At 27.2% G+C, this 57,172-nt stretch carries 61 protein-coding genes and 2 pseudogenes (1 of these 63 cut by a window edge); 32 read left to right on the forward strand and 31 right to left on the reverse strand.

All coding sequences use genetic code 11. The features are described from left to right. A protein-coding gene (locus I1A51_RS10855) for a right-handed parallel beta-helix repeat-containing protein (RefSeq protein WP_196893792.1) crosses the window boundary here: on the forward strand, positions 1–1,366 show its 3' portion. 317 nt of this gene lie to the left of the window's left edge; the window shows 1,366 of its 1,683 coding nt (coding positions 318–1,683); the start codon falls outside the window, past its left edge; its stop codon occupies positions 1,364–1,366. 65 nt (positions 1,367–1,431) lie between these two features. Here I1A51_RS10855 and I1A51_RS10860 read toward each other — a convergent pair whose 3' ends face one another. After that, positions 1,432–1,818: a hypothetical protein gene (locus I1A51_RS10860; RefSeq protein WP_196893794.1), complete on the reverse strand. Its 387-nt coding sequence runs from the start codon at positions 1,816–1,818 to the stop codon at positions 1,432–1,434. A 75-nt stretch (positions 1,819–1,893) separates the two neighbouring features. Next, the gene (locus I1A51_RS10865; protein ID WP_196893796.1) at positions 1,894–2,586 is read right to left on the reverse strand and encodes a cyclase family protein; all 693 of its coding nucleotides are present in this window, start codon (positions 2,584–2,586) and stop codon (positions 1,894–1,896) included. A gap of 532 nt (positions 2,587–3,118) precedes the next feature. Between I1A51_RS10865 and I1A51_RS10870 the strand changes: the two genes are divergently transcribed. The 3 genes from I1A51_RS10870 to I1A51_RS10880 are packed head-to-tail and all read left to right on the forward strand — an operon-like array spanning position 3,119 to position 6,138. Continuing rightward, complete coding sequence (locus I1A51_RS10870) at positions 3,119–3,472, forward strand: 2Fe-2S iron-sulfur cluster-binding protein (protein ID WP_196893798.1); 354 nt, start codon at positions 3,119–3,121, stop codon at positions 3,470–3,472. A 10-nt stretch (positions 3,473–3,482) separates the two neighbouring features. Next, positions 3,483–4,892 carry an NAD(P)/FAD-dependent oxidoreductase gene (locus I1A51_RS10875; protein ID WP_196893800.1) on the forward strand — a complete coding sequence of 470 codons (1,410 nt, stop codon included), beginning with the start codon at positions 3,483–3,485 and terminating at the stop codon, positions 4,890–4,892. Between the two features lie 4 nt (positions 4,893–4,896). After that, on the forward strand, positions 4,897–6,138 hold the full coding sequence (locus I1A51_RS10880; protein WP_196893802.1) for an NAD(P)/FAD-dependent oxidoreductase: 1,242 nt from the start codon (positions 4,897–4,899) through the stop codon (positions 6,136–6,138). Positions 6,139–6,318: 180 nt separating this feature from the next. Here I1A51_RS10880 and I1A51_RS10885 read toward each other — a convergent pair whose 3' ends face one another. Both I1A51_RS10885 and I1A51_RS10890 read right to left on the reverse strand, forming a co-directional pair. Beyond that, entirely contained in the window at positions 6,319–7,122 is an 804-nt protein-coding gene (locus tag I1A51_RS10885) for an ABC transporter permease (protein ID WP_196893803.1), read from the reverse strand. Between the two features lie 9 nt (positions 7,123–7,131). Continuing rightward, positions 7,132–7,728 carry an ABC transporter ATP-binding protein gene (locus I1A51_RS10890; protein ID WP_196893805.1) on the reverse strand — a complete coding sequence of 199 codons (597 nt, stop codon included), beginning with the start codon at positions 7,726–7,728 and terminating at the stop codon, positions 7,132–7,134. Between the two features lie 126 nt (positions 7,729–7,854). Here I1A51_RS10890 and I1A51_RS10895 point away from each other — a divergent pair, with 126 nt between their 5' ends. From I1A51_RS10895 to I1A51_RS10905, 3 genes are all read left to right on the forward strand, one after another. After that, positions 7,855–8,556: a hypothetical protein gene (locus I1A51_RS10895; RefSeq protein WP_196893807.1), complete on the forward strand. Its 702-nt coding sequence runs from the start codon at positions 7,855–7,857 to the stop codon at positions 8,554–8,556. A gap of 216 nt (positions 8,557–8,772) precedes the next feature. Further along, positions 8,773–9,804 (forward strand): FecCD family ABC transporter permease, encoded by a 1,032-nt coding sequence (locus tag I1A51_RS10900; RefSeq protein ID WP_196893809.1) that lies wholly within the window; start codon positions 8,773–8,775, stop codon positions 9,802–9,804. 2 nt (positions 9,805–9,806) lie between these two features. Then, a complete protein-coding gene (locus I1A51_RS10905) occupies positions 9,807–10,601 on the forward strand; it encodes an ABC transporter ATP-binding protein (protein WP_196893810.1) in 795 nt (264 codons plus the stop codon). A gap of 1 nt (position 10,602) precedes the next feature. Here the strand turns inward: I1A51_RS10905 and I1A51_RS10910 are convergent, their stop codons facing one another. After that, positions 10,603–11,034, reverse strand: a complete 432-nt coding sequence (locus tag I1A51_RS10910; RefSeq protein WP_196893811.1) for an SRPBCC family protein — start codon at positions 11,032–11,034, stop codon at positions 10,603–10,605. 132 nt (positions 11,035–11,166) lie between these two features. Between I1A51_RS10910 and I1A51_RS10915 the strand changes: the two genes are divergently transcribed. After that, positions 11,167–11,601, forward strand: a complete 435-nt coding sequence (locus tag I1A51_RS10915; protein ID WP_196893812.1) for a DUF6326 family protein — start codon at positions 11,167–11,169, stop codon at positions 11,599–11,601. A 98-nt stretch (positions 11,602–11,699) separates the two neighbouring features. Then, a complete protein-coding gene (locus I1A51_RS10920) occupies positions 11,700–12,434 on the forward strand; it encodes a nucleoside deaminase (protein WP_196893813.1) in 735 nt (244 codons plus the stop codon). 1 nt (position 12,435) lies between these two features. Here I1A51_RS10920 and I1A51_RS10925 read toward each other — a convergent pair whose 3' ends face one another. Together I1A51_RS10925 and I1A51_RS10930 are read right to left on the reverse strand one after the other, a co-directional pair. Then, positions 12,436–12,858, reverse strand: coding sequence for an START-like domain-containing protein (locus I1A51_RS10925; protein WP_196893814.1), 423 nt, complete (start codon positions 12,856–12,858; stop codon positions 12,436–12,438). 127 nt (positions 12,859–12,985) lie between these two features. Continuing rightward, a complete protein-coding gene (locus tag I1A51_RS10930; protein WP_196893818.1) occupies positions 12,986–14,764 on the reverse strand; it encodes a heparin lyase I family protein in 1,779 nt (592 codons plus the stop codon). Positions 14,765–15,055: 291 nt separating this feature from the next. Here I1A51_RS10930 and I1A51_RS10935 point away from each other — a divergent pair, with 291 nt between their 5' ends. Then, positions 15,056–16,054, forward strand: coding sequence for a M28 family metallopeptidase (locus tag I1A51_RS10935; protein ID WP_196893819.1), 999 nt, complete (start codon positions 15,056–15,058; stop codon positions 16,052–16,054). A 41-nt stretch (positions 16,055–16,095) separates the two neighbouring features. Here I1A51_RS10935 and I1A51_RS10940 read toward each other — a convergent pair whose 3' ends face one another. Beyond that, the gene (locus I1A51_RS10940; protein WP_196893820.1) at positions 16,096–16,662 is read right to left on the reverse strand and encodes a DinB family protein; all 567 of its coding nucleotides are present in this window, start codon (positions 16,660–16,662) and stop codon (positions 16,096–16,098) included. A gap of 132 nt (positions 16,663–16,794) precedes the next feature. Between I1A51_RS10940 and I1A51_RS10945 the strand changes: the two genes are divergently transcribed. The 7 genes and pseudogenes from I1A51_RS10945 (at position 16,795) to I1A51_RS10975 (ending at position 23,100) form a co-directional block, all read left to right on the forward strand. Next, positions 16,795–18,231: a T9SS type A sorting domain-containing protein gene (locus I1A51_RS10945; protein WP_196893821.1), complete on the forward strand. Its 1,437-nt coding sequence runs from the start codon at positions 16,795–16,797 to the stop codon at positions 18,229–18,231. A gap of 222 nt (positions 18,232–18,453) precedes the next feature. Beyond that, complete coding sequence (locus I1A51_RS10950) at positions 18,454–19,479, forward strand: DUF2141 domain-containing protein (protein ID WP_196893822.1); 1,026 nt, start codon at positions 18,454–18,456, stop codon at positions 19,477–19,479. 21 nt (positions 19,480–19,500) lie between these two features. Next, positions 19,501–20,862 carry a histidine kinase gene (locus tag I1A51_RS10955; RefSeq protein WP_231374015.1) on the forward strand — a complete coding sequence of 454 codons (1,362 nt, stop codon included), beginning with the start codon at positions 19,501–19,503 and terminating at the stop codon, positions 20,860–20,862. Then, positions 20,859–21,137: a 2TM domain-containing protein gene (locus I1A51_RS10960; RefSeq protein WP_196893824.1), complete on the forward strand. Its 279-nt coding sequence runs from the start codon at positions 20,859–20,861 to the stop codon at positions 21,135–21,137. The genes I1A51_RS10955 and I1A51_RS10960 overlap by 4 nt, the downstream gene beginning before the upstream one ends. Before the next feature lie 61 nt (positions 21,138–21,198). Beyond that, a pseudogene (locus I1A51_RS10965) lies at positions 21,199–22,179 on the forward strand (PLP-dependent cysteine synthase family protein); the annotation flags it as partial. Positions 22,180–22,364: 185 nt separating this feature from the next. Continuing rightward, positions 22,365–22,634, forward strand: a complete 270-nt coding sequence (locus tag I1A51_RS10970) for a hypothetical protein (RefSeq protein WP_196893826.1) — start codon at positions 22,365–22,367, stop codon at positions 22,632–22,634. Between the two features lie 268 nt (positions 22,635–22,902). Next, positions 22,903–23,100, forward strand: coding sequence for a hypothetical protein (locus I1A51_RS10975; protein WP_196893827.1), 198 nt, complete (start codon positions 22,903–22,905; stop codon positions 23,098–23,100). 82 nt (positions 23,101–23,182) lie between these two features. Here I1A51_RS10975 and I1A51_RS10980 read toward each other — a convergent pair whose 3' ends face one another. Beyond that, on the reverse strand, positions 23,183–25,606 hold the full coding sequence (locus I1A51_RS10980) for a DUF5916 domain-containing protein (protein ID WP_196893828.1): 2,424 nt from the start codon (positions 25,604–25,606) through the stop codon (positions 23,183–23,185). Between the two features lie 200 nt (positions 25,607–25,806). Beyond that, a complete protein-coding gene (locus tag I1A51_RS10985; RefSeq protein WP_196893829.1) occupies positions 25,807–26,232 on the reverse strand; it encodes a hypothetical protein in 426 nt (141 codons plus the stop codon). Between the two features lie 105 nt (positions 26,233–26,337). Here I1A51_RS10985 and I1A51_RS10990 point away from each other — a divergent pair, with 105 nt between their 5' ends. Beyond that, entirely contained in the window at positions 26,338–27,366 is a 1,029-nt protein-coding gene (locus I1A51_RS10990; RefSeq protein WP_196893830.1) for a hypothetical protein, read from the forward strand. Position 27,367: 1 nt separating this feature from the next. On the opposite strand, the gene I1A51_RS10995 is transcribed toward I1A51_RS10990, so the two are convergent. Further along, complete coding sequence (locus tag I1A51_RS10995; RefSeq protein ID WP_196893831.1) at positions 27,368–28,168, reverse strand: hypothetical protein; 801 nt, start codon at positions 28,166–28,168, stop codon at positions 27,368–27,370. Positions 28,169–28,366: 198 nt separating this feature from the next. Here I1A51_RS10995 and I1A51_RS11000 point away from each other — a divergent pair, with 198 nt between their 5' ends. The 3 genes from I1A51_RS11000 to I1A51_RS11010 are packed head-to-tail and all read left to right on the forward strand — an operon-like array spanning position 28,367 to position 29,582. Then, positions 28,367–28,768, forward strand: a complete 402-nt coding sequence (locus I1A51_RS11000) for a hypothetical protein (protein WP_196893832.1) — start codon at positions 28,367–28,369, stop codon at positions 28,766–28,768. Continuing rightward, positions 28,765–29,148 (forward strand): polymer-forming cytoskeletal protein, encoded by a 384-nt coding sequence (locus I1A51_RS11005; protein WP_196893833.1) that lies wholly within the window; start codon positions 28,765–28,767, stop codon positions 29,146–29,148. The genes I1A51_RS11000 and I1A51_RS11005 overlap by 4 nt, the downstream gene beginning before the upstream one ends. Beyond that, positions 29,145–29,582, forward strand: a complete 438-nt coding sequence (locus I1A51_RS11010; protein WP_196893834.1) for a hypothetical protein — start codon at positions 29,145–29,147, stop codon at positions 29,580–29,582. Before I1A51_RS11005 ends, I1A51_RS11010 begins: the two co-directional genes overlap by 4 nt. Here the strand turns inward: I1A51_RS11010 and I1A51_RS11015 are convergent, their stop codons facing one another. Then, positions 29,583–29,993: a thiol-disulfide oxidoreductase DCC family protein gene (locus I1A51_RS11015; RefSeq protein WP_196893835.1), complete on the reverse strand. Its 411-nt coding sequence runs from the start codon at positions 29,991–29,993 to the stop codon at positions 29,583–29,585. It lies immediately after the preceding gene. Between the two features lie 95 nt (positions 29,994–30,088). Here I1A51_RS11015 and I1A51_RS11020 point away from each other — a divergent pair, with 95 nt between their 5' ends. From I1A51_RS11020 to I1A51_RS11035, 4 genes are read left to right on the forward strand one after another with little or no spacing between them, the layout of a single operon-like run. After that, a complete protein-coding gene (locus I1A51_RS11020; protein ID WP_196893837.1) occupies positions 30,089–30,778 on the forward strand; it encodes an ABC transporter ATP-binding protein in 690 nt (229 codons plus the stop codon). A gap of 1 nt (position 30,779) precedes the next feature. Beyond that, on the forward strand, positions 30,780–32,012 hold the full coding sequence (locus I1A51_RS11025; RefSeq protein ID WP_196893839.1) for an ABC transporter permease: 1,233 nt from the start codon (positions 30,780–30,782) through the stop codon (positions 32,010–32,012). 2 nt (positions 32,013–32,014) lie between these two features. Beyond that, positions 32,015–33,253 (forward strand): ABC transporter permease, encoded by a 1,239-nt coding sequence (locus I1A51_RS11030; protein WP_196893840.1) that lies wholly within the window; start codon positions 32,015–32,017, stop codon positions 33,251–33,253. Positions 33,254–33,280: 27 nt separating this feature from the next. Continuing rightward, positions 33,281–34,609 carry an efflux RND transporter periplasmic adaptor subunit gene (locus I1A51_RS11035; RefSeq protein WP_196893842.1) on the forward strand — a complete coding sequence of 443 codons (1,329 nt, stop codon included), beginning with the start codon at positions 33,281–33,283 and terminating at the stop codon, positions 34,607–34,609. 58 nt (positions 34,610–34,667) lie between these two features. On the opposite strand, the gene I1A51_RS11040 is transcribed toward I1A51_RS11035, so the two are convergent. Next, positions 34,668–35,477 carry a Rossmann-fold NAD(P)-binding domain-containing protein gene (locus I1A51_RS11040; protein ID WP_196893844.1) on the reverse strand — a complete coding sequence of 270 codons (810 nt, stop codon included), beginning with the start codon at positions 35,475–35,477 and terminating at the stop codon, positions 34,668–34,670. A gap of 172 nt (positions 35,478–35,649) precedes the next feature. Here I1A51_RS11040 and I1A51_RS11045 point away from each other — a divergent pair, with 172 nt between their 5' ends. Together I1A51_RS11045 and I1A51_RS11050 are read left to right on the forward strand one after the other, a co-directional pair. Further along, positions 35,650–36,657: an adenosine deaminase gene (locus I1A51_RS11045; protein ID WP_231374016.1), complete on the forward strand. Its 1,008-nt coding sequence runs from the start codon at positions 35,650–35,652 to the stop codon at positions 36,655–36,657. Between the two features lie 219 nt (positions 36,658–36,876). Further along, on the forward strand, positions 36,877–37,368 hold the full coding sequence (locus I1A51_RS11050; RefSeq protein ID WP_196893848.1) for a hypothetical protein: 492 nt from the start codon (positions 36,877–36,879) through the stop codon (positions 37,366–37,368). 65 nt (positions 37,369–37,433) lie between these two features. On the opposite strand, the gene I1A51_RS11055 is transcribed toward I1A51_RS11050, so the two are convergent. Next, a complete protein-coding gene (locus I1A51_RS11055; protein ID WP_196893850.1) occupies positions 37,434–38,090 on the reverse strand; it encodes a leucine-rich repeat domain-containing protein in 657 nt (218 codons plus the stop codon). Between the two features lie 430 nt (positions 38,091–38,520). Here I1A51_RS11055 and I1A51_RS11060 point away from each other — a divergent pair, with 430 nt between their 5' ends. From I1A51_RS11060 to I1A51_RS11070, 3 genes are all read left to right on the forward strand, one after another. After that, a complete protein-coding gene (locus I1A51_RS11060) occupies positions 38,521–38,706 on the forward strand; it encodes a membrane or secreted protein (RefSeq protein ID WP_196893852.1) in 186 nt (61 codons plus the stop codon). A 153-nt stretch (positions 38,707–38,859) separates the two neighbouring features. After that, the gene (locus I1A51_RS11065; RefSeq protein ID WP_317192849.1) at positions 38,860–39,858 is read left to right on the forward strand and encodes a glycosyltransferase; all 999 of its coding nucleotides are present in this window, start codon (positions 38,860–38,862) and stop codon (positions 39,856–39,858) included. After that, a complete protein-coding gene (locus I1A51_RS11070) occupies positions 39,855–40,415 on the forward strand; it encodes an RNA polymerase sigma factor (protein ID WP_394369306.1) in 561 nt (186 codons plus the stop codon). The genes I1A51_RS11065 and I1A51_RS11070 overlap by 4 nt, the downstream gene beginning before the upstream one ends. Before the next feature lie 40 nt (positions 40,416–40,455). Here the strand turns inward: I1A51_RS11070 and I1A51_RS11075 are convergent, their stop codons facing one another. From I1A51_RS11075 to I1A51_RS11135, 13 genes and pseudogenes are all read right to left on the reverse strand, one after another. Beyond that, positions 40,456–41,016: a hypothetical protein gene (locus I1A51_RS11075; RefSeq protein ID WP_196893858.1), complete on the reverse strand. Its 561-nt coding sequence runs from the start codon at positions 41,014–41,016 to the stop codon at positions 40,456–40,458. A 218-nt stretch (positions 41,017–41,234) separates the two neighbouring features. Continuing rightward, positions 41,235–41,660, reverse strand: coding sequence for a DUF3995 domain-containing protein (locus I1A51_RS11080; RefSeq protein ID WP_196893860.1), 426 nt, complete (start codon positions 41,658–41,660; stop codon positions 41,235–41,237). A 6-nt stretch (positions 41,661–41,666) separates the two neighbouring features. Then, a complete protein-coding gene (locus tag I1A51_RS11085; RefSeq protein WP_196893862.1) occupies positions 41,667–42,368 on the reverse strand; it encodes a hypothetical protein in 702 nt (233 codons plus the stop codon). Between the two features lie 299 nt (positions 42,369–42,667). Then, positions 42,668–43,094: pseudogene (locus tag I1A51_RS11090) on the reverse strand (nucleoside-diphosphate kinase). Between the two features lie 129 nt (positions 43,095–43,223). After that, positions 43,224–44,021 carry a DUF4349 domain-containing protein gene (locus tag I1A51_RS11095; RefSeq protein ID WP_196893863.1) on the reverse strand — a complete coding sequence of 266 codons (798 nt, stop codon included), beginning with the start codon at positions 44,019–44,021 and terminating at the stop codon, positions 43,224–43,226. Further along, positions 44,018–44,533, reverse strand: a complete 516-nt coding sequence (locus I1A51_RS11100) for a hypothetical protein (RefSeq protein ID WP_196893865.1) — start codon at positions 44,531–44,533, stop codon at positions 44,018–44,020. Before I1A51_RS11100 ends, I1A51_RS11095 begins: the two co-directional genes overlap by 4 nt. A 151-nt stretch (positions 44,534–44,684) precedes the next feature. Then, entirely contained in the window at positions 44,685–45,056 is a 372-nt protein-coding gene (locus tag I1A51_RS11105; RefSeq protein WP_196893867.1) for a nuclear transport factor 2 family protein, read from the reverse strand. Positions 45,057–45,068: 12 nt separating this feature from the next. Beyond that, positions 45,069–45,812, reverse strand: a complete 744-nt coding sequence (locus tag I1A51_RS11110; RefSeq protein ID WP_196893868.1) for an SDR family NAD(P)-dependent oxidoreductase — start codon at positions 45,810–45,812, stop codon at positions 45,069–45,071. Beyond that, on the reverse strand, positions 45,802–46,011 hold the full coding sequence (locus I1A51_RS11115) for a tautomerase family protein (protein ID WP_196893870.1): 210 nt from the start codon (positions 46,009–46,011) through the stop codon (positions 45,802–45,804). The genes I1A51_RS11110 and I1A51_RS11115 overlap by 11 nt, the downstream gene beginning before the upstream one ends. A 341-nt stretch (positions 46,012–46,352) precedes the next feature. Beyond that, positions 46,353–46,913: a Crp/Fnr family transcriptional regulator gene (locus I1A51_RS11120; protein WP_196893871.1), complete on the reverse strand. Its 561-nt coding sequence runs from the start codon at positions 46,911–46,913 to the stop codon at positions 46,353–46,355. Between the two features lie 68 nt (positions 46,914–46,981). Further along, positions 46,982–48,130, reverse strand: a complete 1,149-nt coding sequence (locus I1A51_RS11125) for a hypothetical protein (protein ID WP_196893873.1) — start codon at positions 48,128–48,130, stop codon at positions 46,982–46,984. A 33-nt stretch (positions 48,131–48,163) separates the two neighbouring features. After that, complete coding sequence (locus I1A51_RS11130; RefSeq protein ID WP_196893874.1) at positions 48,164–49,201, reverse strand: serine hydrolase domain-containing protein; 1,038 nt, start codon at positions 49,199–49,201, stop codon at positions 48,164–48,166. 472 nt (positions 49,202–49,673) lie between these two features. Continuing rightward, entirely contained in the window at positions 49,674–50,081 is a 408-nt protein-coding gene (locus I1A51_RS11135) for a MerC domain-containing protein (protein WP_196893876.1), read from the reverse strand. A gap of 82 nt (positions 50,082–50,163) precedes the next feature. Between I1A51_RS11135 and I1A51_RS11140 the strand changes: the two genes are divergently transcribed. After that, positions 50,164–50,547, forward strand: coding sequence for a Fur family transcriptional regulator (locus I1A51_RS11140; protein WP_196893878.1), 384 nt, complete (start codon positions 50,164–50,166; stop codon positions 50,545–50,547). 97 nt (positions 50,548–50,644) lie between these two features. On the opposite strand, the gene I1A51_RS11145 is transcribed toward I1A51_RS11140, so the two are convergent. The 4 genes from I1A51_RS11145 to I1A51_RS11160 all read right to left on the reverse strand — a co-directional run bounded on the left by I1A51_RS11145 (position 50,645) and on the right by I1A51_RS11160 (position 55,087). Continuing rightward, entirely contained in the window at positions 50,645–51,184 is a 540-nt protein-coding gene (locus I1A51_RS11145) for a 2OG-Fe(II) oxygenase (protein ID WP_196893880.1), read from the reverse strand. Between the two features lie 185 nt (positions 51,185–51,369). After that, positions 51,370–51,843: a hypothetical protein gene (locus I1A51_RS11150; protein WP_196893882.1), complete on the reverse strand. Its 474-nt coding sequence runs from the start codon at positions 51,841–51,843 to the stop codon at positions 51,370–51,372. 209 nt (positions 51,844–52,052) lie between these two features. Beyond that, positions 52,053–53,027 carry a hypothetical protein gene (locus tag I1A51_RS11155; RefSeq protein ID WP_196893884.1) on the reverse strand — a complete coding sequence of 325 codons (975 nt, stop codon included), beginning with the start codon at positions 53,025–53,027 and terminating at the stop codon, positions 52,053–52,055. A gap of 278 nt (positions 53,028–53,305) precedes the next feature. Further along, a complete protein-coding gene (locus I1A51_RS11160) occupies positions 53,306–55,087 on the reverse strand; it encodes a hypothetical protein (protein WP_196893886.1) in 1,782 nt (593 codons plus the stop codon). Positions 55,088–55,659: 572 nt separating this feature from the next. On the opposite strand from I1A51_RS11160, the gene mnmE reads away from it, so the two are divergent. Next, on the forward strand, positions 55,660–57,060 hold the full coding sequence (gene mnmE / locus I1A51_RS11165; protein WP_196893888.1) for a tRNA uridine-5-carboxymethylaminomethyl(34) synthesis GTPase MnmE: 1,401 nt from the start codon (positions 55,660–55,662) through the stop codon (positions 57,058–57,060). The last annotated feature ends 112 nt before the right edge of the window (positions 57,061–57,172 follow it).

Genomic DNA, 57,172 nt, shown 5'->3' on the forward strand with positions numbered 1-57,172 from the left:
GGAAGTAATTATCAAATTTGACGGGAATTATGGGTTTTTAATTAAAAATGCTTCTTATTTGAAAATTATCGGATTTATTTTTGAAGGCGTTGCAGATGAAATTATCCAACAAGAAGCAGAAGATGCTTGGGGTTTGTATAAAGATGCGGATGGTGCTATTCACGATTTAAAACAGGAAATGGGAATTGATTTAAATGATTCATCTATTATTGGAACTACAATAAATAAACCTGCAACTCCTGTAGCAATTCGACCTGCAAAATTTAATGGAAGAGCATTAGTTGCGAATAAATCGCATCATATTGAGTTTTTAGAAAATACAGTTAGAAATGTGCCTTCTGCTGCAATTCGTGTGCAGCAAAGTGATTATGTAACAGTTTCTAGAAATATTGTTTATCATAATACTTATTGGACTTCTTTGGGTGTTGGTGCGATTACAGTTGCAGAATCTATTGTGAATCCTGAAAATGATACTTTTGATGGAATTAAAATTAAAATCACAGAAAATAAAGTGTATGAAAATGAAAATAGACTGATTTCTTGGAGTCCTTCAAAATCTTTTGTTCATTTTGTAATTGATGAAGGAACTGGGATTTTTTTAACTAGAAATGAAGATACATATTCGCATGGAAAAATGTTGATTGCTAATAATCTTTCTTATAAAAATGGAGCAAGTGGAATTGTTTGTCATTTAACAAACGATGTCATAATAGAACATAATACAGTTTATGATAATGGAGAAACTAATCATGGTTTAGCTGGAGGAATTGGTATAAATGCTTCTACAAATGTGCAGATTTTAAATAATATTTCTTACGCAAAAGAAAATAAATGGGCTTTAGGAATTTTAGCAGAACCTGTTCAAAATGTAACTTTTGAAGCAAATATTATATTTAATAATTCAGGTTTAGAAAATGTGATTAAAAATACAAGTCAAACTACCATCAGTGAAGGTTGGGAAGAAATAAATCCACTTTTTGTAGATGCAGAAAATGGTGATTTTAATTTACAAACGAATTCTTCTGCAATTAATAATGGTTCTCAAAACAGTTTACAAACGACAGATTTTAATGGTGAAGAAAGAGATGAAAATCCAGATATTGGTGCTTTAGAATATATTTCCATTATTTCTGTTGAAGAAAATAAAACCAATGTTTTTTCAGTTTCGCCAAATCCAGTAAACGATTACTTGCTAATTAAAGGATTAGAATTTAAGAAAGAAGAAGTGAAAGTGTTTAATATAATTGGTCAAGAATTATCAGAATTGATTCAAATAAAAAAGAATATAATAGATGTTTCAAAATTAGAAAAAGGAAATTATATTTTAAAAATTAAAGAACAATCATTTAAAATTCTAAAAGAATAATTTACAGAAAATAGATTTAAAAACTCTCTTAATTTAAATAGATTAAGAGAGCTTTTTATATAAGATTAAAACCTCTTCAAAAGTTCTTCTTTTAGTTTTGTTCGATCCTCTTTTTTTAAAGTTTGAATATTTATTTTATAAACAGAACCATTTTTTCTAGAAATAACTACATTTTTTTCATTTGGAAATTCTACAGAAGCAATTTCGTTTAAATTAAAAGTTCTAGAATTGATAATTCCAATTTTAAAGTAAATTTTCTCAGAAGTTATCTTTACAAAAGGAGTGGCAATTGACCAAAGAATATTAAAAATTAAAACTATTGCAACAAAAGAACTAATTCCAAAAACTTTATTTGTTGAAATATATTCATTATAGGAAATTCCAATAAAAACAATAGCTGCAATTGAAAATAAAACAGTGTACAAAGGATTTCTTTTAAAAATTTTGTCCATTTAATTTGAGAATAAAATTGTATATATGTTTCAAAGATAGAAGATAGAAAATAAAATAATCAGATTTTCATTTTTTTATTCAAAAACAGCAACAGCTCTTACAGGTGAACCAGTTCCTCCACGAATTTTTAATGGTAATCCAATAAAACGAAATCTTCCTCGACCAACTAATTTGTATAAATTTATCATGTTTTCATAATGTGTGAAATTCAATTCTCCACAAATATGATGTACTTCTTTATTTGAAACTTTCGGAACTCCAGGCGACATTGTTTCTACACCAAAAGCAGCTATTTCTTGCTCACCAAGCCAACGAGCTGCTTCAGCAGTAATTCCTGGTCCATTTCCCCAATTTTCTGTATTAAAATGTTTTCGATAATGATCTGTACAAATTAAAACAGTATCTCCTTTTTTGATTTCTAAATTGTCTTTTTTACAAGCTTCTTTTAATTCTTCACTTGTAATTAATTCTTTTAATCCTTTATGTGAAAAATCTAAACAAATTCCTTCTGTATAAAACATGGAAAGAGGCATTGTATCAATTGATTGCGATTCGTATTCTTTCGCCATGTGATTAATTGCATCCACATGTGTTCCTGTATGTTCTCCCATTTCCATTTTATACACACTTGGAGTTTGTGTTGTTGGGTTCTCAATTCCATCCCATTCTTCATGTGTATTATGAACAGTCATTTTCACTTGTGGTAAACTTTTGTATACGGGCATCCCCTCAAAAATCTCTTGACTTAAATCTATAATTTCGCTCATTTTTTCAGTTTTAATAGGTAGCAAATTTAGAAATTTAAATTAATCGTGCCATTTTATTTTAAGTAGATTTTACTGTTTCAACTGATAAAATAAATAAAGGAAATAATTAAAAATAGAAAGAAAATGTAATTTTTTTAAAAGCTATTTTTTAGGTTAATATCTGAAAGTGGAAAAGTTAATATTTGTTAAAATATCGGGTTATAATTCGATTATTCATAAAATATAATGCTAAAAAAGTATAAATATTTAGTTGTAGAAATTGCTAATAAAATCATCGAATTATGAAGTTTTCTATTTTTTAATAAAAGTTTTGTAAGGTTTCTTTATGTAAACTGTCTAAGTGAAAAGTATGTAAATTTAGTATTAAAAAATTGAAATATTATGAAAAATGTTTGTTAATATAAGACTTTAATAGTAGATTTAGTTACCGATAAAAAAATATTAATTAGTCAGAATGTCAATTTTGCATGATTACATAGCTATTATTTTGAATCAATCCCAATGATTTATAGAAAATAATAAAATCAATTATATGCAAACTAAAAACACAAATGACACTTTAACTCGGGTGAATGATGTATTCACACCTGAGTCGAACGTTGTACATGTTGAAATTGATAATATTCCATGTAAAGCGTATGAAGGCGAGTCTGTATTAAGCGTATTAGAAGCGCATGATAAGATTCAGATATCTAAGAATGACCATCAGCAAGTAGCAGGAGCTTATTGTGGTATGGGAATTTGTTTTTGTTGTACCGTTTCGATTAATAATCTAAAACGAAGAGCTTGTAAAACAATCGTGAAAGAAGGGATGAAGATTGATACCCAGAAGAACACTGAAGATATTGTGGAAGCTCAATTTTTAGAAAATATAAAAAATAATTAGAAAAGGTATCATGGAAACTAACAAAACAATAAGTATCATTGGAGCTGGTCCAGCTGGATTATCAGCTGCAATTCAATTAGCTGAGTATGGTATAAAGTCTACAATTTATGACGAAAACCCAAAAATTGGAGGAGCGATTTTTAAACAACCAGAAAAAGGTTTAAAAAATCATCCTTTAAAAGACGAGACAACATTCATTAAAGCAAAGAAATTATTTGATCAATTTGAAAACCATAAATCAGATATTACTTTGTCTATGAATACAGAAGTATTAGGAGTTTTTCCACTTACAAATGAAATTGGAATAGCTCAAGATGGAGTTTTCAGAAAAATTTCAGATACGTCACTTATTGTAAGTACAGGATGTTATGAAAGAGCGCAACCTTTCCCTGGATGGACTTTACCAGGAATTATGAGCGTTGGAGGTTTGCAATTACAAGTAAAATGTGGAACTGTAAAGCCAGGACATAAAGCTGCTTTAATTGGAACAGGTCCTTTATTATTAGTTGCTGCAAAGCAATTGCACATGTCTGGAGTTGATGTTGTAGCTGTTGTGGAAGCTGGAAAAAGAAAACAACTTGTTTCGAAAGCGTTTAATATGATTGCTAATAAAAGCCTTTTAAAAGAAGGTGTTGATTATGTAAACTATTTAAAGAAACATAATATTCCAATGTATTATGGACATGGAGTTGTTTCAGCTTCAGGAGATGGTCAAGTACAAAAAGTAGTTGTTGCTCCTGTGGATGATAAATGGTATCCAAACAAAGAAAAATCATTTGAATTAGAAGTGGATTGTATTGGAATTCAATATGGATATGTTCCAAGAATTCAATTTACAGATTTACTTCAATGTGAAAATTCATTTGATAAACACTTAGGAGGATCATTCCCACAAGTGGATAAATGGCAAAGAACTACCATTGAAGGAGTTTATAGTGCTGGAGATAATAGTGGCGTTTACGGGGCGGATGTAGCAATGCTAGAAGGTCGATTAGCGGCTTTAGGATATCTTATCGATACAAGAGTTATTACAGAAAGTGAAGCGACACAAATTGCTGCTCCTTTAATCAAAGAAGCACAACGTTATAAAAAATTCCAACACAGTTTTCATGATTTTTCTGGCTTAAAAGAAGGGCTTTTGTCACTACCTGAAGAAGATACAATTATTTGTAGATGTGAAAATATCAAAAGATCAGAAATTGATCGTGCTATTGAAGCAGGTGTAGAAGAGATGCCTGACTTGAAAATTAATACCAGAGTTGGTATGGGAGATTGTCAAGGGAAAATGTGTGGAAGTTTCTGTAGAGAATATTTAGCACACAAAAACCATAAGAAAGAAGAGGATGTGATGGGATTAAAACCACGTTTCCCATTAGCACCAATAGCATTTGAGTCGATTGTTGACAACCAAGAATTTTAACATCATGAAAAATAGTAATAAAGATATCGTAATAATAGGTGGTGGTGTTGTAGGAACAGCTATCGCTTATGAATTAAGTAAAGATAAAAGTTTATCTATAGCGATTGTAGATATAAAAAAACCAGGAAATGCAACACAAGCTTCAGCTGGTGGTTTGTGGGCAATTGGTGAATCTGTAGGTTTAGGATGTGGAGTTATTTTCTTTAAAACACTTTCTAAACAAAGACAAGAAGCGCAAGGAGGACAAATTGAAGTGCAACGTCCGCATCAATTACCACCATTCTTTTTTGATTTCTGTTTAAGAAGTAATGAAATGTTTCCACAACTTGCAGAAGAATTAAAAGATATTGGAGGTGTAGATTTTAAATTAGAAAAAACTGGTTTAAAATTTATGATGTATGATGATGATGATAAAGCATATGCTCAAAATATTTATGATTCTATTCCACATTTAAAAGATCAAATGGCTTGGATGGATCGTGAAGAATTATTGAAAGAAGAGCCTTACGCAAATAAAAATGCAACTGGAGCTTTGACATTCTTAAAAGATGATCAGGTAAATCCTTATTTATTAATGAATTCTTTTAGAGAAGCTGCAAGAGTTCAAGGTGTTGAAATTATTCATGCTGAGGTTAAAGATATCGTAACTGAAGGTGGAAAAGTTGTTGGAGTGAAAACAAGTAGAGGAAATATTGCTTGTAATACAGTGATTAATTCTGCTGGAGCTTGGGCGAAACAAATTGGTGAAATGGTAGATGTTTCTTTACCGATCACACCAGTAAAAGGTCAAATTTTATTAACGGAGAAAATGCCAAAAATATTAACGTCATGTTTTAGTACGAGTGATTGTTATATTGCTCAAAAAGACAATGGAGAAATATTAATTGGAAGTACAACAGAAGATAAAGGGTTTGATGTTACAAATAGTTTCGGACAATTAAAAGGATTAGCGGAAGGAGCTGTAAAAGCTTTCCCAATTTTGAAAAATATGAACTGTAAACGTTCTTGGACTGGTTTACGTCCTGGAACACCTGATGAAGTTCCAATTTTAGGAAAAGTAAGTAATGTAGATGGTTATATCAATGCTTGTGGACATTTTAGAACTGGAATTCTAACTTCTGCGATTACGTCTAAAATGATCAATGATATTGTTCATGATAGAGAACCAGAATTAGATATTACTCCTTTCTTATTAAATCGATTTGATGGAGCTGAAGTAAAAGGATATACTATCGAAACTGTATAAAATTTTCAAAATCGCTTGAGTTAAAATGCTTAAGCGATTTTTTATATTCTCATAGTTCATATTAAATTTTATGAGTTTAATAAAAAAATGTTTAGAACAAATGATTTAATACGAAAAGGATATTTTACAATTCAAGAAAATAATGGCTTATATTTTTAATAAAGAAGATTTAGAAAAAAATTAATTAATTTCCTTTACAATTTCATCTGATTTGAAATTATCATAGGAATCAAAAGCATTTTTATTTGCAAGAATGATACTTAAAAATAAGTTCATTGTACAACCAACAAAAATTGCAATCATAATTAAAAATTGATATTTAATCGCAATTGAAGGATCAACACCTCCAAGGATTTGTCCTGTCATCATTCCTGGTAAAGAAATTAAACCTAAAACTGAAATTGTAGCAATCATCGGATTTAAAGCTTTTCGAATTGCTGTTTCTAAAAATGGTTGTAATGCAAGTTTTTTATTTCCTGTGTTGGTGATTAAAAATTGATATAATTCTTCTTTTTCTTTTAATCCTTTATAATAAGAATTTAAACCGATAATATTATTATTCAAAGCATTTCCAAGTAGCATTCCAGAAATTGGAATCAAATATTGCGCATCAAAAATATATTTTAACTTAATAATATAGCCAAGGAAAAAAGCATCGATAATAAAAATTGTTGTAAATCCAGAGATAAAAAGGGGAATTGCAAAATTCTTCCAATGTAATTCTGCACGACGAATAGTGGTGAAAACACTAACCAAAAGCATTACAAGAATCCAAGCAGAATTAATCCATGCGTTGTTTTTGTCAAAAATCCATTCTAAATAAATTGCAACTAAAGTAAGTTGGATAATCATTCGAATTACACTGATAATGACACTTTTTATCAAGCGTATTTTATAAATCCAAAAAAACAAAAATGGAATTAATAAAGTTGCAATACTTATTAATAATTCTAGAAAAGAAAGGTCGATTATTTTTTGTTCCATAATTAAGATTTATAATTGAATAATTTTGTCAACGCTTTGTAGCCAAGTTTCATTATGTGAAGCAGAAATGAATATTTTATTCTTTATTTTTTTTATAAGTTGAATTAATAATTCAATTGCATGTTCATCTAAAGAAGAAGTTGGTTCGTCCATCAAAACAATTTCCTTATTTAAACTCAAACAAATTGAAATGATAATTCGTTGTTTTTGTCCGCCACTAATTTTTGAAAAATCTTTAGTTAAAAAAGTATTGTCTAAACCTAAATCGTTGAGGTAATTTTTTACTAAAGCAGTGTTTTTTTTGATTTGCATTAAATCGATTAATTGTTTTCCATTATAAACTGGAAGGTTGATATTTTGTGGTATCCAAATCAGTTGATTTCGAATGGATTTGATGGAATTTTTATTTAATGGAATTGCATCAAAAACAATTTGTCCAGAAGTTGGTTTCAATTGTCCAGCAATAATTTTCAGTAGAGAAGATTTTCCTTTTCCAGATTCTCCACCAATACAAATATTTTCACCTGATTTTATAGTAAAATTTAAATCTTCAAAAATTTTCTTTTCTTGAAAAGTCAAAGAAATATTTTCGCAATGAATTTCCATTTTTTAATGTCGTTTTCTTAAAGGTAGGGAAAATATGGAGAATTCGTTTTTAAGTAAAACTTTTTCAATGATTTAGTTATGAATTTCAATAAAAAAAGTAAATTCAATGATCTAAAAAAAATAATTATGAAATTGAATAATCTAATTTTTCTATGTGTTTTAGTTTTAAATTTTTTTCCATCAAAAGCACAAGAAAAAAACACAAACTTTAGAATTGTTGTAATAGGCGGATTGATAGTAGATACAGAAAATTTTTCCCCTTTAAAAGGAGCGAAAATTTTTGATAAAAATGAAAATTTACTTGGAATTACTGATGAAAAAGGATATTTCAAAGTGAAGTTGAGACAAGAAATTAAAGGGAATTTTTTAATTTATTTTTCTGTTAAAAAACAAAATTACGAATCAATTACGCTCAAAGAAAATTGGGGGAATTTCGGAAAAGATATAAAAGCAAGTTTTATTTCTGGTTTGAATAAAAAGAATTTTAAAGAAAAAATAGTTTTTACAAATCTGGAAATAAGTGAAGATAATTCTTATAGAAATGTAGTAAGTAAATTTAACGCTTTGAAAAAAATAAAATCTTTAGAAAATCGAATAAGAAAAGCAGCAGAAGGAAATGAAAAAGTTTTTTTCGAGATTGATGGAGCATATTATATTGTTTATGAGAAAAATTGGTTAAAAATTGAAACTAAAAATGAAATAGTTTCTATTGATAGAAAAATTACAATGCAAGCAAGTGAGTTAAATTCAAAAATCAAAAGAAGTGAAATAGTTTTTATATCAAATTTTAATAATAAACCCTTTAAGATTTTAATTAATACGAAATAAAATTTTCGGGATATTTTATTCTATTTTTAGTATATGTCAATAACTTTCTTGGATAGAAAAATGATAGAATAATAGGTGAAATTATTAATATTAACCATTTAAAATGTTTTATTTCAACATGAAATGAAAAGAAATTCATAGTTCTTTTTAATTCATTTAAATAAAAATTAAATTCATTTAGAAAACACTAAATTTGCAAAAATTAAACTCTAAAACTTGTACGCAGTAAAATCATATAAAATCACTTTTATTTGGATTAGTTTACTACTAATTTTTGCACTTTTATTAAATATCAGCGTAGGTTCTGTTACTATTCCTTTGAAAGAAGTTTTACAAATTCTAATAGGAGAGGAAAGTAGTAAAAGTTCATGGAATTATATTGTAACGAATTATCGTGTTCCAAAAGCAATTACCGCAGTTTTGGTCGGTTCTGGTTTGGGAATTAGTGGACTTTTAATGCAAACACTTTTTAGAAATCCACTTGCTGGACCTTTTGTTCTTGGAATTAGTTCTGGAGCAAGTTTAGGTGTTGCATTATTAATTTTAGGAAGCAGTTTTTTTGGTGGTTTATTTGGAACTATTTTACTTTCTAATTGGAGTTTGGCAATTGCATCTAGTTTTGGAGCCTTATTGGTTTTAGCTGCAATTATGTTTACTGCTGCAAAAATCAAAAACACCATGTCCATTTTAATTATTGGATTGATGTTTGGAAGTTTGACAAGCGCGATTATTAATATTTTATCTTTTTTTAGTTCGGCTGAACAGTTACAACAGTTTTTATTTTGGAGTTTTGGTAGTTTAGGAAATTTAACTTGGCAAGAATTAGGTGTTTTTGCGTTGGTTTATTGTATCGGAATTTCCCTTTGTTTTTTAATTATTAAACCTTTAAATAGTTTACTTCTAGGTGAAAATTATGCGAAAAGCTTAGGAACAAATATTCGTAAAACTCGAAATATTACGATTATTATTACATGTGTTTTAACTGGAGTTATCACAGCTTTTTCTGGTCCGATTGCTTTTATAGGTTTGGCTGTTCCACATTTGACAAAACTTTTATATCATACATCAAATCATAAAACTTTAATTCCTGCTGTTGCACTTTCTGGAGCAATTTTGATGTTATTTTGTGATACAATTGCACAACTTCCAACTAGTGAAAATGTATTACCAATTAATGCAATTACTTCAATTTTTGGTGCGCCAATTGTAATTTGGCTTTTAACAAGAAAACGTAAAATCAGTTATTAATTTTGAAAAACGAAGAATTACATAACGTGTTGCAATGTAAAAATCTTACGATTGGATATTCTGAAAAAAAGAAAAAAACAATCATAAGAGAAGGTTTGAATTTGAATTTACCTAAAGGAAAAATGGTTTCCTTATTAGGTAAAAATGGAATTGGAAAATCAACTTTATTGCGAACGATTTCTAAAATTCAACCTGCAATTTCTGGAGAAATATTTTTAAAAAATCAATCTTTAGAAGAAATTTCTGCACAAGATTTAGCGAAAATTGTTGGCTTGGTTTTGACAGATCATTTACCCCCAAGTAATCTTTCTGTTTTTGAATTAATCGCTTTAGGAAGACAACCTTATACAAATTGGGTTGGTAAACTTCATGAAAAAGATATTAAAATTGTAAAAAATGCGTTGGAAATTACATCGATTTCTGATTTAGCTGATAAAAAATATTATCAATTGAGTGATGGTCAATTGCAAAAAGTAATGATTGCCAGAGCAATTGCACAAGATACAGATATTATTATTTTGGATGAACCAACTGCGCATTTGGATATTCATCATAAAATAGAAACATTTCAATTGTTAAAAACAATCGTAGAAACCACTAATAAAACAGTTTTAATTTCTACACATGAAGTGCATTTAGCAATGGAACTTTCGGATATTTTATGGCTTTTTACTCCTGATGAATTTATCGCTGATACAACAGAAAATTGTATTGAAAGAAATGATTTAGAAAAGCTTTTTTCTTCTGATTTGATTTATTTTAATTCGGAATTAAAACAATTTCGATTACGAAAATAGATTAAAACTCCGTTTTTAAAAAATTTGAAAGCGATTCATTTATGATATAATTCCAACCTTGAATAAAATTTTCTGGAGCAAAATCTGGATTTTCTTTTGCAATAGTTTCTAATCCTTTATGTGTTAATTTTAAAATAGTTTTTTCGTTTTTTTGAATTAATCCAAAAGTCAAAAAAGTGATTCCTTTATAATTTTTATATTTCCATGAATACATTAATTTTTTCAGTGGAATCATTTCTAAAATTTCACAAAGATGAAGATACTTTACACCATCTTTCTGTCCTTCAAACTGAAATTTGCAACCAACTTCTAACTTAAAATCAGGAATATCAAAATACCATTTTTTCATTAATTCTTTATCTGTAATAGCTTTCCACACATTCTCTATAGAAGTGTCAAAAGTTTTTTCTATGTGAATTGTTTTATGTTTCATTTTAAAAAAATATTAGAATTTAAAGTTAAAAAAGAAATAGAGAGATTTGATTCTTGATAAAATTAAAAAGATGTAAATGTTACAAATTTCAATGTAAATCGTTGTATTGTTTAACTAAATAAAATAATATATATGAATAATAAAGAAAAAGTAGCTGTTTTAAATGATTTTAAAATAAATGTAAAAGTTAAATTAGGAATTTTATGGTCAGCTTTAATGTTTTTATACATTTATGCTGATTATTTTCGTTTGATGGTTCCTGGAAAAATAGAAAGTTTCATTGCACAAAAAAGTCCAATTGGCCCAACAACTCCAAATGTTTTAATTACATTTTCTATTTTATTAATCGTTCCAATTTTAATGATATTCCTTTCCGTTTTATTGAAACCAATTTTTAGTAAATGGTTAAATATTATTGTTGCAACTTTTTATGCTTGTATTTCTTTGTTGATTATTTTTACGAGTATCAAAAATGAATGGCAATATTTCTTTGTGTTGTTTAATATTGTGGAAGTTGTTGTTTTTGGAATAATTATTTTTCAAGCTTTGAAATGGCCAAAGAATTAAAAATAAATATTTGAAAGTTTAATTTTTAAACCTTTTTTTAAGAAAATAAATTTTTGAAAATCAGTAATTTTAAAAGAGTAATTCTAAATTATTTTGTGATGAATACTAAATTAAAATTATTGATTTTGAGTTTTTTAATTTTGATAAATTCTTCAATTCTTGCACAAGAAATTAAAGAAGAAAATCAAATTAGTCCAGAACAAGAAGAACTAGATCAATTTTTTATGTTGATGTCTATGGCAATGACATATAAGTTTTGGCAAAAAGAAGCAATAAATAAAAGAGGAGCAAATATTGGAGCAATTTTAGTTGATGAAAATGGAAAAATAGTTTCTCACGGATTGGATAGTGAATTCGTTTTAGGAAATAGAACAAAACATGCTGAAATGGTTACAATTGAAAGCTATTTTATTCGCACACAAAAAAATAATTTAGAAAAACTGACTTTATATTCTACGATTGAATCTTGTGCGATGTGTGCTGGAGCATTAACTTTTAAAAAATTAGAAAGAGATGTTTATGGTCAAAAAGATTCGATTTTTGGAAATGCTTTTCAGCGATTACAATATAATTCTTCAGAAGATGAAAATGGTTTTCAACCTTATCCAGATAAAGTAGAATTAATGCATTCGGAAATCTCAGAAATTAAAGAATTAGAAAAATTGCATGAAGAATTTGATTGGGAAAATAAAGCTTTACGAGATTTTTTGGTTTCAAAACCTGTGGAAGCTGTTTTTGAAAAAGCTTATGAGAAATTTTTTATATTCAATCCAATTTATCCAGAAAATAAAGAAATCATTGAAAATGCGAGAAAATATTTTCAACAATTATAAATTAAGACATAAACGGATTTGAGATGTTTTTCTCTACAGCATCTTTTAAAAAATACATTAAATGTCCCCAATCTGTATTGCATTTTGCAACACTTGGACTTCCGTCTTTCCAATTTGTATGCTCAAATCTGACCAAAGTTTTTCCGTCTTCGATTGTCTTTAATTTAAAATAAAGATACGTGTCTGTCCATTCCGGATTTTCACCAACACATTTATATTTTACAATTGTATTTTCAATTTTTTCAATCATTCTCATTTCGAAAACGACCAAATGATTATTGAATCCAAAAATAAAAAGTTTGTCTTCCAAAGAATAACTTACATCATCTGTCCACCAAGATTTAAAACCATCAACTGTTGTAATTTTCTCAAAAACAGTTTCAATATTTCCTTTAATTTCTATTTGATGTTTAAGTGTTTTCATAAGAATTTAATTTAAAATGAAATTCAACATTAAATTAAGGAATAATTTTTATCACTTCATTTTCAAAATATTAATTATATGATAAAAGTTTGAGAGATTTCATGTGTTGAAATCTCTCAAATAAGTTTTAATTAATATTTACATTTTCTACACATAAAGAATTTGAACTGTTTTTTTCATAAATCGCCCAATGATCAATTTTGGTTTCATTTGGTAAATCATTTCTAAATTTATAATTAGAAGCTTCTAATTGATTGTTGATAAAAATAGAATAAGTTTTAGAAGAAACATTAACTTCCAATTTTACTTTATAAGTTTGATTCGCGTTGAAATTTCTTAAATCCGTATATCCAGTTTCATTAAAAGCACTAATTTTTCCATTTTTAAATCGAACAATACAAGCATTTTCAGACCAAGTTGTTGGATTTCCATCTGCTAATGTCACTGTTGTATTGATATTTTGATTTTCTGGAGTAATGTCCCATTCTGATGAAAAAGTATTGTTTTGAGAAACTATTGGAAAAGATTGCCAATTAGTTGTTGCACAAATTGGATTCATATTATTAGAAGAAAGTTTAAAATTTTCTACACATAAATCACTAATAGAGTTCTTTTCATAAATCGCCCAATGATTAATTTTGGTCTCATTTGGTAAATCATTTCTAAACTTATAGTTAGATGCTTCTAATTGATCATTAATAAAAATAGAATAGGTTTTTGAAGAAACATCAACTTCTAACTTTACTTTATAAGTTTGATTCGCATTAAAGTTTCTTAAATTAGTATATCCAGTTTCATTAAAAGCGCTAATATTTCCATTTTTAAATCGAACAATACAAGCATTTTCAGACCAAGCTATTGGATTTCCATCTGCTAATGTAATTGTTGTATTGATATTTTGACTTTTTGGAGTAATATCCCATTCTGATGAAAAAGTATTGTTCTGAGAATCTATTGGAAAAGATTGCCAATTGTTTGTTGCACAAATCGAATTTTCATTCGTTGGATCTGTGGAATCACCATTGTTAGAATTATCAGAATTATCCATTTGCGCTGGATTTACTAAATCAAACAAGTTTGTTCCAGAAGCTAATTTTACATTGTCAAAGAAAACATCATATGTTTTATCATTATCTAAATCAGTCAGACAACCATTATAAATTCCAATTTTCCACATTCCATTTTCATTAGTTGTATAAGTTGTTTGTCCGGAGTGATTTACAAGAAGTTGGTTGTTCTTCCAAACTTTTGCAACTCCGTCATTTCCTTTTGAACGTTTAAAATGAATCACCCAATTATTCCAAGTTCCTCTATCTAAATTTCCTAGTGGAAAATTTGTTCTACCTGTATTTGATGTTCGAACTTCCAACTCAAGCTCTTGATGTTTATCAATATGAAATTTCATGTCCGTTCCATCTTGACCATTAAAAACAGGAATAATTTGTGATAAATTCATTCTTGCACTTGGCTGCTTATTTGGAAAATTATTAGGAATAAATAACCTAAATCCAATCCAAAAATCTTCTTTATATCCAGCTCTTGTTGTTGGAAGAAGTTCGACACGACGTCTTAACCCACCACAACTACTAGTTACATTACTTGTCCAATCATTACAATTACTATTATCTTCATCCATGATACTTCGAACTCTCAAAACTTTATTATTGTTGTTCGCTGGATCATTTTGAATTTTAAAACTATAATCATAGCATCCACCGTGATTATCCCATCTATCAAAAAGTTGATTTGTTGGACGTTCAAAATTGTCTGAAAAAGTTGTGGTACTTTTCGCTAAAATAGTGCTAGATTCATAATTTAAAACTGAATCGTCTTCATTTTTTTCACAAGAAAAAAAAGTTGTAGCAAGCAAACTTGCTGCTACATAATAAAATGTTTTTAATTTCATTTTAATTAAATTATTTGATTTGTATTAGAATTGAAAGCAATATTAAGGTTCAAAAAGTGGAAAAAAGTGTAGAATTATAAATCTGAACGTATAATTGTATTAAAAATTAATAATTAGAGTTAAAAAAATAAATCAAAATATATTTAAAAGTTAAAAAATGTATTATGTGTTAATATTGAATTGATTTATTTAGAATTAAACATTTAGTTATTTATTACTTTCAAAAAAAGATTAATTTTCTTTTCTTTGATTTGAATACCGATAACACAAAAACTAAATTTAAAATACTTCATGAAAAAAATTTCATTGTTATTTCTTGTAGGAATTTTCTTTATTGCATGTGGTGCAGTAAAAAAGAGCAAGAGAGGAGAAACATTTTACGCAGAAACAATTACAACAGAAGAATTAAAAAAAGATTTATATCAATTAGCTTCTGATGAATTTGAAGGTAGAAGAACAGGGGAGAAAGGTCAAAAATTAGCCGCAGATTATTTAGCGAATATTTACAAAGAAGAAAAAATTGAAGCTCCAAAAAATGCTGCAAATTATTTTCAAAATATTCCTAAAAAATATTTTGTTGGACGTTCAAAAGATGATTCTGAAAATGTAGTTGCTTTTATTCCTGGAAGTGAAAAGCCAGAAGAAATTATTGTGATTTCTGCACATTATGATCATATGGGGTTAGATCATGGAGAAATTCATTATGGAGCTGATGATGATGCTTCAGGAACTTCAGCAGTTGTAGCAATTGCAAGAGCTTTCAAAAAAGCTTACGATGATGGAAATGGACCAAAACGTTCGTTATTATTTTTACATTTAACTGGAGAAGAAGAAGGATTATTTGGTTCTAGATATTATACAGAAAATCCTTTGTATCCTTTAGAAAATACAGTCGCAAATTTAAATATTGACATGGTTGGTCGCGTCGATGATGCACATAAAGATAATAGAGATTTTGTTTATATTATTGGTGCGGATAAGTTGAGTACAGAATTACACGATATCAATGAAGCTGCGAATAAAGAACATGTAAATTTAGCTTTAGATTATAAATATAATGATGAAAATGATCCAAATCGTTTCTATTATCGTTCGGATCATTATAATTTTGCAAAACATAATATTCCAATTATTTTTTATTTTAATGGAACACATGTAGATTATCATCAGCCAACAGATACGCCAGATAAAATTGATTACGAGCTTTTAAAGAAAAGAACAAAGTTAGTTTTTCATACTGCATGGGAATTGGCAAACAGACCAGAAAGAATCGTAGTTGATAAAAAATAAAACAAAAAATCCGAAGTAAATTACTTCGGATTTTTTTATCGTTATTCTTTTGAAATTCTTTTTTTGATTAAAGCAATTTGTCCCATATGATTTGCTTGATGTTCCATTACATGAAACCACGCCCAATAATAATTCATGCTGTTTTTTGAATCTGTCTCCAAAAGCCAAGCATCATCTTTTGTTTTTAAGTTTTCTAATGTTTTTGCTCGAACTTCATCCCAAATTTTCATGTAATATTGAATCGGTTTTCCTTTATATTTTTCTCTAGCTTCTTCACCAAGAGTTAAAGCAGTCATCCATTTTTTCTTTTCTTTCCTATTGAAATTACGATTTTCAAAAGTAAAATTTTGATAATAAGCTTCTGTTGCTGCTAAATGAATAATCATTGCACCAATTCTATTGGCATTTTCATCCAATAAATAATCTGTTTCTTCCTGATCTAAATTTTGAATATTTCTTTCAATTCTTCCTTTTAAATCTTCTAGCATAGAAACTAAAGCGCCAATTTGTGGTGAATATCCTTTTGTATTTTCAATCTTAATTTGTGCTGAAAGATTTCCAGAAATAATAAATAATACAAATGTAAAAGAGGTAATAATTTTTTTCATAAAATCGATTTTAATTTGGTTTTAAATTAAACGTTTGTTTAAAGTGTGAAATACTGAAAAATATTTCAATTCTTTTCTGAATAAAGTGTTAAAATTTAGTAAATTAGATAGAGAATGATAAATGAAGATGATATGAGAAAAACACTACTTTTTGTTAGTTTTATACTAACTTCTTTAAACTTTTTTGCACAAGATTGTCCAGATTCGGATGTAACTCTTACAACACAAGCAGAAGTGGATGCTTTTAAAACTAATTATCCAGATTGTACAGACTTTCCAAATACATTGACTGTTGGAGATATTGATAATGAAGATTCTACAATTGAAAATTTAAATGGTTTGTCTAATTTGATTAGTGTTCAAGGATCATTTTGGATAATAAACAATCCCTTGTTATCGACTTTAGGAGAAATAAATCAAGAGTTTGGATTAAATAATCTTGCAGTAGTCGAAGGAGATTTAATTATTGAAAACAACGATTTATTGACAAATGTTTCTGGTTTAGAAAATTTAGTTTCTGTTGGACAAAATTTTGCGATTCGAAAAAATACAGAGATTGCAGATTTGTATGGTTTAAATAAAATTGCAACAGTGGATGAAGAATTTGAAATTACTGAAAATCCGAAACTAGAAACTTTTGAAGGAATTGTAGAAACATTAACTGTAAATGATTTTACAGTTGGAAATAATTTGCTTTTAGAAGATTTTTCTGGATTTATAAATGATATTATCATTGAAGGAAATATACAAATTAGTTCGAATCCGAGTTTAGCTTCTTTAATGGGACCAGACGATTCTTCTGTGATAAATTATCAAGGAGAAAATTTTGTTTTGGTAAGCAATAATGCTTTGAATGATTTAAGTGGATTGGAATTGGTAACGGAAATAAATGGAGATTTATATTTACAAGGAAATATGAATCTTTTGACATATAATGGTTTGGCTAATTTAACAACGATTGATGGAAATTTAGTTATTGTTTTTAATCCAAGTGTGACGAATTTTGTTGGTTTTTCAGGTTTACAAACTATTACAGGAGATTTTTTAGTTGCTTCTAATGAAAAATTAATAAATTTTCAAGGAATTCCAATGTTGACAACTGTTAATGGTGTAATTTCAATTTCTTTTAATGATACTTTGGGAAGTCTGGCTGGATTTGAAAATTTGCAAACTGCTGAAAATGGAATTACGATTACAGAAAATGGTGTTTTAAATAATTGTACTGGAATTTGTAATATTCTGCTTTCTGGAGCAATTGATGGAAAGTTGTTTTTACAAAATAACAATGAAGATTGTAGTTCTGCAAGTGATTTAAAAACACAATGTGAAGATTTAGATATTGAAGATTTAGAAGAAGATTTTAATTTAAAGATTTTCCCAAATCCAACTGAAAATTATTTAACAATTTTAGATTCTAAATTAAAAAATGTACAAATATTTGATTTACAAGGAAAAAAAGTTGTAAATTCAAATGAAAATTTCCTGAATGTATCACATTTAGAAACAGGAATTTATGTTTTAAAAGTTATTTCTGATAAAGTGTATACAGAAAGACTAATAATCAAATAAGAAACTCTATAATTTTCGTGATAAAAAGCTGTTGTAAGTCCAAAAACGCAACAGCTTTTCTTTTTCAATAGGTTTTTATTTTTAGATTTTTAATGTTTAAAAAGAAAGAATGACAATTCAGTAAATAAAAATGACAGTTCAGTATTGTTTAATTTTTAGTGTAACTTGAAAACCTGAATTTTGGAGTGTAATAATTAATCAAAGAAACCAAAAATCAAGATCATGAAAAAAATAATTATAGCATTTGTTTTATTAGTAAGTGGGATTGTAAATGCGCAATCTTATGAACAAGGAATGGAGAGAGCTTCAAAATTAATGAAAGAAAAAAAATATTTAGAAGCGAAAAATCTGTATGAAAGAATTGCAAATGTTGCAATAGATGAATGGCTACCAAATTATCATGCAGCACATATAATAATTGTTAGTTCTTTTGCAGAACAGGATAAAGAAAAAGCGATTGAGAATTTAGCGAAAGCAGAAGATTTTATTGCAACAGCGGATGCAATTTCACCGAATAATAGTGAGATTTATGCCTTAAAAGGACTTTTAAACTTAGGGAAAATTGTTGCAAATCCTCAAGTTTATGGTCCAACGCTTTCGCAACAAACTATTGAATTATACGAAAAAGCAGTTGAATTTGATAATACGAATCCGAGAGCAGTTTGTGGATTAATTCAATATCAAATAGGAGGAGCAAAATATTTTAATCAAGATATTACAGGATTGTGTACAAAACTTCAAGATGCTGTAGAATTATATGATACTTACGAACCAAAAGGAAAATTTTATCCAACTTGGGGAAAAGAATATACATTGAGTTTATTAGCAACAGATTGTAAGGGGAAAATTAAAGAGAAAGAAGAAGTAAAAGTACAAGAAATAAAACAAGAAGAACCGAAAAAAGCTTCAATTCGTGTGAAAATTTCTGGAATTACAAATGATAAAGGAAATATTTTAGTTGGACTTTATACAAAAGAAAATTTTAGAAAAGAAGCAACAAAAGATTATAAAGTAGCTGCACAAAAAGGAGAAATTGAATTTGTTTTTGAAGATGTTGCGCCAGGAGAATATTCTATTTTAGTTTTACATGATGAAAATGAAAATGATAAAATGGATTTAAAACTGGGAATGATGCCAGCAGAAGATTATGGATCAAGTAATAATAGATCTTATTTTGGACCACCAACTTTTAAAAAGTCAAAATTTGAAGTTGGAGAAGAAACAATAAGCTTAGAAATAAAATTATAAAATAATAGAAAATAGCTAATGATGAATTTAACTAAATATTTAAAGAAAGGCTTTTTAGTTGGAGTAATAATTGCGGCAGTTTTATATTTGATTGACAATTTTTTACTTTCTTCAAAAGGCTGGAATCTAAACGCAGATGGAGGAAAAGAGTTTTTAATGTTCTTTTTATATTGTTTTGTGTTGACTGTTGTGAATATGTCTTTCTTTGATTATTTAGATATTAAAACACCATTTAAGAAATCGCCAAAAAAGAGAATTTTATTTGGTTTTTTCGGAGCTTTAGTTATTTCATTAGTTGTTTTATACGTTCTTAATTTCTTTTCATTTGTTTATATCTATGGACATTCTATTTCGTCATTTTTTGAGCAAAATATTAGAGTTCCATTAGTTTATGGTGCAATTGTTACAATAAATGTGAATCTGATTTTTCATATTATCTATTTTTACAAAAAGAATTCTGAAAATAAAATTAAAGAATCGAAAATTGTAGAAAAAACATCAAAAGCACAATTTGAATCTTTAAAAAGTCAGTTAGATCCGCATTTTTTGTTTAACAGTTTAAATGTATTGACTTCTCTAATTGGTGAAAATCCAAGAAAAGCTGAGAAGTTTACAACAAAATTGTCAAAAGTTTATCGATATGTTTTAGAGCAAAGAAACAAAGAATTAGTTCCAGTTTCGGAAGAATTAAAGTTTGCTAAAACCTATTTAGATTTACTAAAAATGCGATTTGAAGATGCGATTATTTCAGAAATTCCAACAGAAATTTCGCAACCAGATTTAAAGATTGTTCCATTGTCTTTACAGTTATTACTGGAAAACGCTATTAAACATAATGTTGTAACTACAGAAACGCCATTAAAAATTACAATTAGAGAAGAAAATGGATATTTGATTATTGACAATAATTTTAATCCAAAAAAAATAGTAGAAAAAGGGACTAAAGTTGGATTACAAAATATCAAAGATAGATATGCTTTATTGTCGAATACGAGAGTAGAAATAAATCAGAACGACAAAAAATTTGAAGTAAAAATACCAATGTTAATAGAAGCAGGAAATATTCAGTTTGTAAACTTTGAAAACGAAAAATTAATAAAAGCAAGGCAACATGTAAAAGAATTGAAAGAATTCTATATGGGATTAATTAGTTACTGTATTGTAATTCCAGGATTGATTGCGATGAATTTACTAACATATCCAAAATTTCTTTGGTTTTTCTTTCCGATGTTTGGTTGGGGATTAGGAATCGTTTTTCAAGCGATAAAAGTTTTTGGAAAGGTTAATTTCTTTTGGAATAATTGGGAAGAAAGAAAGATTAATGAAATAATAAAGGAAGAAACAGAAAAAGAAAACTATTTAAAAAAGAAATTTAAGTCATGAAAAATTTTGATGAAGAAAAATATAAAAAAGCATCTGAGAAGGTTAAGGAGATTAAAGCTTTTTATTCGAATTTAGTATCATATGTTTTAGTAAATGCATTTTTAATATTTATAAATCTAACATATTCTCCAGAGTATTTATGGTTTGTATTTCCATTAATTGGATGGGGAATGGGATTGTTGATTCATGGATTTACAGTTTTTGGAAACCATTGGATTTTCTCAAAAGAATGGGAAGAAAAGCAGATTAAGAAATACATGGACAAAGATAAATAATAGCCAATTTCGTTAAGTCCACCGAAATAAGTATTTTTGCACAAGTTTAAGAAAAGACGAAATGAATTACGCAAAGAATATTTTAGAAACTATTGGAAATACTCCTTTAGTAAAATTAAATAAAATCGTTGAAGAAATCGATGCTCTAGTTTTAGCAAAAGTTGAAACTTTCAATCCAGGAAATTCTGTTAAAGATAGAATGGCTTTAAAAATGATTGAAGATGCTGAAGCAGATGGTAGATTAAAGCCAGGAGGAACAATCATCGAAGGAACTTCAGGAAATACAGGAATGGGACTTGCGATTGCTGCGATTATCAAAGGATATAAATTAATCTGTGTAATGGCGGATAAGCAATCAAAGGAAAAAGTAGATATTTTAAGAGCAGTAGGAGCTGAGGTTGTTGTTTGTCCAACAGCAGTAGAGCCAGAAGATCCAAGATCTTATTATTCAGTTTCAAAAAGATTAGCAGAAGAAACTCCAAATGCATGGTATGTGAATCAATATGATAATCCATCGAATGCTAAAGCTCATTATGAAAGTACAGGACCAGAAATCTGGAAACAAACAGAAGGGAAAATTACACATTTTGTTGTAGGTGTTGGAACTGGAGGAACTATTTCAGGAGTTGGAAAATATTTAAAAGAACAAAATCCAAATATTAAAGTTTGGGGAATTGATACGTATGGTTCTGTTTTCAAAAAATACCACGAAACAGGAATTTTTGATGAGAATGAAATTTATCCATATATCACAGAAGGAATTGGAGAAGATATTCTTCCAAAAAATGTAGATTTTAGCATTATTGATGGATTTGTAAAAGTTACAGATAAAGATGCTGCTATTTACACGCAGAAATTAGCTTTAGAAGAAGGAATTTTTGTTGGAAATTCTGCTGGAGCTGCAACAAAAGGACTATTACAGATGAAAGATCAGTTTAAGAAAGATGATGTTGTTGTAGTTTTATTCCACGATCACGGAAGTAGATATGTTGGAAAAATGTTCAACCCAGAATGGATGGGAGAACATGGTTTTGTAGAAGATAAAGAGTAAATTTTTTAAGAAAATTACTAATAAAATTTAAGCAAGCTTTCTCATTTGATAAGCTTGCTTTTTTATTTTTATCAATTTTAGTGAATTTGCATAAAAATTATAAGAAAATTATAATAAGTTGCTGAGATATAGAATTTAATGTATTTTTGCCTAGATTATTTTAAATATAAGGTACTATGGCAAGTATTAAACAATTAAAGAAGGACTTGAACTATGTTCTAGGTGACATCATTGACGAAGTTTATGCATGGGAGTTAATGAATCCTACTGAAGAAACAGCTAAATCAGAAGCGATTATTGATGAAGCAATCGCTATTTTTGACGAATTAATTGAAAAAATTAATACAAGAAAAGACGTAGAAGACAAAAAAGCATATTTTAAAGCAATTAATAAGGAATTAGAACAAAAAGCTAATTCATTAATCGAAAAGATTAATAATTTATAATTATCTGAATTCGATTTAAAACTTATAATTTAAAACTAAAATCCTAGTAATCTATTTTACTAGGATTTTTTCTTTACAAAAAGGTTAACAATATCATAAAAAATGTTAAAGAAATGTTATTTATATCAAGTCTAAATTGAATATTATACTTTTTAAAGCTTTGAAATTTAGTTTACTAAAAAAAAATAACGTTTTTTTTGCACAGATTACAATTTTTTATTAATTTCAGCGTTGAAAAAATTGGAATAACCTTAAAATACTATACCAAATGGCAAGAGCAATGTTTGAATACACTAAAACTGTTCTTAAGAAGGTAAGTTTTAGTACGGAACTCTTTTGCAAAGAATTAGAAAAAGCTATGAAAAGACTGTTACCATATGAAGTAAATGAGCTTATGATATGGTTGCAGGAATACACACATAACAAGCCAGAATTATCTGCTGTTATGATAAATATTACAAATTAAATGATGGTTTAACCTTTAAAATAGAAAAAGCCTCCTAAATCAGGAGGCTTTTTAATTATTGAAATATTTATAATTCGTAGGATTAAATTATTTTCTTAATTGTTGCGTAATCTATATAATGTACAATTCGCAGAGAGAAAGTTTGATTTAATGGATTGTCAAATAAATTATCAATATTTTTTGAGAAACTTAAATTTGATAAATCATCTGAATTATTAATCGTATTTCTATAGAAAGCTGTGATTAAACTTCCTGGAGCAAATTCCCATTTATAACTTAATTCAAGATTCCATGAGTTGAAATTTACATCTGGATTGTCATCCGTAGTATCATAATTAGTTGGACTCAATTCTCCGTTTTCTTCTAAATCATAAAAACTATCATAAGTTACTTGTGACCAATAGTGGCGAAAAGACAGTGAAATTGCAGATTTTGTGTTGAAATTATAATTACTTGTCAATGTATTTACAACTTGTTTACGATCACGATTTCCGAATATAATTGCATCATCTAAAGAATCTACCCAACCTTTATCGTTGAATTCTCTTTCATAATTAAATTGATACACTAAATTCATTTTATTATTTACTCTAAAACGAGGACTAAAACGATATCCATACCAATGTAAATTATCAAAATTAATTCTTTCACCATAAAAGAAATTTATATCAAATGCTAATCTTCTACGATAATCTGTAGAAAGCCAAGTAAAAACATTTAATCTAGGATTTCTTAAGAAAAATCTTCCATCTTCTCTGGCTCTTGGCTCATAAAAATCTTTTTGCTTTCCAATATTTGTATTAATACTCATTCCAAAAGCATGTTCTTTTTTAGTCGTAGCTCTAAAGTTCCAACCAAAATAATTTCCAGTATAAGTATATGGTTTTTTCAAATATTCAAATCCACCCCAAAAACCTGTTCTAAATGAATTAAAAAGTTTGGTAGGTTTAAAAATCTGATAAGAACCATTAAAACCGTATTCAATAAAATTGTCTAATCTTTGGAAACCTAAATCATTATTATCAAATTTTTCATCGATAAAATCTACAAAAGCACCAAATCTATAATTTCCACTTGTTTTACGAAATCCGATATTAGAAGCTAATCCTTGTTTTGTTTCATCATCTTCAAAAATCAAACTTGTTTTTACATTTCCATAAACTTTATATGTATTTTTTTTATTGGAAACATCCCAAAGTAATGCAGAAACATTTGCTTTTCTGTGTCCATTTTCTCGCATTGTATTTGTATTTACAAAACTTACTGAGGAATTTCCACGAAATTGTTGGTCTAAAACAATCACACTATAATTGGTCAAAGGAGAAGTTAAAGCTTCTCTTGAAGTTCCAGTATTTGGATTACTAACTTTTGCATATGTTCTTTTTGTAAGTGCATTTAAAACACCAATTCCCAATCCTTTTTTTGTTCTTCCAGAAAATTTTACAGCATTTAAAAGATTTGCTTTATCTGGATTTTCTGTGATTTCTTCATCAATTTCATCATTGGTATCTATATCGTATTTATAAATTGGTGTTCCTCCAATTCTTCTAGAATAAAATAATCCTCCTTTTGTAAATAACTCAATTCCTTCAATAAAAAACTGACGTCTTTCACTAAATCTTTGTTCAAAAGGACCTAAGTTTAAAACAATATTATCAAAAGCAGTTTGACTAAAATCAGGAATTAAAGTGGCATCTAATGTGAAGTTTTCTGTAACTCCATATTTAATATCCATTCCGACATTTAAATCTTTAGTTGTTTCTTTATCTTCCGTTTGAACAACTCCAGAAGCATATGGAAATAAACTTAATCGAGTAGGAGGTTTAATATCATGAATTCCTTTTAACTCTCCAGCATATTGTTGTGTATTTCCAATTGATCGATCGATGAAATTCCAAGAATATTGGTGTTTTTTTCTTTGAATATTTCTTTGAAAATTAATTCCCCAAGTTTGCTCTTTATCATTTTTAAAACGTAAAGCATCGTAAGGGATTTTAACTTCACATATCCAACCTGAATCTGTAACTCTTACTTTACTTGTCCAAACAGCATTCCAAGAAAAATCACTTCCATTTGAAACTGTAAATCTTGCATCAGCTTGTGTTCCCGTACTCATAATGATAAATTGTGTGTCATTTTGCTTATCATTGATTGGATTAATGAAAATGCTAAAAGAATCAGATTGTCCTAAATTATCTCTTGTAGTGAATTCCATTGGGATTTTGGAAGGCTCAGGATCGAACATTTGTGCAGCAAAATAAATTCCTTCATCATCATAAAGAACTTTTACAATTGTTTTAAAATCTTCAGGTTCTTTTGCTCCATTTGTGGGAGAAATCATTACAAAATCCGTAGCGGAGTTGGTTTCGTTCCAAATAGGTTCATCTATAAAACCATCAATTTTAGGTGCTTGTTCTACTTTCTTTGTAAAGAGTTGTTTTGTTTGTCCAAAGGTTAAAATAGTAAGGAAAAACAAAAAAATTAATGAATTAATCTTTTTTGCCATTTTAGTTCATTCAAAATTTTATAGGTTTGCAATTAGAGGCGAATTTATTTAAGAATATTCTAATGAATTCTAAATTTATTGTTAAAAAAAATATTAACATTTGAGGTTTAAACGCATTTTCTAAACCTTATTATTTGTCAAAATATTTTGATATAGAAAAAGGACAATAATAATTTTGAATTGTGACAAAAAAATAAAAATTAAATTAAAAATTGGGTAGATTGAATGTCTGGTAAAACAAAAATTCGTCTTGCTTTTGTAGTTTCCAATAAACTTTTGCTATAAAATTTGAAAATATATTCTTGCTTCGAAAAACGACTTTCTAAAAAATCATCAAGCATTTCTGGGATGTAATTACTTTCATGATTTTCGATATATTCAGTGATTACCCAAAACCAAAAAAGCGTAATTGTTTCATGATAACCGGTTGTATCTGTATTTTGATTTCCCATTTTTTCATTTAATTCTTTGATATTTCTTTTTAAAAATGGAAAAACCTCTGTTCTTGATAAATGTGTGCAATACCAAAAGCCAATAATTAAATGTGCTTCATGTGTCCATTCTTCTTTTGTGAATGTTTTCTTCTCAAATTTTTCTACATAAGTAAATAAATCGTCTACGTTCATTTTGATAAATTCTTGTTAATTAGCTTACAATTAAACTCAAATGATAAAAATAGACTTTTAATTTGTATAATATTTATAGTAGTAGGTAAATTTAATTAGTTGAATATGAGAGTTTTTTTAATCACAATGCTAGCAATCGTTTTTGTTACTTGTGCAAAAGAAGATGAAATCACGGAAAACCAAATAAATAATTTAAAACAAGAAAGTACTATTTCGTTTCAAAATTTAGAAACTTTAGACTATTTTTTTCTGCCTTTTGATTTAAATAACAATCGAGTTTCTGTCGGTTTAACTGGTGGAGGAGGAAATCCTAAAGGAATTATTTTTAAAAATAATGGTGATTATTTAATCAAAAATGAATGGGAATATATTGTTTCTTTAAATGAAACTAATTTTAGTTCAGGATTTAACGGAAATGGTCTAGGAGTTTATGAATATGATGCTTCTGGAGAAAGAACAGAATTGCCAAATATCCCTGATGAACCAAATTTTAGATTGTTTAGTCCGAATGGAATAAATAGTCAAAAACAAATTCCTGTAACAACAAATAATCCTGGAGATTCACCAAATTCTTATTTATGGAATGGAACTGATTATGAGGAAATTTTGATTCCAAATACAAACTATAGAATTGCACATGACGTCAATGAATTAGGAGATGTTTTAGTTGAAACAGATTTAGGAATTTATATATGGAATCAAGGAAATTCTAAACGAATTGAAGCAATTCCAACAAACTTTATCCCTACAAGATTTAATGACTCTGGTCAAATTATAGGAAATGTGATTTTGCCTGATGGAATACGAACTCCATGGTTTTATTCTGATGGAAAAGTGGAATTGTTGCCTATAAATAATTATCTCGGAATGACCGATTTCTTTTATCCAAGAAAAATTAATAATAACAATTTAATTGTTGGATATTTTAAAGATTATGAACACAAAGAAACACCTGTTGTTTGGTTTCAACACCAAGATATTTCTAAGGAAGTTTTAGCTTTCTTAACGGAAAATAATTATACATTTAATGATTCTGGATTTATTTCTTGTAATGAAAAGAATGATATTATTTTAAATGTAATTGATTTGACTACAAATGAAAATAAAACAGTGATTTTTCATTTAAATCCTTAAATCATTTTAGCTGAACATGAATATGATCATCATGTCGAACAGCTCTACAACCTTGAAAACGAATTTTAGAATTCGTCAAATGTAATCGATTTTTTAGATGAGGTTCTAAGAAAATTTTTCCAACGTTTTGATTTTTTAAAAAGCATTGAATTAATTTTTTAGTTCCTTTTTCTGAAAATCGTAATTCTTGATTTATCTTTCCAAAAGTTGCATATTTTGTAAAATCATATTGGAAAAACCCTTTTGATTTACAATAATTTGTTTGGTCAAATTCCTGTTTTTTTGGTTTTACAAAATCTCCATAACCACTGAATGATTTCTGTTTATTTGTGATTTTTCCATTTTTAGTTTCATATATAAAACTGATATCAATTTTTTTTCCATCATTATGACTCAAATGTGGAAACAATGGAAATCCATTTAAAAAAGGAAAATTTGCATCTAAATAATTTATTTTAAAAGGTTGTTTTTCGATACATTTTGCTGTTTTTTCTAATACTGTATTTAATTCGGGTGTAACATAATTTCGATTTAAAAGAATTGTCATATAATTTGTAGGAGCAATTTTATCATTTGAAGCAATTTTTTCTCTTCCAAAAATTGGTGCGATAAAAGGAATAATTGTAAAAGTGAAAATTACATAAAGCGTTAAAAAAACGATGGTTTTCTTAAAACGAAATTTTTTCTGAATGCTATTTGAAATTAAAAGAGATAAAATCAAAATAATTCCACCAATTTGAGTTGCAATTGTGAGAATTGAAAATAGAAATAAATACAGAAGAATATATAGCAGTTTTTTCATTTTATTAGTAGAAATTGATTTTTTAAAATATTATATATTTGCGAATAAACAAAACTATGAATTATTTAAAACTGAAAAAGTTTATTCTCAAAACAATCATTTTTATTCCAATTATATTTTTGGTGAATAATTTATATTCAATAACAGGAAATTTGTTATTTAATAATTTTTTTGTGATTCCTGTTGCTTTTTAGAATTGTGTTTTTTCACTGTTTTGAATATGAGAAAATAAAAGATTTACCTGATGAAGAATTTTTAGAATCTAAGCATCAGAGAAAAATTAAAAATACAGCACAAAACTGGAAAGGAATTAAAAATGTTTTTGATTTACAATTGCGAAAAACTTCTTATTGGGTAAATTCTTCAAATACTGAAATTAAGTTTTATACAACTGGTTTTTTTATTTTTCGAAGAGAAATAATCATTAAAAAAGAAAATGAAAATATTCAGTTGAAAATAAAAAGTTTATTTATCAGTTTTCTTCCTGATTTTGGATCAAATTATTTTTTTTTAGAGGAATTAATTAAAAAAGTAGAAGTATTTAATTCTTTAGAAGAAACAGAAAATGATTTATTAGAAATAAAAATTGCTAAGAAATGAATTTAGAAGGTTTTCGATATTTTGAAAAAGTGAAATTTAAGTGGAATAAAAAATCGTTGAATTTTAAAGAAATAAAAGTGTTTCCTACTAAAGATGTTGAAATCAATGAAAACGTTGTTTTTACAGGAATACACAAAGGAATTATTAAAATTAAACCTAATTGTTATTTTATACATCGAGGTGAACTTGAAGGAGAATTAGTTGCAGAAGATGATTCTATGCCAATAATTTTTGGAAAAATTGAAGGAAATATAAAAATGAGTCAAGGTCTTTTAGATTTAAGAAAAACAGCAATAATTAAAGGAGAAATTTGTTGTAATAAATTAATGATCGAACCAAATACTGAAATTTATGGAACTGTAAATTTTTTTAAAAAATGAAAATACCTAAGACTAAAGAAGAATTTTTGGAAGAATTTTATAAATCTTTTGATCTCTATGATAAAATAGGAATACAAAGAGTAAATCAGTTTATAAGAATTCTTCCGAAAGTTTCAGATGCATTAATCATTGAAAGTTTTATAGAAATATTTAAAAACAAAGAAAGAAAAGAATTTGAATTATTTGAGCAAAGGATTATCGGAGAAGTTCTTAAAGATTTGAATTTAAAATCAAATTTAGATATTGATTTTATTTTAAGAGAAACAGTTTTTGGTTGGAATAAAAGTGCTTATGAATTTCCTTTTTGGCTAAAGAAAAATTATGGAATTTCGGCTTTGACAAAAGCAATAAAAGATTTTGAATCAACAACAACTTGTGAAATTGAAAAAGATAAATTGAATACTTTTAAATATTGGCTTCGAATAAAAGATTAATCAAAACAAAAACTTTGCTTTTGTTTCAGGAGTAGGAATCATACAACTTTCCTTTTTTCCGAACCATTTATAGCGATTTTTTGCAATAAAATCATAAACAAGATCACGAATTGGTTTAGGAATAATTAAGAAAATTGCCATTAAAAACCATAAACCTTTTAATTTTCTAGCAATTCTAAGTGCTGCCGACGATTTTGTGAAAATTTTGTTATTTTCTAATAAAAGAATCGTGTTTAGCTCAGAAACCGTATATTTATAATGTTGTAGCAGTTTTTTGCTCTCTTCAGATTGTAAGGGAGCGAACAAAAAGTGATTTTTAGAATCACGTTTTATGATGAAAATGACAGAGTTATTGCAAAGATTACAGACCCCATCAAAAAAAATTACAGATTTATCCTCAATTTTTTTCATATTTACTGTTACAAAATTGTAATTCTTTCGTCTTATGGCGAGATTGAATTACAAATTATTATTGTTTAATACTTTTATGCAAAAATACAGATTATATGATTACAATAAAAAAATTGCATAAATCTTATCCAATTGGAAAAGATTTTTTACATGTTTTGAAAGGGATTGATTTAGAAGTTAAAGAAGGAGAGTTTGTATCAATCATGGGTTCTTCTGGTTCTGGAAAATCTACTTTACTTAACATTTTAGGACTTTTAGATGTTCATGATAAAGGTGAATATTATCTAAACGGACAATTGATTCATGATCTTGATGAAAGAAAAGCTGCAATTTTACGTAATAAATTTTTGGGATTTGTTTTTCAATCGTTTAACTTAATATCTTATAAAACAGCTGTCGAAAATGTTGCTTTACCACTTTACTATAAAGGTTTAGGTAGAAAGGAAAGACATGAGAAAGCTTTAGAATATTTAGATAAGGTTGGATTAAAAGAATGGGCAAATCATTTACCAAATGAATTATCAGGAGGACAAAAGCAGCGTGTTGCAATTGCGAGAGCGTTAGTTACAGAACCAAAAGTAATTTTAGCAGATGAGCCAACAGGAGCTTTAGATTCGGCGACATCTGATACGGTGATGGAAATATTGAGAGATATCAATAATGAAGGAATGACAATCGTGGTAATTACACATGAGGAAGATATTGCTGAAATGACAGATAGAATTGTGCGATTGAAAGACGGAATTATTACAAGTGACGAAAGAACAAACCAAAAAGTGAAATAACATGTTTGATATAGATCGTTGGAACGAAATTTTTCAAACCATTAGAAAAAATAAACTAAGAACATTTTTGTCTGGTTTTACCATTACATTTGCCATACTGTTATTTACTATTTTACTTGCAATGGGAAATGGTTTGAAAAACAGTTTTACTTCCGCATTTAGAGATAATGCTGAAAATGCGATCTATATTTTCCCAGGTGTAACTTCTCGTTCTTATCAAGGTTTGCCAATTGGTAGAGAAGTACAAATGGAAACAAAAGATTTTAACTATATCGTTCAATCTTATAAAAATCAAATACAATATGCAACTGCTGTTGTAAATAAAAATGTCCAAGCTACTTTCGGACGTGAAACGAGTTCTTATAGCTTAAGAGCCGTGCATCCTCAAGAACAATTTATTGAAATAGTACATATTATTAATGGGAGATATATCAACGATTTAGATATTAAAAACCATACTAAAGTAATTGTCATTGGGAATTTAGTTCGAGATGATTTGTTTCCTAAAGGTGTAAATCCAATCGGAAAATATATTAACTTAGATAATATCATGTATAAAGTTGTTGGAGTATATAATAGTGATGGTGGTGATCGTGATAAAAGAATTATTTATATGCCAATTACAACAGCTCAAAAATTATATGGAAATAATCAAGATATTGATCGAATTAATTTGACATATAATTTAAACATGACTTTTAATCAAGCGATTGATTTTGGTACTGAATTAGGAAGTAAATTAAGAGAAAGATTAAAAGTGGCACCAAATGATCAATCTGCAATTTTTGTACAAAATTTCGCAGAAGATGCAAAAGCGAGTAATCAAGTGTATGCTACATTGGTTTTTGTGGTAATTTTTATTGGTTCAGGAACTTTAATTGCCGGAATTGTAGGAATTAGTAATATCATGGTTTATATCGTAAAAGAGAGAACCAAAGAATTTGGAATTAGAAAAGCACTAGGAGCAACTCCTAGATCAATTATAGGAATGGTTTTATTCGAAGCATTTTTTATAACAGCAATTGCAGGTTATATTGGATTAGTCCTCGGAATGTTTATTATAAATTGGATGCGAAAACCATTAGAAGAATATTTTATTAAAAATCCGAGTGTAGATAACACAACGATTTTTGCAGCAACAATTGTATTAATTATCGCAGGAGTTTTTGCAGGTTATTTACCAGCAAGAAAAGCAGCTAAAATTAAACCAATAGTAGCATTAAGACACGATTAATTATGGTAAAGAACGTTTTTGATAAAGATACTTGGCAAGAAATCTTTGAGGTTTTACGAAAGAATAAATTTCGTACAGCTGTTACGATGCTTGGAGTATTTTGGGGTGTTTTCTTATTGGTTTCTCTTCTAGGAGCTGCTCGTGGTTTAAAAAATAAATTTGATCAAGAGCTTGGTGATTTCGCAACCAATAGTGTTTTTATTTGGGCGCAAACAACAAGTAAACCTTTTAAAGGTTTTCAAAAAGGAAGGCCAATTACTCTAAATTTGAAAGATGTAGATATTGTAAAACATGGAGTAGATGGTGTTGAATATGTTGTGCCAAGAAATCAAACTACAAGTACTGTAAAATACAACACTAAGAGAGTTAGTTTTGGAATTAGTGGTGATTATCCTTTTTTGGCTGAGGTACAAAAGCAAAACTTAATTTTTGGTCGTTTTATAGATCAATTAGATATTGAAGAAAGAAGAAAAGTTTGTGTGATTTCTACAGATGTTTATCGACAATTGTTTAATGAAGGTGAATATGTTATTGGTAGATATATAAATATTAATGAAATCAATTTTAAAATTGTTGGATTAAATAAAAATAGTAGAAATGGACCTTCTGATGATATAAATATTCCTTTTACAACTTTTCAAGAAATTTATAATAAAGGAAACGATATTAGTTGGATGATGATTACTGCAAATCCAAATTATAATATTAATCAAGTCGAATCAGAAGCTAAAAATTTACTGAAAATAGCACATGATATAAATCCAGATGATACCAGAGCTTTAGGAAGTTTTAATTTTGGAGAATTATTTAAAAAGCTTACAGGGTTTTTATCTGGAATGCAATTTTTAACAATTTTCGTGGGAATTTCTACCTTAATTGCAGGAGTTTTTGCCATTGGAAATATTTTATTAATTACCGTAAAAGAAAGAACAAAAGAAATAGGAGTTCGTAGAGCTTTAGGAGCAAAACCATTGGAAATCAAAATTCAAATTATCTTGGAATCCGTCAGTCTGACATTGTTTGCAGGAATTATTGGAATTATCTTCGGAGGATTTGTTCTTTATATTATTAATACAATTTCTGAAAAATCTCCAGATCCTGTATTAATTAATGCTTCTGTAAGTATTCCTACAGTTTTAGCTGCATTATTAACGTTGATTTTAATGGGTTCATTGATTGGATTAATTCCTGCGCATCGTGCCATTATTATTAAACCAATTGATGCTTTAAGAGAAGAATAGTTTTTAAGATTGAAAAATAATTTATAGATGAGGAGAAAAATAATTATAGGTATTATATTGATTGCATTTATTGCTGTTCTTGTGATGTTTGCTAGAAACAATAGTAAATCGCCAACTATATATAGTACAGAAAAGCCATTTTATACAAATATTGTAAAGAAAACAGTGGCAACCGGTAGTATTATTCCTTTAGAAAAAATTGAAATTAAACCGCAAATTCCTGGAATTATTGAGAAAATTCATGCGGAAGAAGGGCAAGTTGTAAAAAGAGGAGATCTGATTGCAACAGTTCGTGTGGTTCCGAATATTTCAAATTTAAATAGTGCAAATGGAACTGTAAAAAATGCACGAATTGAATTTAATAATCAGAAAATCTTATTTGAAAGAAATCAAAGATTATATGAAAAAGGTGTAATTTCAAAACAAGATTTTGAAAGTGCTGAATTAGCATATAACAACGCTATGCAAGCTTTGAGAAATGCAGAATCTAATTTGGAAGTTATCAAAAAAGGATATTCAAATGATTTAAAACGTTTGGCAAATACAAATATCACAGCGCAAATTTCTGGAACAATTCTTACAATTCCTGTAAAAGTTGGAAATCAAGTGATTGAAAGTAACTCGTTTAATGCAGGTACAACTATTGCGACGATTGCTGATTTAAATAAAATGATTTTTGAAGGAAAAGTAGATGAATCTGAAGTTGGTGCTTTAAAAGATGGAACAAAACTAGAAGTTGCAATTGGAGCAATTCCTAATACAAAATTCCCTGCTGAATTAAACTTTATCGCACCACAAGGAAGTAAAGAAGGTGGAGCAGTTCAGTTTATTATCAAAGCAAATATGACTTTAGATAATAAAAACTTTATTCGCGCAGGATATAGCGCAAACGCTGATATTATTCTTGCAAAAAGAGATAGTGTTTTAGCAATTAAAGAAGCTGTTTTACAGTTTGATAGTAAAACAGACCAACCTTTTGTTGAAATTGAAACTGGAAGCCAAGAATTTACAAGAAAAGATGTAAAACTTGGTCTTTCTGATGGAATTAATGTAGAAATTCTTTCTGGTTTATCAGCAGATGATAAGATTAAAATCTGGAACAAAGTTACGAATGGAAAAGATGACAGAGGTAAGTTTGGTCGTGCTGAAAAAGATAAAGAAAGTGAGAAGAGTAGGCAACAAAGAGAAGGAGAAACTCAAGAACAACAAACAGAAGAAGGAAGTACAAGTTCTGAACCAGCAGATCAACCAACTGATGGAAGTGGAAGTGATAGCGGAAGCGGTTCTGGAAGTGGAGACGGAGGATCTTCTGGAGGTTCTGGCTCTGATGGAGGTGGAAGTGGCGGAAGTCAATAAAATAAGCACTAAGATAAATTTAAAAAGGAGAAACATCACTTAAATGTTTCTCCTTTTTTTATAGACAATCCAGCGGATTTGAAAATTGATATAAATAATTTAATTCTTCTTTTGATTTTTTATTAGAAACAATTTTAAACGAACCATTTTCTTTAGAGAAAGTAGGAGGGGGTAAATGCAATTTTTCTGCTGCTTTTGTGTAAAATTCTTTTCTTGTAGGATGTTTATCTGCGCAACCATTGACTATTTGATTCCAGAATTCTTTTTCAATAATTTGATTAATCAATCCAATACAATCCTCTAAATGAATCATATTTATTGGATTGTTTCCATTGTTTAAATTCAATTTGTTTGCTAAAAATCTTCCAGGTTTTCTATCTTTTCCCATTAAACCAGAAAAGCGAACTATTGTAGTCTTATTTTCGAAACTTTGTAAAATTTCTTCACACTTTTTTAAAGCTTTTCCAGAAGGTGTTTCAGGTTGAATTTCTAAATCTTCTGTAACAATTCCATTTGTATTTTGATAAACAGAAGTAGAACTAATAAAAATTACTTTTTGATTTGGTTTTAGATACTTTAAAATTAAATCTAATTGTTTTGGATAAATAGATTCAATATTAGGAATTCTTCTAGGAGGAAAATTGATAAAAATAATCTCAGAACCCTTTAAGAAGTTTTCAATATCTCCCTCAATTTTTTCTTCATTTATAGAAATTAAAAAAGGTTGTATTTGTTCTTTTTTTAAAACTTCTAACTTATTTTCTGAAGTTGTACTTCCTTTTACGATAGATCCTTTTTCAATTAAAAATTGAGCTAAAGGAAAGCCTAACCACCCACATCCTAAAATGCTAATTTGTTTTTGTGTCATTTCTATTTTTAATTCAAAATTATAGAATTTAATTCATAAATAAGAAAGAGAATAATTTTAAAACTGAATTTCTATTTTTAATAAATAATTATCCTTTTTTCAGAAGAATTTTACAACTTAGAAACTATTGAATTCTAAAGGATATTCTTAAATTTGCAATATGACGAATAATATGAAATCTTTTATAGCGCAACTTCCAAAAGCGGAGTTGCATTTACATATTGAAGGAACGTTTGAGCCTTCTTTGATGTTTGAAATAGCAAATAGAAACAATATTTCTATTCCGTTTAATTCTGTTGAAGAAATTGAAAAAGCATATAAGTTTGATTGTCTTCAAGATTTCTTAGATATATATTATCAAGGTGCTGGAGTTTTGATTCATGAGCAGGATTTTTACGATTTAACTTATAGTTATTTAGAAAAATGTGCAGCACAGAATGTCAGACACACTGAAATTATGTTTGATCCACAAACACACACTGAAAGAGGTGTTTCTTTTGATACTGTGATTAATGGAATTGTAAGAGCTTGTGAGGATGCAAAAGAAAAATTGGGAGTTTCTTCTTTATTGATTATGAGTTATCTTCGTCATTTATCTGAAGAAGCTGCTTTTGAAACTTTAAAACATTCATTACCTCATAAAGAGAAAATTACGGCAATTGGATTAGATTCTTCTGAGAAAGGAAATCCACCTTCAAAATTTAAAAATGTATTTGAAGCTTCTGTAAAAGAAGGATATATTCCTTTGGCGCATGCTGGTGAAGAAGGAGATGCGGATTATGTTTGGGAAGCTATTGATATTTTAGGGATTAAGAGAATTGACCATGGAAATAATTCATTGCAAGATGATAAATTGGTAGAAGAAATTGTAAAAAGAGATTTAGCTTTAACAGTTTGTCCTCTTTCAAATACAGCTTTACAAGTTGTTAAAGATTTAAAAGAGCATCCTTTAAAAATTATGATGGATAAAGGATTAAATGTTACTATTAATTCTGATGATCCTGCGTATTTTGGTGGACAAGTAAATAAAAATTATGAAGAAATTCATGAAGCTTTAGATTTAACTAAAGAAGACTTGTATAAACTTGCTAAGAATTCATTTAAATATAGCTTATTAGACGAAGAAACAAAGCAAAAATATATAGATGAATTAGAATCTTTTTATAAGGAAAATAAATAAGTTTTATTTTTCAAAATATTGAATTAAAGGAAGAACGATAAACTAGATTTGTCGTTCTTTTTTGTTTTATCCAAATGCAGATGTGTTTTATTCAAGTGTAGAAGTGTTTTATCCAGATGTAGATGTGTTTTGTTATACAATCTTTTACTTATAATAATTTTTCATTTATAATGTTTTAATAAAGAATAAATTGTTTTGATTTAAAAGATGAATTAGAAAATGACAACACTTAATATTAAATATTTTACTTTATTTTTCACACTGATAACTTTAGAAATTATCGCTTCAGAACTTGCTTTTGAAACTTTAGGTTCTATTAATAGAGGAATTTATTATGGATTGATTAGCTTAAATAGTATTCCTTTTATTTTGTTTTTAAAAAAGAAAAAGGCATTTTCTATTATTCTTTTTCTAGTGATTGGTTTAATAATGATTCCAAAACAATTATATCTTGGAATAAAATTAATAGCATTAAAAGAGGAGGGAGCTAATATTGTAGAATTTATTTATCAGCATAAAAAATCCAAAGGATATTTTCCAAATGATATTACTACATATACATTTGAAAATCCAAATTTAAGTCAACACTTTCATTATGATAAAAAAACTAATCAAGATGATTTTAGTGTTTTATATTATGTAGGTTCTAAAAACACTTCTCATTTTTATAGACATAGTGATGGGAATTCATGGAGTTATTATCCAGATTAAAATAAAAAAGCTCATCAAACTTTAATGATAAGCTTTATATATAAATAATTTTTATAAGATTTAATTTATCTACACATTGCACTGAATTTTGCATCATTATCTTTCACATAATTCTCATCAGCATAAGTAATGTTAAACACTTCAATACATTTTAAATCAGGATTATTTGAAACATCAAAAAAGTCGAATTTTTTCCCATTATTTGCTTTAACAGAAACTAATTTGTTGTAAAAAGCATAAACATCTGTCAGATTGAAATTTTGACTAACATCTAATTCTTTTAAGTGATTATTGTTGATAAATAATTTTTTTAAATCTGTTAGTTTTTTCAAATTAATAGAAGAAAGATTGTTGTTTGAAATTCCAAGTTGTGCTAATTTCGGATTGTTTGTAAAATTAGTTCTTGAAATTTGATTATTATGTGCATCAATGAAAGTTAAATTCGGATTTTTACTTAAATCTAAAGAAGTAATTTTATTATCATGACAATATAAAACTTTCAAATTTGTAAAAGCTTCCAATCCATCCAAAGATTCAATATTTAAACCAGCTAACGAAAGTTTTGTAATGTCTTTTACAGCTTCATTATCAATTTTTCCATTTTCTACATTGATATCCATTTCCTGTAATTTTTTTTGAAAATTTACATCAGGAATCGCAGTTTGTTGCGAAAAAGATAGAAAAGGAATTGTTAGGAAAAAAATATAGATCCAATTTTTCATGATTTCACTTTTTTTGATTTGTTATTTAAAATTACATGAAAAGAACTGATAATGAGGTTAAAAAAATCACAACAAAAAAAGGAACAAAAAGTTCCTTTTTCCCGCATAGCATTTTAAATTAATCACATAATTAACAGTACAAACTGTAAAACCACTTTTCTAATTTCAAAATCGATTAAAAACTTATAAATGAAACTAAATTGAATTAGAAAAGATTTCCTTTTTCTTTACAGCAAAGATATAATGCTTAATCGTCAAAATATGTCGTAATGAATTTTAAGTTTAAATTTAAAAATAAATAGAAAAAATACGCTTCTTTAAAATTGGAATAAAAGATAAATTTAGATTTTATAAAACTTTCAAAATAGAAATTGCTATTTCTTTTGAAGAATTCGTATCTTTGCAGAACATTTCAAAAAACCCTTGAATTATGGAACTATTTATCATAACAGCCGTATTATTAGGAGTTGGAGTTGCAGGTATTGCAATAAAAATTTGGGCGAAAAAAGATGGGAAATTTGCTGGAACATGTGCTAGTCAGAGTCCTTTTTTAAATAAAGATAACGAACCTTGTGGTTTCTGTGGAAAAATGCCGGAAGATTGCGAAAATAAATAACAATATCCTATAGATTAAATGCTTGAATATTTATTCATTACTTTTATAGTAATTATAATCGTTCAACTTTTTTATTATCTATTTATTTTTGGAAGATTTACTTTTTCAACCCCCAACCCTAAGAAAAAGAATCCTAACAAGCCCCCTGTTTCCGTGCTCGTTTGTGCCAAAAATGAAGCCGAAAATTTAAAAAAGTTTTTACCTTCAATTGCCAACCAAAACTATCCAAACTTTGAGATTGTTTTAATTAACGATGCCTCTCATGATGAAACATTGAATGTCATGGAAGAATTTCGTGATGCGAATAAATCAATGTTTGAAAAGAAGAATATTGAACTTAAAATTGTCAATGTTTTTGAGAATGAACAGTTTTGGGGAACTAAAAAATATGCCTTAACGTTAGGTATTAAAGCTGCTTCAAATGAACATTTGTTATTTACAGATGCAGATTGTGAAGTGATGTCTAAAGAATGGATTTCAGAAATGATTTGTAATTATTCTGAAAATAAATCTCTTGTTTTAGGCTATGGAGCTTATAGAAAGATTAAAAAATCTTATTTAAACAAAATCATTCGCTTTGAAACTTTAATGACTGCCACCCAATATTTTTCTTATGCAAAAATTGGAATTCCTTATATGGGAGTTGGGCGAAATCTATCTTATTTAAGAGAAACGTTTTTTCAAGTAAACGGTTTTGTAAAACATATGAAAGTGAAGTCAGGTGATGATGATTTGTTTATCAATGAAGTTGCCACAAGAAAAAATACTGCAATTTGTTTTGCAGAAGATAGTTTTACAATTTCTGAACCTGAAACAAGTTTTAAAAATTGGATTCGTCAAAAGAGAAGACATATAAGTACAGCGAATCATTATAAATTCTTACATCAAAGCTTGTTAGGATTGTTTTATATTTCACAAATAGGCTTTTGGTTTTTGGCAATATTGTTGTTGAAAGATCAATATATGTGGGAATTTGTTCTAGGATTAATTCTTTTTCGATTTATTTTTCATTATCTTAGTTTAGGTTGTGCGGCTTATAAGTTGAAAGAGAAAGATTTAATTTTATTAATTCCAATTTTAGAATTAACACTTATTTCCACACAATTATATATTGCAATTAAAAATTATTTATCAAAACCGAATCATTGGTGAATTCAGAAAAGATTAATAAAGCTATTCAGGAGGCGAAAGAAGGAAAACAGTCAGCTTTTAATTTATTATTAAATACGTATTGGAAAGATATTTATCATTTTCAGTTTTCAAAGACAAAAAATGAAGATGAAGCAGAGGATATTGCGATTAAAACTTTTTCAAGAGCATTTGATAAAATAGATTTGTACAATCCGAAGTTTGCCTTTAAAAATTGGTTATTATCAATTTCTCATAATATTTTAATTGATCATAATCGAAAGAAAAAAACAGAAACAATTTCTATAAATAATTCACAAGAAAAAGGTGAAATTTATCGTATTTCTGATGATGCTCCTTCTCCAGAAGATCGATTAATTATCGAACAAAACTTGGCGGAATTATTAGGTTATATAAAACAATTAAAGCCACATTATCAGGAAATGATTCATTTACGTTATTTTCAAGAATTGAGTTATAAGGAAATCTCTGAAGCAATTGGAGAGCCTTTGAATAATGTAAAAGTGAAGTTGTTGCGAGCGAAAAAATTATTGACAGAAATAATAAAAAAAGAAAAATAAACTATTCAGAGCTTTAAAACTCTGAATAGTTTTTGGATTTTTATTCAAAACCTATATCTGGATCTTTTACTTCAAATTCTTTACAACAATATTTAAATACAAATTTTTCTTCTAAAAGTGCTTTTTTCCAATCATAATCAGTTCCGTAATATTCCAATTCAGAAGGTGGTGTTCCTATAATTTCTTTGAACATAAATTCATAACATGTATCATCAATTTGCATTGGGTCTGGAATAAATTGAATTGTCACATCTTGCTGATTTGTTATTACAGGTTGACCATTCAAATCATAAACTAATTTAAAAGGATCATTTGTACCAGCAATTCTGTAATAATAAGCACTCGTAGAATTAAAAAATGGATTAAAGTGAATTTGAATTGTTTGCACTTGTGTATGAAATCTACACTTTGCTTCCCAATCTCCAATAATACTTACAGGTTTTGCAAATATATTTGGATTTGTAGCATCTTGATGAATTTGCCTATCTAAAATAGGATTTTCAATGTTGTTTTGATTTTGACTTTCAACAGTCGCTTCTTCTTTTTCACAAGAGATTAAAACTAAGCTTAATACAAATGTAATTAAAAGACTTTTTCTCATTTTAAATAATTTTTATGTTAATAAGTCCTAATTTAAGAAAAATATTGATGTAAAAAATTGAAAATCAGTTAATTATGTTTATTTTTTAAGATTTAAAAGAGAATTGTTTTAATTTCCTTTAAATTTAAAATCGAAAAATATTTAAACTCTTATTTTATTATAGATGAATCTTTTAAAATACTTATTGTTTTTATTGTAATATCTTTTAAATCAGTTATTTATTTTTCTGATAAATAAAGAATTATAAAACCAGAAATTGCTAAATAGAGGCAAAGTGGTGAAAAAATTGTTGCATCTGCATTCGCAAATTCAGTTCCTTTTACGGTTTTAAAAAATCCAACATATTTAAAATCTCCAATAGAACGAATCAAGAAAATAATTGGAATAAACCAATAAAAAAATCGAATTATTTTATTGTTGAAATTTTTATTTATTGCTTTTAAAAAATAAAGAAAAGCGAAAAATAAAAGTCCAATTCCAACTATTATTGTTTCAAAATTAGAAGGATTTAAAACTCGGATTCCATTTTTATTTGTAGGTAAAGCAAAATTAATCCAAAGTGTAAAACCCAATGCCCAATAAAAGTGAATAAAAGATAAAAAAAGGAAAATTAGTGTGTTGAGTAGTGATAAAAAGGTTTTCATAATAAACTATTTTGTGATAAGGAATTCAACTGGTTTTAACTTAATTGTTTTTGTACTTCTCAGAACTTTACTCAAAATGTCAATAAAATAAAGTTTGTCTTTTGGTTCAAGTGTTTCGAGAAGTTTTAATGAATCTTCTGTAAAATCAAAACTGTTATTTTGAATTGATTTTATTTCACCATTTTCTTTTATAATTAAAATTCTAAAACTTTGAATTAATTTCATATTATAAATCCAACAGACTTCATCGTCTAAAGTATCTGCATAAAATTTGGCTTTTTTGAAATCGATTTCTTTAAGAGAAATAGTATTTTCAAAAAGATTTCCATGATACATTAAACTTGGAAAATAAATTAAATCATCTCGAACAGAATAATAAATTTTATCAACAAAAATGGTATCATTTTTATTAATTTTAAAAACTTCGAAAAATATCAATTCTTTTTTTTTCGGAATAACATGATACATATTTTTAAAATTTGGATCTTGATCAATTTCTGCATCATTACTTTTAATATAAATCGAATCTGCTGGAACATTTTCAGCCATTAATCTAATTGGTTGCGTTTTATTATAAATCAAAGGATAATTAGAAAAATGTCTTGCTTTAAGATTATAACTAATAACTTTTTGTGCAAATGTTTTATGAAAAGAGAAGAAGAGAAATAACAATAAAAATTGAAGTAAAATGGAAGAAGATTTATTCATAACATTAGGTATGTTTTTTTGTTGATTTTTGCGATTAAATTTAACAAAATAACATGAATAAAGGAATTCTACTATTTATTATTTCTTTTTCATTTGTGGTAGAACAAAAGAAATTCTTTAAAATAGATTACAAATAAGCAATCATTTAGATGGTACTAAGGAATTACAAGTGAATTTGAAGAGAAAATGTTTATCAACTTTTTTTATTAAACTATGATTATCAAGAAAAAAGGTTAATTAGAAACAAAAAAAATCCACCAAATTAATGATGGATTTTAAAATATTTTTATTTCTCTTTATTATAATGAGAAAATTTCTCTTCCTGAGAAGTGGAATGCTCCTTCGATAGCAGCGTTCTCGTCGCTATCAGAACCGTGTACAGCATTCTCTCCAATTGAAGCAGCATACAGTTTACGGATAGTTCCTTCAGCAGCTTCTTCTGGGTTTGTAGCACCAATTAAAGCTCTAAAATCTTCAACAGCATTTTCTTTTTCTAAGATAGCTGCAACGATTGGTCCTCTAGTCATGTACTCAACTAACTCTCCAAAGAATGGACGCTCTTTGTGAATAGCATAGAAAGCTTCAGCATCTGCTGTTGTCATTTGCGTTTGTTTCATCGCTACAATCTTGAATCCTGCAGAAGAGATTTTTTCTAAAATTGCTCCAGTGTGTCCTTTTTCTAATGAAATCAGGCTTAAGCATCGTAAATGTTCTATTTGTTGCCATTTTTCTTAATTTCTTATTGTATTTAATAATGCGGCAAATATAGTGTTATTATTCTAAATACTAAATACCATTTTAAATAATGATAATATATAATGTAGAAATGGTTTTATTATGAATAATACGACAAAATTATTTCTTTTTCTTTCTTCTTTTTCTATAAGTTTTTATGAAAATAATTAGAACAATAAAAACTAAAATAAATGGCCAAATATTCACTAAACCAATAAAAAACCAAACAAAATTTTTCCAACCATTTTGAATCCCTTCACTAAATTTATTATTGAATTCACCAGAATTATTTGGATCGTATTTCTTTAAAACAATAGTTAAAGTAGAGTAGGAGATTTGATTTTGTAAATAGTAAAATCGTCCTTCGATGGATTCAATTTCTGTTCTTAAATTATTAATCTCTTTTTCGATTTCTAAAATTTCTGAAACTTTAATCGCTTTTTTTAATAATTCTAAATATCTGTTTTCTAGTTCTTTTTTTGAGTTTAATCTTGCTTTTACATCTAAAAATTCTTCTGTGACATCTTGAATAGAAATCTCTTTAAAATTGAAGTTTGAAATACCAGTAGTTACCTCTTTCATCAAAGCATCGAAATGTTTTGATGGAACTCTAATTTGTATTGTGTTTTCAAGATTTTTTGCATTTCTATATTCATCATCTGATGAAATATAGCCTCCATATTTTTTGGTTGCCTGAAAAATTTGTTCTCTTGAGACTTTTAAATCTTGAACATTATAACCGATTCTTCCATTTTTAATTAATTTTCTTAAGGAAATATTTGTAGATTCCTCAGTCGATTGATTTAAATAAACTTCTTCATTTACGAATTTTCCTTCTGAAGTAAATTCTTTCGATTTATTACAACTTAAAATCACAAAAGTGAATAAGCAAAAAGCAATTTTTACAATTTTTTTCATTTCTTTTTCTGAAGATTATTAAGAAATTCTTTATAAGTAATACTTGGGTTTGTATTTTTTTTAAGTTCCGCATGAATTTCCGCAATTTGTCTTTTAGGAATTCCTAATTTTTCCAATAAAAGCTTATCTTCTTCCCAATTTTGAATGTCTGCTGGTTTTTTTTCTAGTTTTTGAACAGTTGGATATATTTTTCGAATATTTTGAAAAGAAGTTTCTTTTTTAAATTCTAAAATTGCATCTAAAACATCTTGATACGAAATTTTATCACCCAATTTTTTAGTTGTTATTTTCATCATAAAAGGAACGAAAAAAGCCTTATCATAAATGATATCTACATCTAATTGATCTACACCATTTTGTCCAACAAAAACTTGAAAATTTTCTCTAATTTCCTTTATTCCTTCTGCATTAGCCGTCACTTCTTGTGTAGCAATTGAAGCAAATTTTTTTGTAGTTTGACTAAAAGAAGTAAGTGTGATTAAAAATAAAAAAAGTAAAATAATTTTATGCATTGCTGATTTTTTTTCAAATGTATTAACTCTATTTTGATTACTAATAAAAGTGATCAAGTTTTTTAAATGAATTTATTTATTATTTATAAATATCGAAAATAAAAAAACAGCATTTTTTAAAAATGCTGCTTTAAAATAAAATTAGGTCAAACTATGTAATAATATTCGTGAAAATTTTATGTGTAATTTTCCATTGATTTCCCACTTTAATTAAAGTTAAATAATCATAATAATTATATTCCAACATTGGAACATGCGCTTTCACCATTGCAATTTCCCCAAGAATTTCTATTCCAAGAATTTTCATTTGAAATGATTCTTTTAATTCTTTTGGACTTTTTCTTGTTTTTACACTTTCTAAATATTCAGAGATATTTTTGAAATAGAAATTTTCATTAATAATTCCATAAAGTTGTGTTTTAGAATCAAAACATGTTTCCAATTTCTGAACATTTCCTTCATAAATTCCTTCAAAATATGTAGAAATAAGCTTTTCTATTTTTGTGATTTCTTCTTTAAACATATAATTATTTGATTAAATGGAATGTCCGATTGTATGCCCTCCAGCAACATTAATAGTTTCTCCTGTTATAAAATCAGAAGTCGCTAAATAATAAGCAGCTTCTGCAATTTCATTTGCTTCACCAATTCTATTTAAAAGATGTAAACCTGCTAAACTATCCGCATTTTCAACACCAATTTTCTTTTGTAAAGGACTTCGAATAATTCCAGGAGCAATAGTATTTACTTTGATATTATCTTTACCAAATTCTGTTGCTAATTGTCTTGTAAAAGCATGAATTGCACCTTTACTTGTTAAGGGAGCAGAAGCAGGGAAACCACTAATTGCATGATCTACTAAAACAGTTCCGATATTGATAATAGAACCATTTTTTTGTTTTAACATTTGAGGAATTACCGCTTGTGAAGTAAAAAAAGTTCCTTTTAAATTGACATTCCAAAACATATCCAAATCATTTTCTTTCACTTCTAAAAATGGTTTTGGTGAAAAAATTCCCGCATTATTGATTAAAACATCCACAGAACCAAAATTTTCCATCGCCAAAGCAACTAATTTTTCTCCAGTTTCTTTTTTACTAATATCTCCAGAGAAATAAATTGCATTTAAAGGAGAATTTAAATCTAAAAATGCTTTTTGTAGATTCTCAGAATTAGAGGAATTCATAATGACATTGCTTCCTTTTTCAATAAAATGTTTTGCGATTTCTTTTCCAATTCCTGAAGAAGCACCTGTGATAATTACTGTTTTATTTTTCATTTTTAAATTTTTTAGATTGTGCATATTGTTCCCCATTAAATCCCCAATTTGTAATAGGAACTTCATCAATTACAATGTGAGTTGTTTCTGGTTTTTTATCTAAAACATCTACAAGAATTTTTGTAACTCCTTCAATCAAAAGTTGTTTTTGTTTATTTGTTACATTTTCATCTGTAACTTTAATATTAATGTACGGCATACTTTTTTTGTTTAAATATTATGGTACAAAGTTGTGGTGAAGTAAGAAGTTTTCTAAGGATGAAAATCACAAGTTTAATGTGATGTTTGTCACTTTTAAAAAGTAAAACTAAATGACCTATTTTTTTAATCGTAAAAATCAAGAAATTTGAAAAAGAAAGACGAGAAACTGTTTGAGCGTTAGCGAGTTTTTTGAGTCTTTTTCAAATTTTGTAGATTTTAGATTAAAAAAATAAAGTCTTGATTTTTTTGATTCGTTTTTTTATCAAGAAAAAAATGAATGACTTAAATGTTTAATTATCAAAAACAGATTTTTAATTAGTTTCAAAAAAATAAAAAAAATTAGTTGTTTAATCGACTCAATGTTTCTCTAGAAACACCAAGATATGCTGCAATCATTTTTTTTGGAACTCTTTGAAATAGTGTAGGATATTGTTCTAAAAGAAGATTGTATTTTTCTTTGGTTGAATTTTTTAAAAGTGATAATATTCTATTTTGTAAAGCAATTCGTCCGTATTTACTTTTTTTAGCCCAAAAACGTTCCATTTTATGCATTTCAGAAGTTAGTTTTTCTCTATTTTCATAAGAAATATAAAGCAATTCACAATCTTCAATACAATCAATATAAATTTTTGATTCTTTTTGAGTGGTAAATGATTCATAATCTGTAATCCACCAATTTTCCATAGCAAATTGCAGAATATGTTCTTTTCCATTTTCGTCTAAAAAATAATTTTTCAAACAACCTTTAATTACCCAAAATTCTTTTCGAACAATTTCACCTTCTTGTACAATAAATTGATGTTTTCTTCTTTTTATCGTTTCAAAATGACTTAAAATAAATTCGAATTCGTAATCCGTAAGTTTTACAATTTCTTCAATATGTTTGCGTAAAGGATGCATGATTTAAAAATTTTGGGCAAAGCTAAAATTTCATAAAAGAAAAGCAAAGAATAATATTTAGAAAAGATTTATAATTCTATGATCCAAGTATTTTCTATTTCTACTTCAACACCGTTAACAATTTTGGTAGCTTTTTTCATATTTTCTTTTTCCCATTCTTCATAAGTTGGTTGTTTTAAATTTTTTCCACCTTTATGTGGATTTTGAACATATCCTTTTGCTGGACTTGGTAATTCTTCTTTACACTTTTCAGAACAAATATTTGCAAGTAAAGGAACTGTATCTGTAGCAATTTTTAAAGTAATCCAATATTGATCAGTTTCAGCATGGGTCATATCTTTTTCACAAATACTACATTTTACGGAATCATTTTCGTCATATCGTACAGGGTTATCATAAAGATCTGGGAACGTTAAACGATTCTTATAATTTCCAAAAAGTGCTCGAGTACTAATTGTACTGGATGTTAGATTTTTACATTTTGTAATTTCATAAGGAAACCAATGTAAAAAATAAGATGTATAAGGCGTAAATTCTTTCAATGATTTCATTTCTGAAATTTCTGGTGGAATTCTTTTAATTTGGCTCCCGTATAATATTACTTCTTCTACTTTATCAAGTTTAGAAATAGATTTAGGAAGTGTATGAATTTCAAAATATAAATCCCCTAAATAATCTATAGGTCTAAATATTTTGTCTTCATTTTTATGAATAATTTCTACATATTCACAAAGTTTTTTCCAAGCTACCGAATTTTTATCTTGAATGTTTTTTTGTTCTTTTTTGAATTTAATATTTTCTAAATCGATACTTAATTCATTAAAAAACGCTATTAAATTGCTATTTTTTTCCCAATGCAAAAAATCATCAGGTGACTGAATAATAGTTGAAATTTCCTGATAATATGTTTTTAATAAATCATATTCATATTTAAAATCATATTTAGGATATAAATCTAAATATTTTCTACAAACAGGAACTTTTGAATTTATATAATATTCAAGGTTTCTATTTAAATAAACAATAGAATCAAGGTTTTGATTTATAAGAGAAACTAGAGGAGTGTCAAATCCATTTTCTTCAATTTTTAAAATTAAATTATCGGTTGATTTATAAGTAATGGAAATTTCTGTAACCTCTATTTTTTCAAATCCAAGCTTTACTAATTCATTAGAATTTTCATAAAATTTTATATAAGCTGTTTCTGGAATAGACATATTTTTTATTTCAAAAATAAACTTTTAAAACAATCAATCTTTCTTTTTACGTAATATTTTTACAATTCGATTATAAATAATCTCAGATAAATTCCAATTAAAACCCTTAAAATCTGTTGGACTTGTAAATTGAATTACGACAGCATCTAAATCTTTATGATATTTTGCAATACTTTGGTATCCAGGAATTAATCCAGTATGATTATAAATATAAAGTTCGTCATAGATTTCTTTTTCTCCATTTTTAAACAAAGAGCCATTATTTAAAGCTCTTAGAAAAGTTGCAACATCTTGTGCAGTAGCGATCATTCCTTGTTTATCTGTTTTTAAATCTACATCATATCCAACATGATAACCACTAACAATTTTATCTAAATTTTCAATTTCATCAAGAGAAGCGAAAGTGTTTTTTAGATTTAATGGAATTAAAATTTCTTCTTTAATATATTGATGAAAAGAATAACCGAGAGTTTTATTCATTAAATCTCTTAAAAGTAAATAATTTGTATTGCTATATTCATAACTCTCATCTGGAGCAAAATTAGCAGGAAGATTATAAATTAAAGCTAGTTTTTCTTTACTTGTTTCTTTCGGATTTGCCCAATAATTAGGATAATTTGTGAAATTTGGAATTCCACTACGATGTTGCACTAACATTTTGATAGTTATTTTATCAATATTTTCAATTTTACCTTTTAATTCAGGGAAATAATCAGCGACTGTCTTTTGTAAATCAATTTTTTTATCATTTGCTAATTTTGTTATGGCAACAGCAACATATAATTTACTAATACTAGCAATTTTAAACAAAGCATGAGGATTTGCAGGAATTTTTTGTTTTGGATCGTGCCAACCTGAAGCATAAAAAGTAGGAGATTTTCCAGCTTCATCAATATAAACAATTGTTGCATCAAATCCGTGATCAACAGCTTTGTTTACTTCTTCTTGAATAGAATTTGGTAAAGGTAAAATCCAAGCATAAACCAAAATCCATGGAACATAAAATAAAGAAATTACAGTTCCGATAATTAACAAAAATTGAAAGATTCTTTTTTTCTTATTCTTAGCCATGATTTGAAATTTAATAATTACCAAGATATAAGAATTCATTTTAATTTTAACAGAATTAAAAAAAAATCCCCTCCAAAAAGAAGGGGATAAAGTAATTGTCAGAAATGGTTAATTATATACTCAATTGTTTTTACATTCTATTTGGACATGGATTCCAATCACAACAAAATTATTTACATCTGTAATTATCTTTCGTTTTAACTAATTTTAAAATTTCTCCATTTACTTAATTTTCCTCCAATGTCTATTAATAATACCAAAAAAATAAAACTAAAGTTATTCAATAAAATAAAAATCCTAATTTCTGAAAGTCCTCAATTACTATTCAAAATCCATCAATCAAAAGTTTGAAAAACATTCCTTAAGATAACAGTTTTAAAATTCAATTTATGAGCATATTTTATCTATTAATTCAAATATTTTTGCGTATGCTGCTTTAAAAAATGAATGTTTATTCGAATTTTGACTAATATTATTTATAATTATTTACACAACATTCTTCCGATTTACATTGACAATACTTTAGATTATATAAATGCAGTCCAACAAGAATTAAAGCTGCAACATAGGTAAATACTTCAGCAATCTTGAATAATTCTATTTTTTCATTGATAAGCACTCCAAACAATAACACCCAACTTATCCATAAACTAGGTTTCATAAATTTCTTTGAAGACGTTTGTGTTGAGCGATAAACAGCAAAAAAAGAAATGAATAAAAAGACATAATCTAAGTTTTTCCACCAATCTGGTGCTAATTCATGATTCCCCACAGAATAAGCTTGGGTGATAAAAAGTACTGGAGTTGCAAGACAGTGTATCATGCATAAAGTTCCTGCAATTACTCCAAATGTATCTGGTTTATGTAATGTTATTTTCACTATTTAATATAATTAATGCAACTGAGTTGCAAATATAGGAATAAAATTTGTTAATGCAACTCAATTGTAATAAATTTGCGATATGGGAATTATTAGAAAAACACAATCTGTAGAGGTTCTGTTAAATGAATTTCAAGAAAAATCAAATGCAATTTCTGCAATCGAATTAATCAAACGCCTTAGTTCACAAATTAATAAAACAACGGTTTATCGTGTGTTGGATAAATTGGAAGATGATGGTGTTTTACATTCTTTTTTAGATAATAGTGGAATAAAATGGTATGCGAAATGTAATGATTGTTCAAAAGCTGGACATACGGATATGCATCCGCATTTTCAATGTGTAAGTTGTGGAAAAGTCGACTGTTTATCCATTGAAGTTACAATTCCACCAATTCCAAATCGAGAAATTGAAGTTTCACAGATTTTGATTCAGGGGAGATGTGAAAGTTGTAATGTGAAGTAAAAAAATCCCCTTTTATTAAGAAGGGGAAATGTGCTTTTTATTTTCTATGGTTTAAAATCTAACCATTAAAACTAGTTGTAGAATATATTTTAAATAATTATTTCTCAAACATTATATCCGTTCGTAAAGCGTATTTTGTTCCTTCAGTTACTTTGCAACCTTTATGCTTTATTTCATGTAAAAATATTAAAGCAGTTCCTGTTTTTGGTTGCACTGAAAATGTATCAAATTCTGTTTCACCTCCTTCAAATTCCTCGTTAAGATAAATCATCAACGTCAATCGACTTTCCTCATTTTCATTTCTAACAAATCTACCATCTCGATGTTTATTAAAACGTTCTCCTATATCATATTTATAGAATCGAAATTGTTCATTAACACCTAAAGGTTCTTTTCCGTCAACAGAAGGAATGAATGATTTTATTTTGTTCCAGATTTCAGTTGCTAAATCTTCGTCATTTATTATAACTCTTGTATTATTTCGAATCCCTTTAATCATTTTTGGACCTGAAAGGGTAGAAACGGTTGCTTCTTTGAATCCGATAGATTCACTATAATTTATAAAGGATAAACATTCTTTTTCAGTTAAAAATCCTTCAATGGTGAAAACATCTGGTGTTATTATGTGCTTTTTCATTTTTTTAATCAATAAGTTTCAATTCAGGGTTTAATTATCTAATAGCATACAAACTAATTATAATGGAAATTTCTGTTATTTTATATTTCATAGCAGCAGATTGTCAAATGCAAAAGAACTCTTACAAATAAACAAAAAAGCATATTAAAATGTTGTTTAAGCTTTGAGATTGTTTTACATGATTTTTAACTCAGTTCTTTATTATGGTGCGAATTTTTATTTAAATATTTTGGATTTAAAATTTCTTTCTTATAATCTTCTTTTCTAAAAAATGGCCAAAATTCTTTATCTCCAATTTTATTTTCTTCAATTGCATTATTAGATTTATTTATAGGAAAGTTTAAGGTTAATAGATTATAAATTTCTCTTAGTAAGTTTCTCTTTTCTGATTTCCATTCATATTCAAGATCTGATTTTAAAAATAAAATAAATCTTTTCACGAGAATTTCATTTTCAAGACATATTTTATGTTTCCCAATATTTAAATGTTCTTTTAAATCATCATAAGCAAACCAGAATACATTAGAAATTTCTCTAACAGCTTTATCTTCTGATCTGTTAATTAGTTCAGTTCTATCAATGAACTCAAAATTCGTTATTTGTTCAGAAACATAATGTCTTAAATTTTCTGCTAATAAATTTCTTTCTTTTCTGTTCATTTTAATTTTATTTTAAATACATCATAATATAACAATAACAGGAATTCCTATTATTTCTACAACTATAAAATTTCTGTAAGTTTATGTTTCATAGCAGTAGATTGCCAAATGTAAATGAACTCTTATAAATAAACAAAAAAGCATATTAAAATGTTGTTTTAATATGCTTTGGAAAATATTTTTAAAATGTTAAAACTCATTTACTTGATTTAACTTAGTTTTTTATTAGTTAAAAGTTCTTTGTCCGAATTCATCATTTCAAATAAATACTTTACGGATAATCCAATACATTCTCTAATAATAGTCTTATTAGTCAAACTTTCTTCTCCCCATTTTACAATTTCTTTTCTATATTTTTTCAAATCATTTTCAATATCTAAAATTGTCTTGTATCGTTTTTTTAAAATAGTATTATTAGAAGAAAGTTCTCCAAAGGTAATACCAAATAAATATAAAAGCCCACATCTTAAAATTTCTCCATTTAATATGTCAATTATTTCTCTATCGATGCTTTTAACAGTTTTGTTATATTCAATAAATGAAATAAAAGATTTTTCATTTATTTCCATTTGTTCTAAAGGTATTTTAGAATATTCTGTAAAAGAGAATGATAAGCTAAAAGTAGCTTGTTTTATCCAATTAATTTTTTGTTCATTTTCAATATGAAATTGACTTTCATCAATTGGTATTTCTTTGTGACTGAAATCCTCATCACACCAACCTAAAGGGAAATCATTTAAAAAATTATTTCTTAATTCCGATTCTAATCCATTTGTTTTAAACCATTGAAATATAATTTCCTTGTTTTTTATTGGTGATTGTAAAATATCATATCTATTTTCTTCTCCATTTGAAAAATAGATTCCATAACTATCTATTATTTTACCATTTTTTATTCGTATTATGCCTGCTGGGCCACCAACATATTCTAGCATTGATCCTAAAATTGTGAATGAAATATTTTTATGAATTTTAGATATGTCCTGAAGTAACCGATAAGGCATACGTCTTGTTCGTTCGTATGAATAATACATTAAATAATCCGAACCAGAATTAGCTATATAAAAGCTTTCTTTACCATGATATTTCGAGTCTTTATTAAAAATTTCATTTGCGATTTTTAAAGAAATATCTCTAGACTTAATTCCTTCCCCAATTATAATTACATTTGTATCCCAACCCATTTTCTTTTCTATTTATAGCTAATAGTTTAAGTAAATTATTTTTATCGTACTAAAAAGTAAATTGTATCTCCCTCATTAGATTTTAATTCTAAATTCTTACGGTTCTTGTTATTTCAATAATATCCGTAATTATAAAATATTTGAAATATAAAGTTTTCATAGCAGCAGATTGTCAAATGTAACTGAACTCTTATTAATAAACAAAAAAGCATATTAAAATGTTGTTTTAATATGCTTGGATATATGTTGTTATGTTTAAATCTTAATTCAATTATTTGTTATTTACTGTTTTTCCAAAGTTTTGATTTCTGTTTAATAGGATTACTTAATTTAAGTCCAATTTCACCTTCTTTTGCACTTTTTACAGATTTTCCGTCTAATTGTATGTCAAGGATTTTGGTTTTAACATATTTTCCATTTTTCTCAACTATAATTTCTTCATCAATTTTGAGAAAACAATCTTTAATATTTATAATGCATATATTTCCATTATTAAACAATTCTAAAGGTTCATCAATATATGTTAATTTTTGAGGTTTAAATTCTATAAGACCATAGTTTTTGAAAGCTTTTCTTGCTTCCTCCTTTGAAATAATTTCACTCTGAACTAATTCATAAAGTTGAAACAATTGCCAAGTAGTTAATAGACCTCTTTCATCGTTAATTGCATCTTGAATTTGATGTTCAGTAAAAGGTGGATTTTGTCTCATCATAGGGGGTAGATAACGTTGATGATTTACAAGATATAATGCAAACACATCAAAAGCATTTCTTTGTTTACAGCGACGGTGTTTTATTTTTGAAATTTGATTACAATCAGTATCTTTTGAAGTACCTCCTATTCCTTTACATTCAATAATTAATAGTCCTTCAGGGATATTAACTTGAATATCTTCTTCTAAAACTTTGGAGGAGTTGGTAGAATCAAAATCTACTACATTTTTAAATTCCAACCAATTCAATAATTTGATAACAGATTTAACTAATTCATCTCCAGTTTCTGTGACTAAATCGTGAAGAAATGAGAACTTTTGATTGTTAGAAATAATATCTAATTCGTTTTTCTCTAATTTATCTTGAAATTCTTTTTCTATTGCTTTTTTATTTTTTATAAGTTTTGAGAAATTTGGCAGCCAATATTCTTCTTGTTTTTTCCAATTGAAAGTTGTGGAGTATGGAAATAAATCTGGAAAAATAGATGGAGCAATTTTAGATAGAAATTCTGTTAAGAAATTTGTTTTATCCTCAATTTGTGGTAAAATGATAAGATTATTAAATTTATTTACTTCTAGATAAGAAACAATATCTCCATTAATATTTTTTATTAAAGGAATGAAGTTTTTATTTTTTTCATATTTACCATCATTCCGACTTTCAGGGTGTTCAAATGTTTGATTATAAAATAGATTTGTTTTATATTTTTCAAGTAGATTTTGTAATTCGTCGATAGATTTACAAATACTTATTTCTTTTCCATATTTCTTTTCTTTATATGGGATATAATTCCTAAAAGAGTAAATATTGTGGCTTCTAATATTTTGCCTTTGGGAACGCCCTTCTGTTATTTCTATGGGTTCATAATCAACATAATACTCAGGTGATGAAAAAGCAATTACTAAATGTTTCCTATTAGATATTTTATAAAATTCATTTTTTAAAACAGAAGCTGCAATTGGACGTGGATCAAATAATGTTTCAGGAAAACTGCTTAATAAACTGGAGGAGCTTTTTCCAGTATGCATTTCTCTAATATGATCTTCTTGATAATAATCTATAGTATCAAAATTATCTAAATCAATAATAAATATATCTAGTTCATGAAGATTTGCAGGAAAATCATGGTTTAGAAGTAATAGATGATTTATTCTTCTAGAACTATTAGGAACTTTTATTTTTGAACCTAAAGAACCTATTGATATATTATATCCTTTGTTTTCTAAATTAGAAATTATTTTTTTATCTGTGTCAATACAACAAATTCTAGGCCTTTCTATTTTTTTAATTTTTGTTTTTTCTTTTAAATTAATTGCTTCTGTTTTTTTCTCTCTAAAAAATACCATAGTTTTATTTTTGCTTATAGATAACATAAGTGTAACAAGAATTTCTTATATGTTTTTTAATATATATAACTTTTAAAAGGCTATATATTCGTAAATATAAAGCCTTTTTGTTAGAAGATAAAGTTGTTTTTAACATTTCAAAAGATAAATGAAATGCTTTTAGAGTAAACGTTATTGTATTTAGAAAAAATACAAAAAGAAAGGTTTTAAAACTCAACTGAAATAGAAAATCAATAGGATAAAATACAAAAGCAGCGTTCTAAAACACAAATGCAACGACCTAAAATAGAAAATCAATAAGATAAATAGCAAAAGCAGTGTTCTAAAATACAACTACAACAAACTAAAATAGAAAATCAACAAGATAAAATACAAAAGCAGCGTGCTAAAACACAACTGCAACGAACTAAAATAGAAAAACAATAGAATAAAATGCAAAAGCAACGTTCTAAAACACAACTGCAACGAACTAAAATAGAAAATCAACAAGATAAAATACAAAAGCAATGTTCTAAAACACAAATGCAATAAAAAAATCCAAACTTTCGTATCTTTGCCAAAAATTATTTAGGATGATTAAAAATGATTCCATAATTGCTTTAGCAACTCCTTCGGGTATAGGAGCAATTGCAGTTATCAGAATTTCGGGTAAGAATGCGATAAAGATTTGTAACAAACAGTTTCAATCTATAAAAAATAAGAATAAAGACTTAACAGAAGCGAAATCACACACGCTTCATTTTGGAAATATAGTAGATGGTGAAAGAATCATCGATGAGGTTTTGGTTTCTCTTTTCAAAGGACCAAATTCTTATACAGGAGAAAATACAGTAGAAATTTCTTGTCATGGTTCGGTTTATATCCAACAAGAAATTATCCAACTTTTCTTAAAGCATGGTTGTCGAATGGCAGATCCAGGAGAATTTACACTTCGTGCTTTTTTAAATGGGAAATTGGATCTTTCGCAAGCTGAAGCTGTTGCAGATTTAATCGCTTCGAATTCGGCCGCTTCTCACCAAGTTGCAATGCAGCAAATGCGTGGAGGATTTTCATCTGAAATCAAACAATTACGTCAAGAATTATTAAACTTTGCTTCTTTAATTGAATTAGAATTAGATTTCAGTGAAGAAGATGTAGAGTTTGCAGACAGAACACAGTTTAGAGAATTGGTAGAGAAAATTCGTTTTGCTTTAAAACGTTTGATTGATTCTTTCTCTTTAGGAAATGTGTTGAAAAATGGAATTCCTGTTGCAATTGTTGGAGCACCAAACGTTGGAAAATCAACTTTATTAAATACACTTTTAAATGAAGAAAGAGCAATTGTTTCGAATATTGCAGGAACAACTCGTGATGTGATTGAAGACGAAATGAATATCAATGGAGTTGCATTCCGTTTTATAGATACTGCTGGAATTCGTGATACAGAAGATGTGGTAGAAAGTATTGGAATCCAAAAAACATTTGAAAAGATTGAGCAAGCACAAGTTGTTTTATATCTTTTTGATTCAAATAATGCATTACATAGCGAGGAAAGAACAAAAGAAATTCAAGAAGAAATTCTAAAGATTCAAGAGCAATTTCCAAATAAGAAATGTATTGTAATTGCAAATAAAATAGATTTAGTTTCAGAGAAAGAAATTCGTGAAAAGTTCAATTTTGAACATTTAGTGTTACTTTCAGCAAAAACACAACAAGGTGTGGAGCAATTGACAGATTTATTGTTGGAAATGGCAAATACAGGAGCTTTATCTAATAATGAAACGATTGTAACAAATTCTCGTCATTTTGAAGCTTTATCAAACGCTTTAGAAGAAATGAATAATGTGCAGTTTGGTTTAGATTCTGATTTAAGCGGCGATCTTTTAGCAATTGATATTCGTCAAGCTTTGTATTACTTAGGAGAAATCACTGGAGAAATTACAAATGATGATTTATTAGGAAATATCTTTGCGAATTTCTGTATTGGAAAGTAAAAAGAAAACTATATAAAAATAAAAAAGCTTCTAATCTATTTAGAAGCTTTTTATAAATATCCATTTTAGTTTAAAATTTTCAGAAGAAAGAAAAAAAGATATTTTCAAATCC

This window comes from Aureivirga marina, from assembly GCF_015767265.1.
GTDB lineage: Bacteria > Bacteroidota > Bacteroidia > Flavobacteriales > Flavobacteriaceae > Aureivirga > Aureivirga marina.

Bases quoted from the DNA above. Each gene is read 5' to 3' on its own strand.
- I1A51_RS10860 (WP_196893794.1), bottom strand. From the start codon at position 1,818: ATGGACAAAATTTTTAAAAGAAATCCTTTGTACACTGTTTTATTTTCA.
- I1A51_RS10865 (WP_196893796.1), bottom strand. From the start codon at position 2,586: ATGAGCGAAATTATAGATTTAAGTCAAGAGATTTTTGAGGGGATGCCC.
- I1A51_RS10870 (WP_196893798.1), top strand. From the start codon at position 3,119: ATGCAAACTAAAAACACAAATGACACTTTAACTCGGGTGAATGATGTA.
- I1A51_RS10875 (WP_196893800.1), top strand. From the start codon at position 3,483: ATGGAAACTAACAAAACAATAAGTATCATTGGAGCTGGTCCAGCTGGA.
- I1A51_RS10880 (WP_196893802.1), top strand. From the start codon at position 4,897: ATGAAAAATAGTAATAAAGATATCGTAATAATAGGTGGTGGTGTTGTA.
- I1A51_RS10885 (WP_196893803.1), bottom strand. From the start codon at position 7,122: ATGGAACAAAAAATAATCGACCTTTCTTTTCTAGAATTATTAATAAGT.
- I1A51_RS10890 (WP_196893805.1), bottom strand. From the start codon at position 7,728: ATGGAAATTCATTGCGAAAATATTTCTTTGACTTTTCAAGAAAAGAAA.
- I1A51_RS10895 (WP_196893807.1), top strand. From the start codon at position 7,855: ATGAAATTGAATAATCTAATTTTTCTATGTGTTTTAGTTTTAAATTTT.
- I1A51_RS10910 (WP_196893811.1), bottom strand. From the start codon at position 11,034: ATGAAACATAAAACAATTCACATAGAAAAAACTTTTGACACTTCTATA.
- I1A51_RS10915 (WP_196893812.1), top strand. From the start codon at position 11,167: ATGAATAATAAAGAAAAAGTAGCTGTTTTAAATGATTTTAAAATAAAT.
- I1A51_RS10920 (WP_196893813.1), top strand. From the start codon at position 11,700: ATGAATACTAAATTAAAATTATTGATTTTGAGTTTTTTAATTTTGATA.
- I1A51_RS10925 (WP_196893814.1), bottom strand. From the start codon at position 12,858: ATGAAAACACTTAAACATCAAATAGAAATTAAAGGAAATATTGAAACT.
- I1A51_RS10930 (WP_196893818.1), bottom strand. From the start codon at position 14,764: ATGAAATTAAAAACATTTTATTATGTAGCAGCAAGTTTGCTTGCTACA.
- I1A51_RS10935 (WP_196893819.1), top strand. From the start codon at position 15,056: ATGAAAAAAATTTCATTGTTATTTCTTGTAGGAATTTTCTTTATTGCA.
- I1A51_RS10940 (WP_196893820.1), bottom strand. From the start codon at position 16,662: ATGAAAAAAATTATTACCTCTTTTACATTTGTATTATTTATTATTTCT.
- I1A51_RS10945 (WP_196893821.1), top strand. From the start codon at position 16,795: ATGAGAAAAACACTACTTTTTGTTAGTTTTATACTAACTTCTTTAAAC.
- I1A51_RS10950 (WP_196893822.1), top strand. From the start codon at position 18,454: ATGAAAAAAATAATTATAGCATTTGTTTTATTAGTAAGTGGGATTGTA.
- I1A51_RS10955 (WP_231374015.1), top strand. From the start codon at position 19,501: ATGAATTTAACTAAATATTTAAAGAAAGGCTTTTTAGTTGGAGTAATA.
- I1A51_RS10960 (WP_196893824.1), top strand. From the start codon at position 20,859: ATGAAAAATTTTGATGAAGAAAAATATAAAAAAGCATCTGAGAAGGTT.
- I1A51_RS10970 (WP_196893826.1), top strand. From the start codon at position 22,365: ATGGCAAGTATTAAACAATTAAAGAAGGACTTGAACTATGTTCTAGGT.
- I1A51_RS10975 (WP_196893827.1), top strand. From the start codon at position 22,903: ATGGCAAGAGCAATGTTTGAATACACTAAAACTGTTCTTAAGAAGGTA.
- I1A51_RS10980 (WP_196893828.1), bottom strand. From the start codon at position 25,606: ATGGCAAAAAAGATTAATTCATTAATTTTTTTGTTTTTCCTTACTATT.
- I1A51_RS10985 (WP_196893829.1), bottom strand. From the start codon at position 26,232: ATGAACGTAGACGATTTATTTACTTATGTAGAAAAATTTGAGAAGAAA.
- I1A51_RS10990 (WP_196893830.1), top strand. From the start codon at position 26,338: ATGAGAGTTTTTTTAATCACAATGCTAGCAATCGTTTTTGTTACTTGT.
- I1A51_RS10995 (WP_196893831.1), bottom strand. From the start codon at position 28,168: ATGAAAAAACTGCTATATATTCTTCTGTATTTATTTCTATTTTCAATT.
- I1A51_RS11005 (WP_196893833.1), top strand. From the start codon at position 28,765: ATGAATTTAGAAGGTTTTCGATATTTTGAAAAAGTGAAATTTAAGTGG.
- I1A51_RS11010 (WP_196893834.1), top strand. From the start codon at position 29,145: ATGAAAATACCTAAGACTAAAGAAGAATTTTTGGAAGAATTTTATAAA.
- I1A51_RS11015 (WP_196893835.1), bottom strand. From the start codon at position 29,993: ATGAAAAAAATTGAGGATAAATCTGTAATTTTTTTTGATGGGGTCTGT.
- I1A51_RS11020 (WP_196893837.1), top strand. From the start codon at position 30,089: ATGATTACAATAAAAAAATTGCATAAATCTTATCCAATTGGAAAAGAT.
- I1A51_RS11025 (WP_196893839.1), top strand. From the start codon at position 30,780: ATGTTTGATATAGATCGTTGGAACGAAATTTTTCAAACCATTAGAAAA.
- I1A51_RS11030 (WP_196893840.1), top strand. From the start codon at position 32,015: ATGGTAAAGAACGTTTTTGATAAAGATACTTGGCAAGAAATCTTTGAG.
- I1A51_RS11035 (WP_196893842.1), top strand. From the start codon at position 33,281: ATGAGGAGAAAAATAATTATAGGTATTATATTGATTGCATTTATTGCT.
- I1A51_RS11040 (WP_196893844.1), bottom strand. From the start codon at position 35,477: ATGACACAAAAACAAATTAGCATTTTAGGATGTGGGTGGTTAGGCTTT.
- I1A51_RS11045 (WP_231374016.1), top strand. From the start codon at position 35,650: ATGAAATCTTTTATAGCGCAACTTCCAAAAGCGGAGTTGCATTTACAT.
- I1A51_RS11050 (WP_196893848.1), top strand. From the start codon at position 36,877: ATGACAACACTTAATATTAAATATTTTACTTTATTTTTCACACTGATA.
- I1A51_RS11055 (WP_196893850.1), bottom strand. From the start codon at position 38,090: ATGAAAAATTGGATCTATATTTTTTTCCTAACAATTCCTTTTCTATCT.
- I1A51_RS11060 (WP_196893852.1), top strand. From the start codon at position 38,521: ATGGAACTATTTATCATAACAGCCGTATTATTAGGAGTTGGAGTTGCA.
- I1A51_RS11075 (WP_196893858.1), bottom strand. From the start codon at position 41,016: ATGAGAAAAAGTCTTTTAATTACATTTGTATTAAGCTTAGTTTTAATC.
- I1A51_RS11080 (WP_196893860.1), bottom strand. From the start codon at position 41,660: ATGAAAACCTTTTTATCACTACTCAACACACTAATTTTCCTTTTTTTA.
- I1A51_RS11085 (WP_196893862.1), bottom strand. From the start codon at position 42,368: ATGAATAAATCTTCTTCCATTTTACTTCAATTTTTATTGTTATTTCTC.
- I1A51_RS11095 (WP_196893863.1), bottom strand. From the start codon at position 44,021: ATGAAAAAAATTGTAAAAATTGCTTTTTGCTTATTCACTTTTGTGATT.
- I1A51_RS11100 (WP_196893865.1), bottom strand. From the start codon at position 44,533: ATGCATAAAATTATTTTACTTTTTTTATTTTTAATCACACTTACTTCT.
- I1A51_RS11105 (WP_196893867.1), bottom strand. From the start codon at position 45,056: ATGTTTAAAGAAGAAATCACAAAAATAGAAAAGCTTATTTCTACATAT.
- I1A51_RS11110 (WP_196893868.1), bottom strand. From the start codon at position 45,812: ATGAAAAATAAAACAGTAATTATCACAGGTGCTTCTTCAGGAATTGGA.
- I1A51_RS11115 (WP_196893870.1), bottom strand. From the start codon at position 46,011: ATGCCGTACATTAATATTAAAGTTACAGATGAAAATGTAACAAATAAA.
- I1A51_RS11120 (WP_196893871.1), bottom strand. From the start codon at position 46,913: ATGCATCCTTTACGCAAACATATTGAAGAAATTGTAAAACTTACGGAT.
- I1A51_RS11125 (WP_196893873.1), bottom strand. From the start codon at position 48,130: ATGTCTATTCCAGAAACAGCTTATATAAAATTTTATGAAAATTCTAAT.
- I1A51_RS11130 (WP_196893874.1), bottom strand. From the start codon at position 49,201: ATGGCTAAGAATAAGAAAAAAAGAATCTTTCAATTTTTGTTAATTATC.
- I1A51_RS11140 (WP_196893878.1), top strand. From the start codon at position 50,164: ATGGGAATTATTAGAAAAACACAATCTGTAGAGGTTCTGTTAAATGAA.
- I1A51_RS11145 (WP_196893880.1), bottom strand. From the start codon at position 51,184: ATGAAAAAGCACATAATAACACCAGATGTTTTCACCATTGAAGGATTT.
- I1A51_RS11150 (WP_196893882.1), bottom strand. From the start codon at position 51,843: ATGAACAGAAAAGAAAGAAATTTATTAGCAGAAAATTTAAGACATTAT.
- I1A51_RS11155 (WP_196893884.1), bottom strand. From the start codon at position 53,027: ATGGGTTGGGATACAAATGTAATTATAATTGGGGAAGGAATTAAGTCT.
- I1A51_RS11160 (WP_196893886.1), bottom strand. From the start codon at position 55,087: ATGGTATTTTTTAGAGAGAAAAAAACAGAAGCAATTAATTTAAAAGAA.
- mnmE (WP_196893888.1), top strand. From the start codon at position 55,660: ATGATTAAAAATGATTCCATAATTGCTTTAGCAACTCCTTCGGGTATA.